Source organism: Microbulbifer sp. A4B17 (genome assembly GCF_003076275.1).
GTDB lineage: Bacteria > Pseudomonadota > Gammaproteobacteria > Pseudomonadales > Cellvibrionaceae > Microbulbifer.
On the sequence record NZ_CP029064.1, the window covers coordinates 1,096,201 to 1,153,871 of the forward strand.

A 57,671-nucleotide genomic window follows, 5' to 3' on the forward strand; every position below is an offset into this window, starting at 1 on the left:
TGCCAAGACTACTTTGTTAACCCTGTCAGGTAGCTTGTTAGCAATTGAGAGTGCATGTGGTGCGCCACCAGAGTGACCAATAACCGAGAAGGTCTGAACATCCAGGTGGTCAGCCAGCTCCTCCATATCCTTGCCCCAGTCCACCATACGGCGGCCTCTAAGAGGGGAGGAGCCACCTACACCAGGCTGATCGGCAGAAATGATACGTACACCTAAAGATGCGGTAAGGTTGTTATCCGGATTACGGATAAGCCGGGAGTCTGAAAACCCATGATTAAAGATCACTGGCCAGCCATTGGGGTCGCCATAGTCTTCATAGGTAAGGGTACGGCTGTCGCTTAGCTGCAGGGCAGGCATTCTGGGCGCTTCGTTTGACAGAGGATGATCGGAGTATAGTGAGACTTCGATATGTGTTCAGAAGGGACTGATAATGTAATTTCTGACTGTGAGCTAAAAGAGGGCTGGATTACTCTGTGCCGAGTGGTCTAACTAGTAGGGGTAACACATTGAAAATAAAGACAATACTGATCAATGTTAGCTGCCTGTTGCTGCTGGCTGCCGGGCAGTCTGTGGCACAGGAGATGGCATCTGGTGATCACGTTCAGGTGCGCTGGCTGGTGCCGGATACTTTTCATGAAGGTAAGGAAGAGAGGGTCGGGTTCTACTTTGAAGTAGACCCAGGTTGGCATGTGTATTGGCGTAACGCCGGTGATTCAGGTGCTGCACCTCGGTTTAATTTGGTTCCCAAGGGAGCTGCCTTGGGCCCAATTGAGTGGCCATTCCCGATGCGTCTACGAGTTGAGCATCTTACTAATCTGGGCTATTCAGGAAATGTTGCTTACCTCTTTCAGCTACTCCCCGATAAAAATACGCGGGAGATAACTATCAGTGCCGATTTGGAGTGGCTGGTTTGTAAGGTGGATTGTGTACCGGGTTTTGCCACGATGAGCTTTACACGGCCGGTTGAAGCGCAGGCTGCCTGGCCAGATGCAGATCTGTCGGTGCGAAATTATTTCGCCAACCGGCTCCCCAGGAAGGGTAGTGAGAGTCCCTGGCAACCGGTGTCTATTTCACCGCGCGGAAGCGATTACCTTGTTTTACAGCTTACCGCTATGAATGACGGCGAAATACCTGCAGTTTTTCCTATAAATGGTGAACTCTTCTCTGCGGCCGAACCAGAAATTCAGCACCAGGATGGAAGTTTACTCTACAGCTTCAAGCGCTTGCCCGGAGCTGGGGTTGGTAACATTAGTGACTTTGTTGTTGCAGATTCCAGCCGGTCCTGGAAAATCAACGCACCTTTTCTATCTGAAATGGCGGGTAAGGAAAGTACGACCTCCGTCTGGCTTCTATTTCTGGTTGCATTTATCGGAGGTGCCTTACTCAATCTGATGCCCTGTGTATTTCCCGTGTTGTCAATAAAGCTATTTGGGTTGATCAACGGAGGAACCAGCCCCGCACACCGCTTGCGAGAATCATTCTTATACAGTGCAGGAATTCTACTGACATTCCTTGCTCTTGGGCTTGTTTTATTGTTACTTCGATGGGGAGGCTTAGCCGTTGGATGGGGTTTTCAGCTTCAGTCACCGGTTGTGGTCTTAGTGTTAATTATACTTTTTTGGTTGATGGCACTGTCTTTTAGTGGCTTCTTTGAGTTTGGGCATCGCTTGATGGGCATTGCTGGTTCCAACAGTCGTGGCTCATTTATCACTGGTGTCCTTGCTGTTTTTGTCGCTGCCCCCTGTACAGGTCCATTTATGGGTGCAGCTCTCGGTGCTGCGATAGTTATCCCGCCATTGCAAGCTTTATTGATCTTCTTGGGCCTTGGCTTGGGGCTCGCCGCGCCGTTTATCCTGATATGCGCCAGCCCTGCATTGTTAAATCGCATGCCAGCTCCAGGCCCATGGATGGAGAAATTACGTCAATTTCTGGCATTTCCACTATATGCAACGGTGATCTGGCTGCTGTGGGTTCTGGGGCACTTAGCGGGAGATTCAGGCTGGCTAATAGGTTTAAGTCTGTTACTCATTACTACACTGGCAATCTGGCTAGGGAAAAGTTTTGCCACAAAGGGAGTAATTGGGGGGCTGATTTGTGTGGTTGCTGCTTCACTGATTTCTCTGCCCGTTATCCGGGTTGAGGATAGTGAGCGATCATCGGGGATGGTGAATAACTGGCATAGTTATGACAAAACCCTTTTGGCGGAAGCTTTAGAAAATGGGCAGTCCGTATTTATTGACTATACCGCAGCTTGGTGTATTACTTGCCAGGTAAATAAAACTCTGGTGCTTGATACCCCGGAGGTACAAGCGTTATTTAGAGAAAATAATGTACTTCTAATTCGGGCTGATTGGACACGCTATGATCCTGAGATTACCCAGGCTTTGCAGGCTTTAGGGAGAAGTTCTGTGCCGGTATATGCCTGGTACCCTGCTGGCGAGAAAAAACCTGAATTGCTTCCACCTCTGTTGCAAGAGTCTTTAATTGCAGCACTTTTTAGTAGTCAATTAACTGTTAATAGTGAGGATGATTAATCATGAGAGTAATTTTCAACTTTAGTAGTTCTTTATTAATAAAAGTCGTGGTTTTGTGCTTGATATTACCTGGCGCTGTTTGGGCGGCAGCTGTGCCGGGGCAAAAAGCTCCAGAGTTCTCTGTTATGGATGCAGCGGGAAATTCTCACAGTCTCTCGGACTACGCCGGCCAATGGCTGGTAATTGAGTGGTTTAATAAAGATTGCCCCTATGTACGTAAGCATTACGGAAGCGGCAATATGCAGTCCCTCCAAAAGAAGTATACAGAGCAAAAAGTTAATTGGCTTACGGTTATTTCTTCCGCTCAGGGAAAGCAGGGGTATTTGGACCCAGCACAGGCAATCGATGTTGCTGAGAGCCATAACCTCGGTGCAAGTGTCCCATTCCTATTAGACACCAGTGGCGTTATGGGCCGAGCTTATGGCGCTAAAACTACACCACACATGTTTATTATTAACCCTCAAGGGGAAGTCGTATATGCGGGTGCTATTGACGATAATGACTCCGCCAATCCCGCTGTTATAAAGACTTCACACAATTATGTATCAGCTGCACTTGATGCATCACTTAAGGGTTTGGCGGTGCCTAAGGCTACATCTCGTGCTTATGGTTGTAGTGTGAAGTACTAGGGGAGTTTATTCGGGTGGAGACAGCTCGCTATAAATATCTGATTAAGGTCCTGATATTTATGATCTTGGCGGTAATAATGGTTACTGCCGTGGGCTATTTCCATCAAAGAGACATTCCCAAAGATCTGGCCCCTCAGCTGGAGGGGCAATCTTTAGATGGGATATTTATTGACTTAAAGCAGATGTATCCCCAAGGCCCCGTGCTGATTTACTTTTGGGCAACCTGGTGTCCCTATTGTCGAATTGTTTCTCCCGCAGTGGCTGAGCTGTCTCAGGAATATCAGGTAATTGGTATCGCCATGCAGTCGGGGAGTAAGGAAGTGGTTGCCGAGTACATGCGCAATCACGATATTGCTTTTCCCTCACTTAATGATCCGCAGGGCATTTTGACTGCGCAGTGGGGTGTTAAAGTGACACCAACCTTACTAATCGTCGGCACTGATGGGAAGATTGCCTGGGTTACTACCGGCGCCACTTCCAAGTTAGGACTGCAGTTGCGTTTAAAAATGACAAAGTAGACTGTCACTTTTAATGTTACTCCGTCGTATTCTTAGTCTAATCAACCTGTTTTGGGAATCCAGGCGCTAAAATAGTTCTATCTCAAGTGGCAAATAGCGCTGATATATATCCTTCTATAATTCTTTTAGAATCTATCTCTTGCGCTGGAGATTGGCGTGTCGGTTATTGACTCTTTTGATTATTATGATCTGGATGCGCAAAGGGTCGGTCGTTTCGACTTTGGTATCAATACCACCTTTATTGTATATCGACTAGGTGACACTATTATCGATGCCGGCCCCAGTAACCAATGGAAATATATAAAGTGGTTTGTGAAAAATAAACCCTTTCGACAATTGGTTCTCACTCATCACCATGAAGATCATAGTGGCAATGCTGGAGCAATCTACAAGCTTACTGGAATTCAGCCAAGGGCTCCTAAAGCTACTGTAGAGATATTAAAAAGAGGCTTTCGTATACCTCCGCTACAGATGTTGATATGGGGAAAGGCCGGACGTGCTGAAGCTGCTCCACTGCCGGAAGACTTAAGATTTTCAGGTGAGAAAGTGATTGTTATACCTGCTCCCGGACACGCTAAGGATATGACCTGCTACCTTGTTCAAGACCGCGGATGGATATTTACCGCTGATTTATATGTTGCCAGCCGGTTAAAGTTCTTACGCAAAGATGAAAGTATTCCAATTTTAATGCACAGTATTAAGAAAGTTCTGACCTATGATTTCGATATTATATTTTGCCCTCATAGGGGAATAGTAGAAAAAGGAAAAATTCGTTTGCAAGCTAAGTATGATTACTTGCTAAACCTTGCAACTGAGGCAAGAGAGTTAAGTCGCCAGGGGTTGCCTATTGGCGAAATTACCAACCGTTTACTGGGAAGAGAGAGTCTGATGAGTATTCTCTCCGGTTATAATTTTAGTAAAAAAAATCTGATTACATCTTGTATGAAGTTTGATCCCACGGAAGTGTCTGAGTATTAAGCTCTAAAATAGTTACTAATTCTATTTCCAGAATGAGTACAGTTGTGTGAGTAGAAGTTCTGTTGCTGGGCTTCTGTTCAGACTATCTATTTTATTGCAGGCCGGTTATTTGTAGCCTGACCTTTTTTCTCTTGTGTTAGTATTCTTTAAATATGTAAAGGGAGATGAAGCGAGTTAAAAGATGAAGAAAGTTGGGCTTTTAGGTGGGATGAGTTGGGAAAGCACAGCAATTTATTACCGCCTTATTAATGAGGGTGTTTCCAGAAAACTGGGAGGGCTACATTCAGCAGAAATAATTCTCTATAGTGTTGATTTCGAAAAAATTGCCAAATTGCAAATGGAGGGAGATTGGAAGCAGGCGAGCAAGCTGCTGGTTGAAGCCGCAATTTCTCTTGAAAAAGCTGGTGCTGAGAGTATTTTGCTGTGTACTAATACTATGCATAAGGTATCGGGTGACATTATTGAATCAATTAGCTCACCCTTTCTACATATTGGTGATGCTACTGCTGAGGCGTTAGTCAATAGTGGGATAAGGACGGTTGGTTTATTGGCGACAGCCTTTACCATGGAGCAAGACTTCTATAGTGGTTATATGCAAGAAAAATACGGGATAGAGGTCTTGATTCCAGAGCCCCGAGATAGAGAGATTGTTCACCGGGTTATTTACGATGAACTTTGCAAGGGGGAAGTCCTGAATAGCTCGAAAATGGAATTCATTCGAATCGTTGAAGGGTTATCTAAGCAGGGGGCTCAGGGGGTAATCCTCGGGTGTACAGAGATTTGCATGTTACTTTCTCAAGAGGATACATCTACTCCGCTGATAAATTCGACTGAGCTCCATGCTCAGGCGGCTGTCAAATTTGCGATAGGTATCTAGGCAATCACAGGGTTTGCTATTCGCCGTATAGTTAATGGAGGCCGCTCTATCAGCTTTTGAGGGGGTGGTATCTGGTACCTTAGAAGGGTAATGATGCAAGTTGCTTATCCTATGCTTGGTGATATTTGTAGCATAGAGAACCGTTAATAAAGCATTTTTCTTCATTTTTTGACGTTGGTTGCGCGGGAAGTGGAGAGCATACCTTCAAATTGAGTAGTATAGAAATGATATCTATATCGAGTTTGTAGGAAGGAAGGATAGTTATCTTATTTAAATTCCTCAATTAGCTTTAATTTATCCTCTTATGAAGTTATTGTTTGGTATGTGTCCTTTGTGAATATAAATATATTCTTTTTTGGTTTTTCGTAATTGAAATTAATTCAATCATTTAATTGATTTCTACCTGTTCCTGACATTAATGTCAGCAAGTACATTTATGTTCGTTTCTAATTTTTAATATTCTTTTTTTCTAGTTGCAAATTGCGTTTTTTCTGGCATTTTCTCTAATTGTCACACTTCTTGCAGTGAATGTATTGGTGGTAATCTTCCCCTGCATGAACAAGCTTTCAAGTGCGTAAAAAAGTGTTTATTGATCTCCTGGGGTACTACCTTACGTAGCCAATTTATTTTTGCTGTGCCTAAAAAGTTGGCCCAAGTGAAAGCTGATTGGTCTAGCTCGGAAGATAATAATAGATAACTAAAACAGGGTATTTCTCCTATGAATGAAAAAAAGAAGCGCTGGCTTACAGCCTGTGGCGCGCCTTCACTGCTGGCAGTTTCGATTGCCGCATTAAGCAGTCCTACTATTGCTGAAGATGCACTCCTTGAGGAAGTTATTACTATCGGTACCCGTGTTGAGGGTCGCTCTGCTACTGACTCCTCAGCTCCCATCGATATCGTGACTGGTGAAGAATTTGTCAACCAGGGTGATGGAGATCTTAATAATTTGCTTCGAAACGTTGTTCCGTCCTACAACGTTAATGCAAAACCAATTTCTGATGCCGCTTCAATCGTACGCCCCGCAAACCTGCGTGGACTGCCACCCGATAGCACACTGGTTCTGGTAAATGGCAAGCGTCGCCACCGCGCTGCCGTTATTTCTTTCCTCGGAAGTGGTGTTTCAGATGGTGCGCAAGGGCCGGATATCTCTGCAATCCCGGCAATAGCGCTGAAGCAGGTTGAAGTCCTGCGAGACGGTGCCGCTGCTCAGTATGGTTCCGATGCGATTGCTGGCGTTATCAACTTCCAGTTGAAGGATGCTGCCGAGGGCGGAAGGGTTGAAGTTAAGCATGCTACCACTGCTGAGGGTGATGGGGACCAGAGCACGGTTGCGGCCAACTTTGGCTTACCTCTCACAGACGCTGGTTTTGTGAATGTAAGCCTGGAGTACCGTGAGCAAGATTCTACCAGCCGTAGTGTTCAACGCGATGATGCTGCCCAGTTAATTGCTGATGGCAATACTGATGTTGCCAATCCAGCACAAATCTGGGGCAGCCAGAAGTTAATGACGATACCAAATTCTTTGTTAACAGTGCCATAGAACTTAATGACATTGCAGAGCTTTATGCCTTTGGTAACTACGCCAGCCGAGAAACCGATGGAGGCTTTTACTTCCGGAATCCGGAAACTCGCCCCGGTGTCTACGCCCTGGATGACGAGCCACTAATTGGCGATCTGGATGCCAGCAACGGTATTGATGACTGTGTTGGCATGACCCACGAGCAGGCACAATCCAGTGATGAGTGTTTCTCCTATACCGAAATGTTCCCTGGCGGGTTCACTCCACGTTTTGGTGGTGAGCTTGAGGATTACTCAGCGGTTTTTGGGGTTCGTGGTGAATTTGCAAACGGCATTGGCTACGATGTGAGTGCCAGTACCGGTCATAACGAAGTTGATTTTTTAATTTACAACACAGTCAATGCCACACTTGGTCCTGACAGTCCCACCAGATTTAGTCCCGGTGGGTACATTCAGGAAGAAACCAATTTTAATATTGACTTGACCAAAAGCATTGAACTTGCGGGCATGCCGCTGTTTATGGCCACAGGCTTTGAATGGCGAGAAGAAGAGTTTGAGGTTAAGCAGGGTGATACTGCATCCTGGCAGGTCGGTGACCTGGCCGAGCAGGGCTTCCTGATTGGTTCAAATGGATTCTCCGGCTTTGGTCCAGAAGTTGTGGGCACTTTTGACCGGGATAATATTGCGCTTTACTCCGACTTCGAACTCGAAGTATTCGATGATCTTCGATTGGGTGCTGCCCTGCGTTGGGAGGACTTCTCTGACTTCGGTGATACCTCGAATTACAAGTTGTCTGCCCACTACACCATCAATGATATCATCGCCCTGCGCTCTACTATAAGTACAGGTTTCCGCGCTCCGACACCCGGCCAGTCGAATATTACCAATGTTACGACAGCCTATACGAATGGTGCTCTGGCTAACCGGGGAACCATTCCGCCAACCAACCCTATTGCCGTATTGAAAGGTGGTGAGCAGCTGCAGCCGGAGGAGTCTCAGAGCTTTACCATTGGTGCAATTGTTGCAGCAGGTGACTGGGATATTACCTTGGACTTCTTCCATATCGAGGTGACAGATCGAATCACCCAGTCTGCTAACCAAGAGCTTACTGATGATGAGCGCGATCAGCTGGTCCAGGATGGCATCAGTGGTGCTGATTCCCTGGAGTATTTCCGTTTCTACACCAATGACTTCGATACCAAAACCCAAGGTGTCGATCTTGTGGCCACTTACCCCCTCGGTGATGCGACAGATTTCAATCTGGCTTTCAACTGGACGGAAAACTGAAGTCACCGAATACAGTACGGATACCATGGATGAAATGCGTATCAGGCAGCTGGAGGACGGCTTGCCGGAAGTGCGTGGTAATGCATCTGTCACCCATTCCGCTGATAACTGGCGCGGCTTAGTGCGACTGAACTATTACGGTAGCTATTGGGAAGCACACCTGGATGATTACAGCCTGCCCATTGACGCTGGTGATGAATGGACCGTAGATATTGAAGCAGCCTACGATTTCAATGATTCCATGACCTTTATCGCGGGTGCGGAAAATGTATTTAACAACTATCCAGACAAGAACCCCTGGTCTGGAGTTGCTGGAGCTGAGTACCCGGAAACTGCACCTATGGGATTCAATGGAGCTTTATACTACGTAAGAGCGCAGTATGAGTTCTAATTTTTTCCCCAGCCGTAACTTGAATTTTGTTGCTGGCTAACCTGGTATCTTTAAGCTCTGGGTTAGCCAATTTCAGAATTGAGTGAAGAAAAATCCCGCTGAATTCAGCGGGGATTTTTACATGTCCCATAATGAGTTTGTTGCCATAGACAAGGTAATCCTTTCCTTATCCTGTATTTGTTTCAGATCTTCAAAGACTTCTTTAACTTCCATTGACTCAATAGCCCCATATACCGCTTGATAGAGTTCTGAGAAGTAGCGATCTACCTCCCGGCCATATTATTGATTTCACGAATTGTAGGTGGATCACTCAAGTTTAGGCGGCGTATAAAGTCGTTAGTACTTTCTTCGTGGGTATATTGCAGCCATGTCTTCATCACTTTATTTTGTGCAACCTCATTGTAGTGTTGCAGATTTTTTGCCATTCTCTGCTCGTGCTCAAGCATGTGTTTTAATAGCAATTGCGTTCGGTAGTCTTCTGATTTTTCTAATAAATTTTCATAGACATTCGCCATTTCCAGGTGAAATCTCTCTGCGTCCTTAATGACTTCAAATGCTTGCTTGAAAGTCTTCATATACGTACCCTCTGATGACCAGGTAATTCCCTGAGTCTTAAAATAATTTTACATCAGTACTTGCTCTCTACTTTATATAGCATTTATCCAATTAATAAGGATTTGTGGAAATATTCCAAAAAAAACCAGTGCAACGGCGAGAATTGCGATTAAGAACTGTCCTGAAGTGGTGATTTGTAACGTCTCACTGCTACTACTGGTGTCAATGGCGTCTTTTTGCACCATCGTAAGTAGCAGACGAAGATAATAGAAAAGACCTAAGGCACTGCCAATTACCACGCCTGCTAGAAGGGTCCACATCTTTCCTTCTACACCGGCGGTAAAAAATATAGAATTTTCCGATAAATCCAATAGTCAATGGAATTCCCGCGAGAGACAAAAGCATAAGGGCCAGACAGATTGATAGCCAGGGACTCCGCCATAAAAGCCCTTTATAAAAATCTCTGTGATAGGGATCATTGGCGTTGCTGGTAAATTCATTCATTTTTTTGCTATTGGCCAGTTGCCCGGCCTCTACAGAGTCGGCAATCAGACCAACAATAGCAAAAGCGCCAAGTGTGGTAATGACGTAGGCAACCATGTAATAAATAACCGCCTCTGTACCAAACGAGCTATTGCCAATAATAAAAGCCACTATCAGATATCCGATGTGGCCAATTGAAGAGTAAGCCAAAAGACGTTTGACATCATCTTGCATAAGAGCCAATAAATTGCCGATCAACATACTGGCGATGGCTGCGATTGACAGCAAGTCAATCAGGATGGGGCTTTGATAAAGATTTAGGACATTAAAGAAGCGCAACAAAAAGGCAATTACTGCTGTTTTTCCCACAGTGGCTATCAATGCAGTTGTTGGAGTTGGAGCCCCCTGGAATACATCGGGTGTCCAGATGTGAAATGGAACCAGTGATAACTTAAAGGCAATGGAAATGACAAGCAGGGTGACGCCGGTGGCAAAAAGGGCCGAGGTTTGAGAAAGATCCTGCATGCGCGTAGCGATACTTCCAAAATCCAGTGCACCTGACGCCGCATAAATTAATGCGATACCGAATAACCCAAGAGCAGTGGACAGAGCCGATAGGATTAAGTACTTAAACGCAGATTCCAGGGAGTTTACTTGCTCCTTCTTAGAGCATAGGTTTCCAGTAACCACAAAGCCCAACAATGGATAAAGTGCCAGGCTTACTAACTCAATACCGAGGAAGAAGGTGGCAAAGTGGCTGGAGAATACCAGTGTGGCAGCCCCTAAAATGGATAGTAAAAGTAGAATGTAAAACTCTTCAGGGTAACTATCCGGGTTAGTATCCAGATTACACCTAATCTTTAAGTAGTTGTAACCCATTATACTTACCGCTATAGCGGTGAGTAGTAGTAGCAGACAAAAGAAAAGTGAGTTGTAGTCAATAGAGAGAAGTGCAGTTACCTGAATTGAGCGTTGTTTGTCGACAGTGTGGCTCCAACCCAGAAGCAGGAAATAATAGCCGCTACTAAAGTGGCCAGCGTTGTTATCAGGGCTCCTGTATGATTTCGCCAGAAAGACACTTGCAACAATAAAATTACGATGCCGGCACTAATTAGTAAAAGTGGCAGGATAGAAAATAGTTCTTGGCGCTCATAGAGATGTACCTGTACTAGCGCTTTTAGCTGTAGAAGTTGGCAGTCTTGTCGACCTATCTGGATTTGTCTTATCGAGCGTGACTCTTTCCTTTTCGCTAACCTTAAATCTTTGCATTGATTTGGCGATCATAGGTTCAGCGACATCGAAGATGGGTTGAGGACGGAGCCCAAAGATTACCAGGAGTACCGCCAATGAGAGCAGCGCAGAGATCTCCCTAAGGCTTAAATCACTGACAGATTTCCCATCGGTAACAGGCTTCAACTTGTCATTGAACTTGCCAAAAAAGACACGTTGCATCATCAATAGCGCGTAGAGAGCAGCCCCGATTAACCCAACTGCTGCAATAGCCGTTAGCCAGTGATTCGCTTTAAAGCTACCGACAAGCACCAGAAATTCGGCTACGAAGTTACCCAGTCCGGGTAGCCCCAAAGAAGCAATAGCGAAGAATAGCGCAACAGCAGATAGCTTTGGCAAAAGTGGCCAGACACCACCGAGTTTGGTCATATCCCGTGTATGGAGCCGATGTTGCAGTGCGCCTACCAGCGCAAAAAGTGCGGCGGTACTCAAGCCATGGGCAATCATTTGCATCACTGCGCCCTGTAAGGCAATAGTATTCAATGCGTAGAGGCCAAGAAGCACAAATCCCATATGGCTCACACTGGAATAGGCCACAAGCCTTTTCATATCTCTCTGGGCGAATGCCAGTGATGCACCGTAGATAATACTGATAGCTCCGATGGTCATTGCTACCGGCGCAAAAGCTTGTGAGCTCTCCGGGAAAAGGGGCAGTGTGAATCGAAGTAAACCATAAGCCCCGGTTTTTAGCAGAATAGCTGCCAGTAAAATGCTACCTGCAGTAGGTGCCTGGGTGTGAGCGTCTGGCAGCCAGGTATGGAAGGGTAGCGCCGGTAACTTGACGATAAAGGCAATAAAAAAGCCGAGCATCAACCAGTAAGCAGCAGTTGCTGACAGTTGGGCACCCAACAAATCCATATAATTAAAGGTTAACTGTCCGCTAGTGCGGTAGTGGATAAATGCCAGGGCAACGATGGCAATCAACATTAATAAGCTGCTTGCCTGTGTAAAAATAAAGAATTTTATTGCAGCGTAGACTCTTCCTTCGTAACCCCAGACTGCGATCAATAGTAGCATGGGGATCAACATGACCTCCCAGAAGAAAAAGAACAAAAACAGATCTATAGCAGTAAATACACCAACAATACCGGCCAGAGTCCACAGGTAGTTGAAATAAAAGAAGCCCCGTCGGAAGGTAATATCATTCCAGGTCATCACTAACCCAAAGATACCCATACCCATTGTCAGCAGCAGCATGAGGAAGCTGAGGCCATCGATAGCTAAGTGAAAGCTGATACCGAATCTGGGTATCCAGGGTACTGAAAGGCTATCCCACCACTGGTTGTCACCTGTAACAGCTGTAGTTTCTACTTGGGGAAAATAACTGACTAAAAGGACGGATGAAATAATCAGGGGAAACCAGGCTTATCCAGCGCCCACCCTCACGTAAGTGCCTCTCTGCCAGCCAGGCAAATATTCCCCCTGCAAATAAAATTATAATTATTGCCAGTAATGTCATAGAGCCACCAGAAGGGCTAGGAATAAAATGGATCCAGCTACAAAGGTGGCCAGGTACCAGCGGATCTGGCCATTTTGTGAGGAGCTGAGGGCATTGTTCAATTGTGCGCTCAGTGATGCTGTGCCTTTGTAGATACTATCGATAATGTCTTTGTGGTTGAGGGCAGTGATAATTTTAAAAGGTTTTACAAAGACTCTGTCGTAGAGCCAGTCAAAACCCCATCCCTTAAACCAGAATTGCATCAGTGGAGAACGCTGCTCTCCAAGTTTTTTCTCATATAAGAACATTTTCCAGGCGATAAACAGCCCTATCAGAGGCATGGCAATAGCTATGGCTTCAATTACCCAGGAGTGGTGTTCATCGGTTGGGGTACCAAAGACTCCCTGGAGAGGTGGAGCAAGTATTCCGCCAAATAGCGCGAGTACAGCGAGAAGCGTTAAAGGAAGCACCATCACTGTATTATTGGCGTCTTTGCAGTGAGATGAAGCGCTACCCTCACTACCCAAGAAAGCGAGAAAGAGAACGCGGAAGCTATAAATGCCAGTAACCAGTGCTCCCAGTAGGCCGGCAAGCCAAAGCAGGTTGACCCCCTGGTGGTACTCATAGGCACTGAGTAAATATGGTCTTTGCTGTAGAAACCAGAAGTGAAAGGAAGTGCGGCCAGGCAGGCACAGCCGATAGTAAAGCAAATAAAGGTGAAAGGAATCTTGCGGTAAAGCCCACCCATGGCAAATATATTCTGTTCGTGATGTACGCTCAGGATTACTGATCCGGCAGAAAGGAAGAGTAGAGCTTTAAAGAATGCGTGGGTCATCAGGTGGAAGATTGCACCTGACCAGGCACCGACTCCCAGCGCCAGGAACATATAACCTATCTGGCTGATGGTTGAGGTAAGCCAGCACCCGCTTGATGTCGCTTTGTGCGATAGCACTGAAGCCGGATATCAAACAGAGTTAGGGCCCCGACAATCGCCACCGCCGTCATGGCAGTTCCTGAAATTTGATAGAGTGGGTGCATGCGGGCGATCAAATAAACTCCGGCTGTTACCATGGTGGCGGCGTGGATAAGGGCGCTGACAGGGGTGGGGCCGGCCATCGCATCGGGAAGCCATGTTTGGAGTGGGACCTGGGCTGATTTACCACAGCGCCGCCAGGAGTAGCAGCATCGCGATGGTAACTATTTGTTTATCTACCAGCGGGGTTCTCAGCCGCTGTTATGAGTTCTGAAATATTAGTGTTGAGAATTCAAAGAACAGCAGGAATAAGCCGATGGCCATGGCTGTATCGCCGACGCGGGTAACAAATAAATGCTTTTTGCGCTGCTGCACCGTTTGCGGCGTCCTTATACCAAAATCCGATCAGTAAGTAGGAGCAAAGACCAACGCCCTCCCATCCAAGATAAAGAAGAACCAGATTGTCAGCCATTACCAGAATCAACATGGCGCAGACAAATAGATTCAAATAGGAAAAGTAGCGGCGGAAATCTGGATCTTCTCGCATATACCCGGCTGAGTATAAGTGGATAAGGAAACCAACTCCGGTAATGATCATTAGCATCACCAGGGTCAGCCAATCCACATGAAAGGCAAAGCCTAGCTGGAGATCCGATACTCGCATCCACTCCCAGACTGACAGTGTCACGACTGAATCCGGGTTACCCAGAAAGGTGGAAATTGCCAGGTTAAAAACCAGAATTGCTGAAATTCCCACACTGCCAACACCAATAAGGCTTACTAACTTTTGTGAAGGTTCCTTTTGTGTAAACAGAGGAGTGCTGATTAGAGTCAGGAAACCCGAGCAGGGGAAGCAATGGTATCCAGGCCAGTGATCCGTTCATATTAACCTCTCAATCCATTGAGCTGGTCAATATCGACCGTGTGTTTTCGATAATAGAATTGCAGCACTAGTGCCAGTGCAATTGCTACTTCGGCAGCGGCCAGGGTTACCACAAAAATAAACATTACTTGGCCATCGGCATTTCCCCAGTGTGCACCGGCGACAACAAACATCAATGCTGCGGCATTGGTGCAGATCTCAATACACATCAGCATAAAAATAATATTTCTTCGGATCAGCAATCCAGCTAATCCCAGGCAAAATAGAATGGAGGCTAATAGCACACCCGCTTCCAATCCAGGTGCAGATTCGATAGGCATAGCTTCACTCCGGTTTAACTGATTTTCTTTGTCGGGCCAGGTGAAAGGCGCCAACAAGTCCCGCTAGAAGCAGCATTGAGGCCAGCTCGACAGCAAGGACGTAATGGCTGAAAAGTGCGATACCGACCTGCTTGGGTCCGATATAGTGATAGGTTTGTTCCGAGGGAATTTGCCCACTACTAACCAGTAGGAGTAACTGAATCAGCAAAAAATTCCTGACAACAGTGCTGGCCCAATCCAGGTGTGGGGTTGTAGCCAAGCTTGCTCCTGTGCAACGGAGGCATCCCCCTGATTGAGCATCATGATGACAAAAATTATCAGCACCATAATGGCACCAGCATAAATAATGACTTCCAGCGCCGCTGCTAGTGGAGCGCCAAACTGGTAGAAGATAACGGCAACAGATAAAAGTGAAGTAACAAGATAAAGTAGTGCGTGGACCGCGTTTTTGTGAAAGATAACCATGGTTGTTGAGACAATGGCAACTGCGGCGGTCAGATAAAAAATAAAACTCATTTGGACAGCCTCTTTTTTAATTATTAGTAAACGCCTTCTTAACGGGTCATAGGTTCAGACTTTTCACATTATGGGGGCGGCTTCATTCAGAGCTTCGCCCTTATCCTTCCCGGCGATCGCCTTCCCGGCAACCTGGTAAAAACTGTAGTCATGATATTTTCCAGGACCATCAATCAGAAGGTCTTCCTTTTCATAAACCATGTTTTGCCGATCGTACTCACACATTTCAAAATCTGGTGTCAGCTGTATCGCATAGGTTGGGCAGGCATCTTCACAGAGTCCGCACATAATGCAACGGGAAAAATTAATCCGAAAATATTCCGGGCGCCAACGGCCGTCAGGGTCTTCGGTTTTTTGCAGGGAGATACAATCTGGGGGCAGGCTACGGCGCAGAGGTTACAGGCAACGCAGCGCTCATCGCCATTGGGATCTCGGGTGAGTATAATCCTACCGCGATATCTCGGCGCCAGGTAGGGTTTCTGGTCGGGATATTGTACTGTGACATTCTTGCGGAACAGGTGTTTGAATACCAACCACATGCTGCGAATTTGGCTTGCAATCATTCCTTTGCCCCCGCACGCTTATATTTGTCTTTTAGGTAGTCCATAGAAGTATTCCCGCAGTGGCCAGAAGATTAATCAGGGCCAGAGGTAGCATTACTTTCCATCCAAATTTCATTAATTGGTCGTAACGAGGCCGAGGGATTGCAGCGCGTAGTAAAATAAATACTCCAACCAATACAGCGGTTTTCAGGAAAAACCAGATAAAGGGTGGCAATAGAGGACCGTGCCATCCACCGAGAAATAGTGTCGTAATTAGCGCGGAGATAAGGATTACCGCCAGATATTCGCCCACAAAAAAACATTCCGAACTTCATACCGGAGTATTCGGTGTGATACCCCGCTGTGAGCTCATGTTCGGCTTCCGGTAAATCAAATGGTGTTCTGCGGCTCTCGGCAATACCTGCAATAAAAAATACGATAAAACCGAGAAATTGGGATAATAAACCAGCCATCTGCCTGGGCATTGACGATCTCACGCAAGTTGAAACTTCCGGAGAGCATAACAACACCCATCAGGCTCAGCCCCATAAATACTTCGTAAGAAACGGTTTGTGCGGCTGCCCTAAGCCCACCGAGCAGAGCATATTTATTATTGGAAGCATACCCACCCAGGATTACGCTGTAGACCGCAATAGAACTCATAGCCAGAACAAACAGCAATCCAATATTCAGGTCGGTGACCCCAATATTGGGCGACATGGGAACCACGGCAAATGCAATCAACATGGTTGCCATAACCACGGTAGGAGCCAATACAAATACGGGAATATCTGCAAATTTTGGGGTGAAGTCTTCTTTAAAAAATAGTTTGATCATATCCGCAAGCACTTGCAGGGTCCCAAACTTACCCACTCTATTGGGACCTGGCCGATCCTGCCAGAATCCCAACAAGCGTCGTTCACCCCAGGTCAAAATTGCAGCGAGCAAAACAGTGACTATCAATATGCCAAATACGTTGAGTAATATGATCCAGGTGTTTGTGCTCATGATTGATCCTCATGTCCGGCTGAGGAGTTTTCTTCCACTGGCAACAGGTTGGCCCCGCCTGGTAATACGGGAACGAGAGTTTCAAGCCCTGGGAGGCCATAGGGAACACCGAGGCTGCCCGAAGGCTGGGTATCGGAAATAACTACTTTGCCGCGGAAAACCCCGCTGCTGGTATCCAGCGCCACAATGTCTCCGTGGCCTAGGTTGGCACTCTCGGCATCGCCGCGGTTTAGAGTGAAAAAGGGCTTATTAATCACTGTGGAAATCGCCATCGCACGATTGCTGAGTTCTTCTGATCCAAACATGCGATAGATTGGCAGTGTTTTCAGACTGTGCTCTCCTTTATCCTTATCATTGCCGGAAGTTGAGGGTATGGACCACTCAGATAATGGCTGCACTTGCCGCTGGATATATTTTCCAGATGCACCTCCACGACGTTCACCACCAACTTCCTGCTGAAATTTAAAGATTGACTGGTTGGAGTTCCACCCAGGAGACCAGATATTGGCTTGCAGCTGTGATCGGTTTGGATTGTGCACACCTTCCATACTGAAGCTCATAGGTGCATCGGGGTCTTGTAGTGGTGGCTCTTCAGAGACATGTGCCTCAGCGTGGATAGCCGTGCGGCCGCTGTAACGTGCAGTCTGTCTGGCGACTTTCAGCCCTTCAATCCGGAAGTTTTCATCTGGTCCCAAGTCTTTGATCACTTTGAGAGTCGCAAAACTATCGGCCAGGCATTCGGTGACATCCGGGCAATGGTTCCAATTGGTGATAGTGTCGATACTATCGGAGTGTTCCATACAAAAACCGGCAGCATCGGCCAACCATCGCCAACTTTCCTGGATAAACCCGGTTCCTTCATAGACGGCGTAAAACCGCTGTGCTAATCCTGTGTTGTTAACGAAAGTACCCTGGGATTCCGCAGTCGCCGACACAGGGAAGATTAAGTCGGCATGCTTGGCAGTTTCATTGAGGAGGGTATCCATCAGAATGACGTTGTCGACACTGGCAAAAAGGCTATTTAAGGCCTCACTTGCTAGCCTTAAGGAGAGATCGTTCTCCAAAATTACCAATGTTTTTTCGATTTTGGTCTTATCATTTTTGAGTTCACTGATTAGTTGCTCAAGGGAACCGCTCTCGGGCTCAAATAGCTGAGTAATACCCAAGCTATTAGATTCTTCACAGCAGAGATAAAGAGAGCTGGGTGTACCATTTTTTTCAGCCAGTGCGCAGGCGATTTGCGCAGCGCTGTGGATTAGGTGGATGTCTTTGCTGCTGGTACCGGAAATAATTAAGGGATTCCTGGCCGCTGTTAATATTGCAGAAATTCTATCTGCTTCTTGCTGGTTCTCATTGCTCAGGGATTTATCTTTGCTTTTCACACCCAGGATATTATTGGCAATTGCCTGGCCGATATGGGCAGCTTGCTCCGGCAGGGTATAGATCGCTTTACAGGTAATATCTGAGATCTGATTGAGTTCGGTTCCGATAAAAATAATAGGGCTGGGTTCACCTTCAAGTTGGCGAACGGAAGCGTCCTGCCACAGGGGAATCCGTAATGACTCAGCTTGTTCTTTTTGGCGATTACGTGCCGCTTGGCGAACGGCTAGAGAAACCCTTGGTGCCGTATTGTAGATATCCTCCCCAAGTATCAGTACAACATCTGAATTCTCTACTTCTGGTATGGTTGGGCTATGGATATTAGCATTGCTTTGAATTCTATCTACAAGCTGCAGCAGCTGCATGTCCCGTCGGTTTAGCCCCGAGAAAAAGTTTTCCTGGCCTACAAATTTTAATAAAGCGAAGTTATTTTCCAGTGATGCCCTGGGTGAACCTATGCCGATTAAACGGTGCTCACCTCTGTGAGCCGATGCGAGTTTTTCTGCGAGTGAGAAAACCGCATCTTTGGGTGATATCTCTTTGTGCAAGCGTTCGTCATTCTCTGCTGTGGAACTGATTACCGTATCTTCCCGAGCTGAAAGTACCCGGGTTATTCGGCTCTTGCTGTTGACATATTCGTAGCCAAAACGTCCTCGATCGCAGAGAAAGTAACCGTTAATATCGTGGTGGTATAAGTTGACTACCCTGCGCAGCATTGGATCCTGGTTATTGCCAGACTCTCTGGCCCCTGGAGCAGTGTTGCAACCGACGGCACAGTGTTCACAAACTGAGGCAGCCGTTTGTAAGTCCCATTTGCGCACAAAGTGTTGGCTGAATGTCTTATCGGTAAATACTCCGGTAGGGCAGACTTCCACCAGGTTTCCACTAAAGCCATTTTCCAGCATGCCTTCAGAGTCTCGACCAAAAAATACCTGGTGATTACGGCCCAGAGCCTGTAAGTCCTCACCTCCCGCATAGTCGTGATAGAACCTGATACAGCGATAACAGGTAATACAGCGATTCATTTCGTGGTTGATAAAGGGACCGAGATATTGGTTTCGATGAGTGCGCTTTGTACCTTGATAGCGTCGCATGGTATGACCGGACATTTCGGTCATATCCTGTAAATGGCATTCGCCGCCCTCCTCACACACCGGACAGTCGTGAGGATGGTTGGTCATCAGATCTTCTATAACCGCACCGCGAAAATCTTCTGCGGCCTCGGTATTGACACTGTAAATACCGCCGTCTTTTATCGGCGTCATACAGCTCATAATTAAGCGGCCTCGTTGATCCTCCCTGTCTTTATATTCAATAACGGCACATTGGCGGCAGGCACCCACCGAACCCATGGCCGGATGCCAGCAGAAATAGGGGACATTCAAGCCCAGGGACAGGCAGGCTGTGAGCAGGTTTTGAGTTCCATCAACCTGGTATTTACTACCGTCTATTGTGATGGTTGGCATTTGAAATCCACTTTCTTTTTTTGGTACTTGCGCGGGTAAAGGTGTTGCTCTGATTTACTGGTAGGGGCAACAACCGCTTTCAATATGATCTATAAAATCCTGTTCAAACAGTTTTAGGGCACTTTGTATGGGTTCAGCGGCACCGGGGGCCAGGGCACAAAAAGTATTTCCGGGGCCCATGCGCTCACACTGCTCATTGAGGAGTGCAAGGTCTTCGGTAGTACCCTTCCCAGACTCTATTCTCTCCAATATTTTGACGGCCCAGGGCAAACCATCCCGGCAAGGGGTGCACCAGCCACAGGATTCCCGTGCAAAAAACTGGGTCAAGTTTAGTACCAGACCTACAGGGCAGGTTTTATCGTCCAGTACAGTGATGGTACCGGTACCCATACGGCTGCCCGCCTTGCCGATTACGTCGTAATCCATAGGAAGGTCGAGGTGGTCCGGGCCGAGAAAGTCGGTCGACCCTCCACCGGGGAGAATACCTTTTAATTGCAAACCATCTTTCATTCCGCCGGCATACTGTTCAATAATCTCGCGAATAGGAGTGCCCATGGGAAGCTCCCAAGCGCCGGGGTTTTTGACTTTGCCGCTAACGCCAAATATTTTGCTGCCAGCATCAGTACCACGGCTGAGATTTTTGTACCACTCTACGCCGTGGCTGATTAGATGAGGAAGGTTACACAGAGTCTCAACATTGTTAACGACTGTGGGTTTTCCCCAGAGCCCGCTCACCTGAGGGAAGGGTGGTTTGGCGCGGGGAATGGCTCGTTTACCTTCAAGGGCATTAAGAAGCGCAGTTTCCTCACCGCAGATATAGTTACCGGCACTGCGATGCAGGCAAAATTCAAGATTAAAGTCAGTGTTGAGAATATTCTCACCGATGAAGCCCTGCTGTTTGGCTTCGGCGATTGCCTGTTCCAATCGGTTTGCAGCCAGGTGGTATTCCCCGCGAATAAAGATATAGGCGTGAGAGGCGCCAATGGCATAGGCGGCTATGGCCATACCCTCAAGAAGGAGGTGGGGGTCCCCCTCCATTAATAAGCGGTCTTTGAAAGATCCTGGCTCCATCTCATCTGCATTGCAGACTACGTATTTTTGCTTTGGAGAGTTTTCCCCTCTGGGCACAAAACTCCACTTCAGACCGGTATTAAATCCCGCTCCGCCACGTCCGCGAAGACCTGCATCTTTTACCAGGGTGATAATGTCATCCGGTTCCATAGTGATGGCTTTACGCCAGCCCTGGTAGCCGTCATTTTCTACATACTGCTCAATACTGGCGGCAATATTTTCACTGGTAATATTTTTAGTCAGTGGATTTGTCAGCATAGTGTTTTTTCTTTTTATCGATTAGCTCATCAATACTGTTTTCATCCAGATGTCTGTGCATTTCCTCTCCGAGCATAAGAACCGGAGCTTTGTCACAATCTCCCAGGCAGGGAGTTTCCAGTAAAGTGAAAATGCCGTCTTCAGAGGTTTCGCCGGGCTGTATATTGAGTCGATCAGATATTTTTTTCTGTAATCGATCACACCCCATAATCCAGCAGCTGGAACTTTTGCACAGGTAAATAACTTCCTTGCCTACCGGTTGGCGAAAGATGAGTTGAAAGAAAGTGGCAACGCTCTCAAGCTCTGCAACGGGCATATCCAGGTAATTGGATATCGCCTGGAGACTGTCATCAGAAACCCAACCGCGATGTTTTTGCACGATGCGCAATGCCTCGAGGCCCACCGAAGTTTTCTCGTGGTAGTGGGTGGCTTCCTGATCAATCTCCTCTTTTTCTTTTGCAGTTAAGGTCGCCTGATTGTCTTTTGAGTCCTTGTTGCTTTGCTCCATTACTTCAATCAGTTCCGGTTCTAGTAAGCTGGACATAGTTGCCTCCGAGGTAGAACTTGCGGAGGTGTCGCTGAGGCGCTGCTGCCTTTCTCTTGTGCGGTGGCTGAAACGCTGGATTTATTTCCGTGCACTTTTCTACTCCGCTGCTATACGGCCTGTGTGCGCCGTGGTGTTTTTATTATTATCTGTCCACATCTGCCATGACGAAGTCGATGCTGGCAATTATGGCAATAAGATCAGCAATCAACAGGCCGTTAGACATCAACGGAATCATTTGCAGGTGCGGGAATGAAGGAGTGCGAATCCTGGTCCTGTACGACGTGGTCCCCCCATCACTGATAATCTGATAGCTGTTGATTCCCTTGGTGGCCTCAATGGGATAGCAGACTTCGCCTGCGGGCATTACAGGTCCCCAGCTGTTATTCACAAAATGCTGAATTAAAGTCTCGATATCCTCCATAGTGCGCCCCCTGCGTGGCGGCGTGGTTAATGGGTGGTCGGACTTGTAAGGGCCAGGCGGCATATTTTCCAGGCACTGGCGGATAATCCGCAGGCTTTGCCAGATCTCATCTACCCTGACTCGGCAGCGGTCGAAACAGTCACCACCATCGTAGCTGGGAATCTCGAACTCAAACTGATCATAGCCGCTGTAAGGGCGCTTTTTTCGCAGATCCCAATCCAGCCCAGTGGCGCGAAGTCCGGGACCAGTGATACCCCACTCCATAGCTTCGGCGGTGTCGTACACGCCAATGCCCCGGGTGCGGCGCTGGAGAATTTTATTTTTGATCACCATGCCGTCGTAGTCAGCTAATCGTGCGGGCATATAGTCGAGGAATTCCCGCACCATCTTGTCCCAACCTTCCGGCAAGTCTTGCGCTACGCCACCGATGCGGAACCATGCCGGGTGCATTCTGCCGCCGGTAATGGCCTCGACAATGCCAAATAGCTTTTCCCGGTCAATAAACATATAGAACACCGGGGACATCTGCCCCACATCCTGGGCAAAGGTGCCAAAAAATACTAAATGGCTGGATATACGGAAAAACTCACACATCATCACTCGAATTATCTGTGCGCGCTCGGGGACCTCTATCCCTGCCAGCTGCTCCAGTGCCATTACATAGGGCAGGTTGTTCATTACACCGCCGAGATAATCGATACGGTCGGTATAGGGAACATAAGTATGCCAAGCCTGGCGTTCGGCCATTTTTTCTGCGCCGCGATGGTGATAGCCGATATCCGGTACTGCATCGACAATCTGCTCGCCGTCCAGCTGTAGGGCCACACGGAATACCCCGTGTACGCTAGGGTGGTTGGGGCCAAGGTTGAGGAACATAAATTCCGAGTCCTCACTACTTCTTGCCATACCCCAGTCTTCCGGTCGGAACAGCAGGGCATCCTGCTCTTTTCGCTCCTTCTCTTCCGACAGGCTGAATGGATCGACTTCTGTCGCCCGGGCATGGTGGTCCTTGCGTAGCGGATGCCCTTTCCAGGTCAGGGGCATCATGATTCTTTGTAAATGGGGATGGCCGGGAAAATCGATACCGAATAGATCCCACACTTCCCGCTCATACCAGTTGGCGTTCTCCCACACAGTGGTAATAGTCGGTGCACTGAGATCGCTCTCCGCGAGAGCGACTTTAATTCTGATAAACAAATTCCGGGTAAATGAAAGCAGTTGATAAACCAGGGTGAAATCACTGGAGGGCTGCTCTTCGATCCCCTCTCCGCGATTGACTCGCAGCCGTTCATCAATGGCACTCAAGTCATATAGCATTTCAAATGGTTGGGTAATATCTCGCTTGAGATAGAGCAAGAGGGGGATTAAGGCATGCTTTTCAATCCACAGGGTGGGGATATCATCACAGTGTGGCTGCCACCAGAATGGGTGGAGCTTGTATCCAGTGTTGAGATCCTTAATAAATGACTCCGCCGCTTTTCTGTACGGAGTTGCTGTGTGGATAGTTTTCGCGATTACGCCAATCATTGGCCATTCCGTTGTTATTTTTTATTCCGTGGGGCCTAAGACACCTAAACGCTGTCGGGCGCTCGCAGCATTTTGGCTTTCATGCGCTCCTCCCTGTGGAGGTCCCGCTGGCTGGGTTTTGGCACTTTGTGAGTTCCCTGCTCATCCACAACCCAGCTAAAGGCTCGCCGTTCTGCAGCTACAGATTTTTGCAACAGGGTTAATCCCTGTAGTAGGGCCTCCGGGCGGGGAGGGCAGCCGGGCACATAAACGTCTACTGGAAGAAATTTATCGACACCCTGAACCACACTGTAGATATCGTACATACCGCCTGAGTTTGCGCAGGAACCCATGGATATGACCCAACGGGGCTCAATCATTTGTTCGTACAGTCGCTGTACCACCGGCGCCATTTTCAGGAAAACGGTTCCTGAAATAACAATCAGGTCTGCTTGTCTAGGGGTGGCACGGATAACTTCAGCGCCAAAACGGGAGATGTCGTGGCGGCTGGTAAAGGCAGTTGCCATTTCCACATAACAACAGGACAGTCCGAAATTAAATGGCCATAGAGAATTTGAACGGCCCCATGAAACCAGCTCTTCGAGTTTGGTAAGGAGAATATTTTTTTCTAAATCCTGTGTGCTTACTTCTTCAGTAGGACTGCCGCGCTCGGTGGCAATCAGATCGTTGGCTTTTGTCAGCTTCCAGCGCATTACGAATTCTCATTGTTGTTATCGGTGTTTTTGGCGTTTATCCAAGCTCTTCTGGTAACCTCCCCAGTCAAGTGCGCCCAGGCGCCAGAGATAAATAAGTCCAACCAGCAATATCACGATAAACACGGTGGCCTCTATAAATCCGAGCAGGCCGGTTTCATAAAATGCGACGGACCAACTGAACAGGTAAATTGCCTCCAGATCGAAGACAATGAATAGAATGGCAACCAGGTAATACGCGACAGAGAGACGTAGGCGCGCATTGCCTTGAGAGACAATACCGGACTCAAAGGGCTCATCTGTAGCCGGGTCCCTGCGCTTTTGGCCAAGAAAATAGGAGAGGCTGAGCATTAAGGTGATTAGGGCAAATACAGCCAGGCAATAAACAATCAGCGGCCAGATTTGAGGGGTGAACTGATCTGGATAATTCAACTTCGCTCTCCCATGTTTCTGCGGGCGAAGCCCGTATAAATCACTGGTCTTGCAGTGGACGGCCAAATCAAGAACACTGATTTTATGGAGCCCTCACGCAAGAAGAGATAATTTGAAAAGCGTTTATTGCTTTTGTGCGAAATTTTTTAGTTGTAGGTAATCCTAATCGCTTGTCTGATTTATAAAGCGTTGCGGGAGATAGCGCCAGTAGAGCGAAGGAACGTTTAATTCTTATGTGGCTACTTTTTATTCGGTAGGGTTATGTGCTGTTTTGCGACATCTGGATAAATATAAAATTGCGCCATTTTTTTAGGAGGGTAAAGGGTAAATCAATATCCTATTAACACCGTTTTGTGAAGGGTAGATTTGGGAAGCGGGATTGTGTAGCAATAATTCAAAGATGATGAGCGAATGAAGCGCGGATAGAGAAACCTTTGGGCGTTGCTAAATTTCTTCATGCTCTTGATTTGACTATCACTCATTGCTCTTACATAAGACTATTCAAGTCATTGGGCTTCATAGCCTTCCACTTTAGTAATTAAGAAATCCCAAAATGCCTTGATACGCGCTGTGTTTCTCAGATCCCTGTTAGCCAGAACCCACAAAGATGAATTGTACTTAGCATCCAGTCGATATAGTTCAACTAGATTATATGAATCATCAGTTGGTAATAAAGCTATTCCTTGATCATTGAGTGCAGCGTTGAAAGCCGTAGTGATAGAATTACAGTATATAGATTTGGCGTTGTGCTTAATTCGTTTCTGATACCAGTGCACTGCAGGGTTATCTAAATGCACGTAGTCAATTGCCCTTAGGCTCTCAATTTCAGACAACTTGAAAGGAGCGTCATATCCACTAGTCTTCAAAAAGTCTTCAGATGCATAGATACTTAATGATATGCCTCTGATTTTGCGTGCAATTAGGTTTTCCGGTGCTGTATGACTTGCCCTAATGGCAATGTCCGCATCGCGATGTTCAATATCCAGGGGCTTTTCACTTTCAAGGATCTCAAACTCAACATCGGGGAATGTTCTCCGAAATTCACTAACCCATTTGGGTAAAGTAGTTGTTGCCATTGTTGAGGGTGCGGTAACACGAATTAAGCCTTGTACTTTTTCATGTTGCAGAGCACTTTGGATGAGGATGCCATCGGCCAAGGACTCCATTCGCTTAGCGCTATCCAAAACAGTTCGCCCTACCTCGGTCAGTTGGTAGCCTCGACGACTCACAGTAAATAACTGCGTTGAAAGCTTACTTTCAAGCTGCTGGATCCGTCTCCAAACAGTGCTTGAATTAACACTCAATTGCTCCGAAGCCGCCTTTAAAGTCCCTTTCTCTGCAAGAGCGATAACGACCTTCAAATCGTTCCAATCCATGACATTGTCCTGACTATTGCACTCATGCAATAGAAGTTTGCCTTTTTGTCTATATAACTGCAATAAGAGAACATCTAGTCTGTGCTTGTCATTTAACGAAACAGGATTCCCTTCATGAGAAAACAGGCAGTCATCTTTTGCGTGGTCTCTTCTATGTTCGCGGTGCTCATGATGGTATCAGGCATGGCCAAACTGACAGGGCAGGAAGCACTTGTTCAGGCAACAGCTGATTTAGGCTATCCGCTTTATTTGTTGAAAATCTTAGGCACTGCCTATTTGATTGGCGCGATTGCAATCCTTCAACCAAAGTTTGAAACACTTAAACAGTGGGGATATGCAGGTTTCTCCATCGCTCTGATCGGGGCTGCGGGATCACACCTATTAGATGGGCAAGCGCTCAGCACCGCTTTACCAGCTACTGTCCTATTGGCCGTTTTAGCGGTTGTTATAACCTTGAATACGAGACTGACTCGCCTTAATTCTTCTGATGAAGAAGGCCGCAATAATGTCTCTCCATCGCAAAGAGCAATGTCAGAGGCCAACAAGATGTGACCATTTCTGGTGGATGAGATAAAAAGATGTCGGCGCACCCTGTTGATTGCTCCGACAAGATCAGTAATCAGCAGGAATATACCTCCATGAGTATTAGTATTGCCGTGTTACTACGGAAAATAGCCTCACCTGACACGCTTCAGGACCTCCTGAAAGATGGAGCAAGCGATTCAGGTCGAGTTAGCCAAACTGTTTGACCAATACTGCTCATTGAAACCGAGGATGGTAAACCTGTTGTTATGCGCAATGGCTACCTATCTGAACGGACATTACAAATCGTGTTAGGCGCTATTCCTGTTAATGTCCTAAAGATTTAAGGCGGCGGTTATACCGCTTAGTGTCTTTACTTGTGAAACGTATTACTGTCTACGGAGTACATAATTAATCGAACAGCTTAAGACCTCAGCAATTTCAACTGCTACAACATCTAATTTTAGTGTTCTGTTAATTGGGTTAAATAGAAACTCTACGGTATTTGCAAGTAAGCGCGAAATGGTTAATTTTGGCTTTTCGTAATGACGGATTGTAGTGTTTACATTAGCGAGACCATATGCGGAATTGCCAATGATGGTGGCATTGGTGTTAATATTTAAATTTTCTATTGTAGAACTATTATCATATCTCTTCATAATTATTTTATTTGCTTCAATATCAATATTTGTGAGCCTAAAGGTAATAGCTCCTTTTGAAGTGAGCCCCATAAAGCGCAACTCACTGAACCCGGAATTAATTTTCACTCCAAAAATATCCGCTTTGCCGAATGCTTGTGGCAAATCCCTGGAGTTTGTAACTTGATATAGCTAACTACCAATTGATACTGTTTTCTCAACACCAGCCGGCTCCGAGTGAGGGTTATATCTTTGTGTTGTCGCACCATAAACTGTGATTTCCAAACAGCTAGTGTCACTATAATGAAAGTTCTCACTGGTATCTCCATGTACATTTAACGTTCTAAATGAGCAGCTGAGTAACTTATTACGAAGTGGTACTTAATTTTATTTCCAGATTGAATTTCGCGCATTAGTCCTCACGGATAATACTTAAAAGACAAAACGCCAAGAGCAAGGTTGCAAGAACGCCCGATACTCCAGCGACAGCGGAGGGTAAAAAGGAATTACGTCCAAATGTAATCAAAATCGCATTAGCAAACATTGCGACAATACCAACCGACGCAGTCAAGCCGCCCAACACTTTGGCACTTCCATTTATTTTGGAAACTCCAAAAATAAGGGCAGCAAAGCCCAGCAAAAATTTTGCCGCGTAATAGATCATAAATGAAAAAGCCACAACCGCCCCTGCTGCAGCTCCGAGCGCCTCGACTTGACTGGCGACCTCACGAAATGGCACAAACATAGTGGCGCCAATGCTAACCTGTACTACATTGAATACAGCGCTGAATGCAATAGCGGACCATCCCACATAGTGGTTCTTAGCCTGCACCATGGCAGCCCCGGCAAACGCTGCAAGAATGGTGAATAGTAAGCCTTCCAGCCCCCAGAATAGTTGCCGTGAAGGGTTAATCTCTGCAACGTACAAAATAGTAAAAAGTGCCTGTGTAACTACCAGTGCCAACAACAGAAAAGCTATAATTTTGACAGTTTGCACATTAGTAAATTTCATAGTTAGATTTCTCGTATTTGCTGTATATAAATCTGACTCATAAAATAGGGGGGAGATCTTATTTATTTTATATATGAATATTGGGGTCCGCAGGTTACTCAAGCTTAACCATAATTTTATAGTAAGTCATAGAAAAGCACTCCTTTCTGTTGTTATTCTTTTGTAAGAGCTGCATTATTTGCTTTATCAGGAAGCTGATTTATTTTTTTTGATAATCTAAATTTTTCGACTTTTTCAGCAGGTTTTGCCTGGAAAATAAGCGCCCCCAGCGCCAACTTTTAGGTCATATGTGTCATTGTCAATTTCTTGAAATCCAGTCCCTGTGAACGTGGTTGTATCATAACTCGCCAAAATGGTTGCGAGAAGCGCAGCTATTTCTAAAAAAGAAGGCTTTTCTTTAGTTTATTAACCTGTTCATTGTATTGTTCAGTGAATATGCGAAAAAAATTTGTGTGACTATCGATGCCTAATGCCTGCAATAACCGGCCGGGGCGAAGCGGAAGTCCAGCGGAAGCAACGAGTAAGCTGTCCCGTGAAGACCGCGATTTTTGTAACTGGAACAGAATTGAGCAACTTGTTATGCGAGCTACTCACAACATCCTTTCCCCTTTTGGATTGGAGGGCACTTAACTGTGCCGTATGAACAAAAAACACAACAATCGCCGGGCAGAGGCTTTATGATTTTTTGGCAAGACTTACATTCGTAAAAAAACTGGCATGAATTTTTTGGCATATTTTCAGTTTTGCTATGCCCACATTCTGGGCACGTTATAACTGATTCTAAAATGACACCCAACATAATCATAACTTAATGTTCAAGTCTATTCTTAGTTGAACTTCCGTATTACGCCTCAATCAGCCGACGTTTTACTGTTCAGCTGTATTGACTTGTTACGCCCGGAACTAATGGGGTGAAAGCCCCTTGTAGGAGGATCACCATGTAATGGGCTCCATTAAATGCTAACTACTAGCGAATGGCAACTGCAACACCGTGAGGTTTTGTGGGGAGGAGGCCGCTAGCAATAGGCGAATAGAAACATCCAAGAGACTTAGCCTGGAGGCGAGTTGGCCAAGGACACCGATGCCGGGTGATCTAACGGGTAAGGTAAATAATGTAGTTGTTTAGTGAAAGTTCACGTTTTTATCTGAAGAGGTCTGTTTAGCTTGCTGCTGTGAAGCTGTCAGCGTGGCCGCTGACTCATAAGTTGGTCCAACCCGCTAACCAAAATCGCGGGGATAGAAAATAAGTGGCGGAACACAGCAGCACCTCGGTCAGTAATGGTCAAAGTGGTTAAACAGAAGTGAGCAGACGGCATAGTAGCCTAGTGCCAAAATGAATACCTTGGGCAGGGTGAAGGCCTGAGCCTAAATTCACGAGTTAAAAGACAGGGGTAGCCCACCAATATGTTTTCAGTTGGATAAAGTTGAGGTAGCGCACTGCCATGACACTCAGCCTTAATGAAGAGCTGCTCGATATTATCGTTGTGTAGAGATTCATTACGGATAGGGAACCGCCCATTGTGGGCCCGCATGATGGGTGATGTGGTAGCCGGTAGCTAGAAACTACCGGCTACCCGATTAATCGGCCGAGCGCCGATATGTGGAGCATCTAGGATATTGTTTTGAGACCCGCAGGCAGCAAGTTGCGTCGATCAGTTCTCTCGAAATCACTCACCGGTACCTCCACTATCCGGTAGTGTCTGATTCATCAGGCGTTGATAGGGATAAAGTCTAGAGGTCAGATTCAATGTTGATCGACTCTCGTAACCAGTCCCTACGATGTTGGATTCAAAGCTATCTGGGTTTGGGAGGCAGTTCTTATCGAGAATGAAGTCGGTATCTTAGCTGCACGAGCTACAATCCAGCTGAGCGAGATGTCCGAAAGTCTACTACCTGGATAGGGTCCACCGATATTTGAATGGACTCCAGGCATCCAAACCTGCTCGACAATTTGATTATCGTCAGCGGCGCAGCGGCGCCTCGCCTTCGGGGTGTTCGATGTCCTTTTCGTCGAACGCGTCGTCGGTTAACGTCTTCATGAACGCCACGACCGCGGCTTCTTCTTCGTCTGTCAGCCCGAGGTTACCCAGCTCGACCCGGTTGACGTTCTCGGGGACTTCGGGTTTGGGCCAGCCGGTGATTCCGAAGCCCGGGTCGGTTGCGTCGGGCACCTCACCGAGCGTATCACGGGTGTTGTAGAAATGGACGATTTGCTCGAGCGTGGCGAAGACGCCGTTGTGCCCGTAGGGTGGGGTGATCTCGATGTTGCGGAGAGTGGGGACTTTGAATTTACCATCCTGCGATCCGTCGGGGTGCTTGGCGGCGATCTCCGGCCGACCGCCCAGGCCCCGGTCAATTGGTAGGCTGTCGACGCCGTGCAGGCCGGCGATTCGCGGGTTCACAGGGAGACCCAGGTTGTCGTAGGTGAAGTCGGTGAACAGAGCGTGCGGGTAGTTCGCCGGCGGCTTACTGCTATGGCAGTTGCTGCATTTGGCTTTGCCGTTGAACAGTTGGAGTCCCAGCTGTTCCTGCGGGGTCAGGTCGATCTTGCCCGCGACGTAGTAGTCGTACTTGGAGTTGAACTCGGCGAACTCGTCAGTGGGCTCGAAGGACCCGATTGCGGCGCCGAACTTGGGGTAGACCATCTCAACCTGTGGCCACTTGAGGTCTACGCCGTAGAGCCGCCGGAAGGCCTCGAGGTAGACCGGATTCTCCGCGAGGCGCGCGAGCACAGCCTCTTTGCTCGGCATGGCCATCTCCTGCGGGTTGAGTGGCGGTCCGATCGCTTGGTCTTTGAGCGAGTTGGCCCGGCCGTCCCAGAACTGCCCGCCGACATAGGTCTTGTTCTGCTCATCCCAGTGGAACGGGGGGCTGAACGTCGCGTAGGCGGCGGTCTGGGCGTTGCGCGTGCCAAATTTCCCGGGCTCGGACCCAGGGGAGACCGGCATGCTCACCGGATCGGCGGCACTGCGTGGATCGGCGAAACCGGCCGAGTGCGCGTGACAGGTGACGCAGCCGGTGTTGCGCCTGGCCGAGATGTTCAGGTCGTTGTAAAGAAGGAATCCCAGCTGAACCCGATCGGGGAGCGAGGTGTCCTGCAGCGGCGGAAGCGTCGCGGGCATCGTCTCTGACGTGGTGGCCGTTTCCCCCGTCAATGGGATGACGAAGGCCGAGAAGGCGATCATGGTGCCGGCCACGATCAACATACCCAGCCCCCGTGCCTTTTAGCTTTAATGCTCTTGCAGTAACCCTCATACTCTACATACTGCTTTACAGCAGATTTTCTAGATTCTCTCGCTGAAGCTAGAATTACTTCGCCAATTACAGCAAGAAATTCTTCTTCTTCGCTTCTTCCCTTCTTTTCAGAGACAGGGAATATCTTAATATTATCCGCTGTATACATTGTCGTTACATTACATAGCGCCAGTTTCAACTGCTCCTTGGAAAGATCACCGTATTTTGAAAAAACATTATGAAAAAATCTTGAATCTTTACTCATGAGTTAAGAGTCCTGATTTCATGTAATAGTTTACCATAGAGCTAGTGGTTCACTATCTATCCGTCTATTACTTCTATTGAAGGCCTTTCAAGTCCCACAGCGAATCTACTAGTTACTTTAGATTATAGATTTCCTATAAAGTGACAATCAGATATATTTATTTGCAACTTAATAATCTACGGCAACCTAGTCTCTTCAAAAAAATAGCTCAGGGGCATGGCGCACATAAATCAGAGTGCCTGACTTTAACCACCGTTAGTAAGTAAATTTAAACGCCTATTTCAATCCTTTCACCCCACTCTGTTGTGGTTAACTCGAACTGAGTACTTCTCTAAGAACATTTCTCAAATTCGATAGGGACTACGTCCCCTAGTGTTGTATTTATTCTGCGTGAGTTGTAATAAGCAATATAGGCTCTTACATCTGCTATCGTATTCTCCCTTGTTGGATAGAGATTTCCCGTTAACCACTCTCGCTTCAGGCTGCTAAAGAAACGTTCAGTCGGTGCGTTGTCCCAACAATTTCCCTCTTCCTGCTTCAGATCCTTTATCCAGCGTTGCAGGTTATTGGCAGTTGTTCCTACAGCCTCTGCTGTCTTAGAAATCGAATATCCTTGCTAGGAGACTAGAGTTTCAGCGTCTTTCTTAAATTCCGGCTTGAAATGCCGACGTGTACCTTTTGTTGTCATAGTTCATCTTGCTTTGTAGTTTTACCATCTTAGCGAAGTGTCCGGAAGGATTAGATCACTACACTGAACCTAAAATCTATAAGCTACAAGGCAGGGCTAGACTACCGATATGTTTCCAGTCGGATAAAGTTGAGGTAACGCACCGCCATGGTATTCAACTTAAGTGAAGTGCTGCTCGACACTATCGTTGGGTAGAAATTTATTGCTGGTAGGAACTTCCCATTGCGGACCCGCTCGATGGGTGGTGTGGTAGCCGGTAGCTAAAAACTACCGGCTGCCCGATTTAGCTGCTCCATACTCTGCCTTTAAATCACTAAATAAGCGCATACATCTATTTAAGTTCTTGGTGGTATAACTTCTACACTCCGTTTTTCCAGCAAATTCATCTGGTACACTGTAGTTACGTATATCTCTAGTCTCTACTAAGAGCTCCTGCTCAAGTTCCCTTGCCTCTAGTTCAGAATCACATCTAATTGAATCGAATATTTTTACTAAATTATTTCCATACCGCTTTTTAAGGATGTCATCGTCTTCATCACTATTTGATCGGGATGATGAAATTCCAAACTTTAGTGTTTCGTTACCATTGACACTTAACAACATCAAAGCGATAATTGTAGAACCTCGATCATCCACTTCATCTCTACGAAGGTTGTGAAGACGTCTAATATTTTCAAAGTCATCAGAACTACATTCAGGGCAATTAAACCAAAGACCGACTTCGATATTATTAATTGTCGCACTGGTCTTTATTCCATGTTGTTTACAAAAAACCGTTACCCTTGTCACTCCTGATTCACGAAAGACTCCGCCATCAACCACCTCATAGTTATCGTGAAGCTGGTTATCAAATACGACAAGCTTTGCGCGCCGAATTATTTCTTTATCTTTTTTAAGATTTCTAAATGGATCAACTGTTGTTGGTGATTTTATCCAGTGCTTGAGATTCGCCTGTGAATATCCATGCTCCGGATGCCAAAAAATTATAGTCTTTGATGTCTTTCCTTCTTTAATGGCATACGGCCTATATTGTAATTTCTCGTTTTGGCATATTTTCTGTATGTATTTTTTATCAATTTTATTTGTTGTTCTGGGCTTGTATACGCCTTTTATTTTTCTTCTCAGCGCATAAGTTACTAGCGGATTTCCAACCAAGCCCCCTTTCTGAATAACGGAATGGACATAGTGCTTTTTAATTATATATCCAACGGGGAACTTACCTTCTCTTTCTAGGTATTCTAGGATAGCAATATCACAACAAGGCTTAGGAGAGGCTATTTTCCCACCGCTCTCCCTACTTGAGAAGTTAAAAGCTATCACTCTTGCAGGGCAACGATCATCTTCCAATAGTGCTTTTTCTATTTCTTCCTTTTTCTTTAGGCAAACCTTCTCTCTTACAACTTTTTCACCATCAGGATCTATCAAGGGATAATTTTCTTCAGTCATATGACTCTCTGATAAAGACAGCTAACGACTAACCAACGATCCCTGCGTTTTTAGCAGGGTATCATTCGGCGACTTGATACGCCCAGTATGGGCGTGGACTAATGGGGTGAAAGTCCTCTGTAGGAAGATCACCATTTAATGGATTCCATTAAATGCTAACTACTAGCGAATGGCAACTGCAATACCGTGAGGTCTTGTGGGGAGGAAGCTTCTAGCAAAACTACGAGTTGATGAACAGAAGCAGTTTATAAGACTCAGCCTGGAGGCGAGATGCCCAAGGATATCGAAGCCATGTGGTCTAACGGGTAGAGTCAATGATGCAATTGTGTAGTGAAAGTTTACGTTTTTATCTGGGGAGATCTGTTTAACTTGCTGTTGTGAAGCTGTCAGCGTGGCCGCTGACTCATAAATAGGCCCAACTCGATAGCCAACATCGCGGGGATAGAAAAAAAGTGGTGGAACACAGCAACGCCTCGGCCAGTAATGGCCTAGGTGATTAAACAGAAGTCAGCAGACGGCATAGTAGCCTAATGTCAAGATTAATACCTTGGACAGGGTGAAGGCCTGAACCTAAATCCACGAGTTAAAAGACAGGGCTAGCCTACCGATATGATACCAGTCGGATATAAAATTGAAGTAGCGCGCAGCCATGATACTTAGCTCAAATGAAGAGCTACTTGGTACTGCCGTTGGGCAGAGATTCATTGCGGATAGGGAGCCGCCTATTGCGGACCTGCATGATGGATGGCGTGGGGCTGGTAGCTAGAAACTATCGGCTACCCGATTTAAATGCCTCAATCTGTGCCGCCGCCGTCATCAATACCATGTGAACCACCACCAAAGTCAGAGCCAACAGATGCAACATCGTTACTACTAAAGTTTGCATTTCCGTAAAAATGAAGATTTCCTACTTCTCCACGCATTGCTCCGTAATCACACACCTCACCAATTTCATGATGATATGCATCAAATTCATTCTTTGAGCAAAAAATTGAAATCGCGTAACAGGTATAAATAATTGAGAGCCCTGACCTCTCAATCGTAGCCCTTACTTGTTTTGGGCGATACCTTTTAGATTTTCCATAATCTTTCGCTAGCAACCTAGGCAATTTCCGCAAGTACGATTTTATCGCTCTATTTCGTTTTATTCTTCGGATGAACTGCATTACGTGTTCCTTATGCGCATTTAACGCCTTGCCAAGCAGCAGCCCCGTAGGGGCGTAACGTTTGGGCAACTTGTTATGTATTGTATTAGCTGCATTGTAGGCACGATTTTAATTTTTATTGAAATCAATGTTTACCCTTAATCTTGGTAACTATCTCATTAATTAATTCAGGAGGTAATAACGATTTAGACAAGTACTGCTGCCCCCCAGATTTAGCCACCAAAATAAGCCCTAAATCGGTTTCAATAATACGCTCGATATCTGCCCACAACAGGGCTGTTATCGTATAAGGATTCTGTGTCTGGATTCCATCCTTATCTATGGTTAATTTCACTTCACTACCGGCACTTTTTCCAAGCATCTGCCGTGTTAACCACCAAGCTCGTCGATATCGAATGTGGATCAGTTCCAGCACGCCTAATGCAATTAACGTGCAACTTGCGATCTTAGGTTGCTCAGTAAATAACAGTAATCCCGCACCAGAAGATAATAATAATGTAGGAAGAAGATAATTGGGCTTGACATTTTTTCCATAGGGTAGAGACTGATCATAGCATTCGGCAAGGTAATCTCTAGATAAGGTAAATTGAGTATTAAAAGTCTGCATAAAAACAACTTATTGTATCTGGTAAATTTGTCGTAGCACTACAGTGAGTGTCAGGATGATCCTTTAAGCTAATGTCAAATACGCCACATTTCTCAATAAGGCCTGGACTTAGCCTCATATAACGCCTTTAGCAACGGTAAATTACGGAATCGAAGGCGTAGTAATTTGTCCGCTTGCCTAAATTTGGCACGCCCAGCGTGAGCGTGGACTAATGGGGTGAAAGTCCCGTGCAGGAAGATCACCGTTTAATTGGCGCCATTAAATGCTAACTACTAGCGAATAGCAACTGCAATACCGTGATGTCTTGTGGGGAGGAAGCCGCTAGCAAACTACGAGCTGACGAACAGAAACATCCTATAAGGCTTTGCCTGGAGGCGAGGTGGTCAAGGTCACCGAAGCCATGTGATCTAACAGGTTGAGTCAATGAAGCAGTTGTGTAGTGAAAGTTCACGTTCTTTCTGGGGAGATCTGTTTAGCCTGCTGTTGTGAATCTGTGAGTATGGCCGCTGACTCATAAGTAGGCCCAACCGCTAGTTACCATCGCGGGAATAAAAAAGTAGTAGAACACAGCAGCGCTTCGGTCAGTAATGATCCAGGTGATTTAACAGAAGTCAGCCGACGACATAGTAGCTTAATGCCATGATTAATACCTTGGACATGTTGAGGTCCTGAACCCAAAATCCATGAGTTAAAAGACAGGGCTAGCCTACCGATATGTTTCTAGTTGGATAAAGTTGACGTAGCGCACTGCTATGATACTCAACTCAAATGAAGGAGCTGCTCGATATTATCGTTGGGTAGAGATTTAGTACGGATAGGGAACTGCTCATTACGGATCCGCACGATGGGTGGTGGTAGCTAGAAACTACCGGCTACCGGATTTATGAGTTTCGGTACTCACCTATTACCTCGATTTTCCCAACAATATTTTTATTAAGATCTTCCAGATCTTCAGCGGGCACCCACCATTCAGTATGTGACTTAGCACCCACGCATTTTATGGGGTATTTTTCTATGAAGGACTTAACCACTTCAAATTTGGTTACGTAGCCTACACCGAAGTCGGTGATATTCCACTGTGTTAAGGCAATGGCATACTCTTCGTTTGTAACCGGATAAAAAATTGGTTGTTCTGGCAAACGAGGGGGCCATTTCTTATAGCCCGATTCCTTAACCAGTTCTGAATCTTTTTCGCCAGTGGGGCTATAGCAAGTGACAGTTTCCATGCTTTAAAGCTCAGTACTCATAACGCTTTGCTAAAGGGCAGCCGAAACACAGTGTAGGCTGTCCGTGGAGGACGCAACCTTTGCGCCCGGAACGTATTTAAGCAACTTGTTAAGTTTGCAGACGCGACAAATCTTCACAGATAGGTTCAACTTTTGAGAGAACCTCAATACATTCATTAGCAGTATAAATACAATAATGAACAATTGAGCTTTCTCGATAAATTTTACAGCTAAACATATGAAAACGCTCAATTAAATCCGATGCTTTTGTTTGCTGGAAAGTAGCGGCTGGATTACCTACCGTACTTTCTGGAGGCAACAAAAAGCCTTCATCTACTCTGTGGTAGTACATCGGGCCAGCCAGAGGAAATCTCACTCTTAATGCTTGCTTATTCGAGATCTTGTCACAGTAAGCCTCTAAAAGTATTCGAAAACCCTCCGAGTCGTCATGGATTACCTGAAACGAAAAATCTCGATACTCAGGAAATGCGTTCCAGCTTAAATCCATAATATTTCCGTAAACTTAACGCCTCAAGCACCGGCTTGGTAAAGTTGGTGACTTTTTTGGTACAAAAAAGGTGACAGCTTTACCAAGTCCGCGTGCTTTGACTTGATACGCCCAGCATGGGCGTGAACTAATGGGGTGAAATTCCTCTGTGGGAAGATCACCATTTAATGGGTTCTGTTAAATGCTAACTACTGGCGAATGGCAACTGCAATACTGTGAGGTCTTGTGGGGAGGAAGCGGCTAGCAAAACTACGAGCTGACGAACAGAAACATCCTCTAAGGCTTAGCCTGGAGGCGAGGTGACCAAGGACACCAAAGCTGGAAAAATATTTTAGGAATTTTATCAATTAGAATCTCCCTTATAATTATAACGCCCGGCTCACCGAGAAAATTTTGATGGCGGTTTGTGCATAATTTTGCACACAAGGTGACAGCTAAAATTTGTCCCGTGCAGCCACTTGGTACGCCCAGCATGAGCGTGGGCTAATTGGGGTGAAAGTCCCATGTAGGAGGATCACCATTTAATGGATACCATTAAATGCTAACTACTAGCGAATGGCAACTTCAATACCGCGAAGTCTTACGCCTGTGCTTGTTGGCAGGATTGATAGGGAGAAAATATCTGGCTGCCTAGGGGCAGTACGCCTGAAATTCGTGTATAGCGGACTTCAAGCAGAAAATTTGAGGGCTATTTCCCAGAAATTAAAGCTTTCCTCATAAAAAGGTCAATTTTTTAATCAGTTCAGTCTGGTCAGAGAAAAAGATTTAGTTGATCAGAGGTTCCCTAAACGTAGCCTTGCCTTGGAATACCATCAATACTGCAAACAGTGACACTAAAAACAACTTCTGCGGCTTATTTACACTAGACATCGAATTCAGAATTGTTTTTACTGGTGCTTCCATGGATAGAGTTCTGCGACTTTGTGAGAATAAACAGTCGCATTCTCGCAGTTTCTGTCCGTGGTTCCTACTCCTAGCAATCAAAAACTGTCCACAGTATTGATATAACAATGACTCAGACTAAAGAAGCTAGCCTTATTCCTGCAGAAATAATAAGCGCACTAGAAATAAATGACCCCGATGATCAAGCAGAATTTCATTCAATATATCAAGAAATTCCAGAGCAAGATAAGAAAGATTTAATTAAGTATGCCTCTTTAATGGGCTCTGGAGTTGCCAATACAACATTAAGCAATGTACCTGTTAGTGAAATTTTATCTGATAGCGAGCAAGAAAAGTATTCTAAGGAAAAGAATTCTCTAGACACAATCACGGTAGAGGATCTTAATATAAGCGGATCACATTTGGTTGCAGTCATGAAGGTAACACGCCTTTGCAATCTGAGGTGTTCCTACTGTCGCTCTTGGAGGGAGGGACCGAATCAAACAATGAAGTTTGAAACCATGTTGAAGGCGGTCAGTCAGGTGCTATCAATCCCAAATGTGAGCTCTATTGACTTTGTCTGGCATGGCGGTGAAGTAACGTTATTAAAGACGTCAATATTTAGAAAATTATTATGGTTACAAGAGAAGTTTAGAAGGCCCAACCAGAGAATAAAAAATACAATTCAAACAAATGCGTATTTAATTTCAGACGAATGGGCAAAGCTTCTCTCTGCATACAGCGTAACTGTAGGAGTTAGTATAGATGGCCCTCCAGAAATTAATGATAAGTATAGAAAAAATAAAGATGGTCTAAAAACATCAGAAAATATAGAGGAAGGGATAAAAAAACTAGGATCATATAATGTAGAGTATGGGGCACTTGTAGTAGTAGAGAAAGAAATTTTCGAAGCTGGCCCCAATAGACTTTTCGACTATTTTGACAATATTGGATTAAGGAAAATAAATTTTCTTAATGTTATTCCAGATATTTACGCCCAAGAGCATGTTCTAAATGACCAGAACTATATACCATACCACCTGTATATAGAATTCTTGTGTGACGCATTTCGTGTTTGGAAGCAAAAATACCGGGAGAAGCTTTTAATATCTGACTTTGAAGACTTGATGACAGCTATTAAAAATAAATCCAAGCCAAAAACATGTTTGTGGTCCGGCGATTGCCTTAAAAGTATCGTTACAATAGAGCCTGAAGGCACTGTAAACCCATGCGATAAATATATAGGAGGCAAGGATGTTAGCTATGGTTCAATTTTTGAAAGTAGCTTATCCTCTCTTATAAATAGATCTTCTTTTGTAGATATCGAAAATAAAAATTACCGTAACTCTATAAAGAATATGCATAAATGCAAGTGGAGTGGCATTTGCAACGGAGGATGTCCGCACGATAGAGCGCTAGATGTAAAGTTTAAAAACAATATGGATCTGGAATGTTGTGGCCTATCACCTTTGTTAGAGCGAATTAACAATATGGTTTACTCTGATTCAGAGGGCCGTCACTCTGAATGATATTGAATTAATGGCGGAATCCTATAATTCTCTTGAGGAGATAACACAATGGAAAACATGGCTACTAGTACTAGCAGCTCTTTCGAAAGAGTTTCAGCATTTTTGGCCGAAAGAAATAGCAAAGTTGCTAATCAGTTTAACGCGGTTGCTGAAGAGCCAACTGCTAAAGTTGATATTTCTGACGCTAAGGCTCCTGAAGCTAAATCACCTACTGCGTGGGGATGGGGCTGGCCCCTTTAGTCGTAATTGTCGGCGGGGCTTCCTCGCCGACTATATTTCATATGGAGAATTTGTAATCCAAAATGAAGAATTCTGAATACATATTGAGCTTAAATAATGAGTCCAGCTTGTCTGCAGAGTATTGTGGCGCAGTTAAATTTTTTGATTCCAACGAATTTTTAAGAACTTTAGAGGCGCTCGACAGTTCTATAGAGGTTTTATTTTCAAGCGCCCCATTAATGATAAAAAGACTTAAGCGTCACTCAGAACATGAGAAAAGTGGCTCTGACTTTATAAGGATGGTTTCAAGAAATATACATATAGGCGATACACTTAGAAAGGAGCTTACCGAGCACGCAAATGATGAATTAAAGCATTCGCGTATGTTTAATGCATTGATAAAACATTTTGAAACCATTAATGATTATCACTCTAGATATGAATATGAGTATGATACCGATTCAGATGTAGAGAAATTTATGGGTGATGTTGATCTGTTTCTTATCTCAACACACTGTGCCGAGCTTAGAAATTTATTCATACTGAACGGATATTTGGTACAAGAAAAATGTGGGGGAATGGCATTTCCATCATCATTTTATCCCGCAATCCATGAAATTCATAAAGATGAAATTAGGCATGTTGTATATACACAGGCTTATGTATCAAAGCTCGCATCGAACCCAGAGCTCCTTAGATATTTTAAGTTTTGCCTTGAGGACTATGAGGAGTTGTTATTGAAAGAGGTATCTATCTCTATCGCTGCCATCCCTGAGAATGAAACGAAATAAATATGGAGCTGTAGACTTAAGCTTTCAATAATGTCTAGGGGCAAGCTGTATGGATATTCTTCATAATTTAGATATCGTTGCATGCTCTGTTTATATTTTTTTACAGCGGATCATTTAGCGCATTGCAAACATACAAAAATGAAAAACTAGAAGGCAGAAAAAATGAAGAAAGCATTCTTCATGTTTCTTTAAATTTGTATAAGAATCAAGAAAAGAAAGCCTCTGGAAAACCTATTAATATGAATATAGAATCGATAGGTAAGCAGTCTAGAGAATATTCCAACAACACAGAAGAACTAGAAAAAAAGATTGGAAATTCCATAGAAATAGATTCCCCTAAAATTATAGAAGAGAATGCACATCAAAAAAATACGTATGAAAAACACGAAAAGCATGGTGAATCTCACCACATTTATTTAAATAGAATCGATGATTCGATTCTATTTGGTGGTGATGAGGGCTGCAAGCAAGAAATGAGCTATAATAGCGTATTCGATCAAAGGCTACAGAGAAAAATCCAAGATTCAAAAAAAGCACATTTCACTTCACGGCCAAAAGAAATATATGAAAAAAGAATGGCCGTGAATGGGGGGCTAGTAATAACAGAGAAAGGTTGTTATGAATATAAAAAGCTACACACGCTCGATATCGATTCCAATATTGCGCAACTATTTCGAATCAAATATGTTTTGCCCGATAATGGGGGAATAGATTTAAGTAAAAGTGAAAAGGAAAAGAGATTCAAACTCCCTTGAGAATTTGTAGAAATAGAAATGACTTCAGAAAGTTGTTGTTTTGGTCGTCATTCTAATGATATACGGGTTTTTAATTGAATATTTTTGATTCTATAAGCAGTGGCCTGTCGTCCAATAAAAATACGGATCATTCCCACGCATCGGCAAACGATAATGGTAAAGAACGGTTTTTCCTGGAACAGACAGAGTTGGATTTTCAGCATTCTCATAATGTCTGGAAAATTCTTTTACCATTAATAAGGCCACACTTGGGGCTCGCATTCAGCGCAGTTCTGATTTTGGCGGTTTCCTCTCTTGCAACTTTGGTTATGCCCTGGCTTGTAGGCGCCACTTTAGACGTTTTGTTTTCTGGGAAGATAATCGATAATGTTCCTGTACATCTCGCATGGCTCTTTGGTTTGGTTCTCCTTGTCGGATTCAGTTCTGCACTTCGTTCCTATTTAATGTCCGTATTGGGATACAAAGTAGCTGCCAACCTTCGTGAATCCTTCTACGCTATTACAATGCGCAGACCAATGAGCTTCTTCGACAACCTACGAGCCGGAGATTTCGGTAGTAACATCATTGTCGATATCAACATTATTGGTAATTTTGTCGGCTCCAAAATTGCAACACTAGTCAAAGACGCAGCCTTACTTGTTGGTGGCATCACTCTCCTTATTGTTATGAGTGTGAAACTGGTGGCACTAGCTCTCTTAACAGTTCCCTTGGTGTTGTGCGTTCTTTATTTTTTTGGCCAGCTCGTTGCTAAAAGTTCGAAGTCAGCACAAGATGCCATGGCCAGATTGTTGACTAAAGCGATTGTAAATCACGAAGCCGTGAGCAGCATCCGTGCTTTCGGACAGGAAAGAGCAGAAGCACTGCGCTTCTCGGACGCGATTTGGGATGCCTTCGAGAAACACCGCATTTTGTGCAAATGGCGCGCAGTAATGAATGCGGCACTTACAATCCTTATTTTCAGCGCTATCGGGGTAATGATAGTAAAAGGCGCCATGGAAGTGGTGGCCGGTAGCATGACTGGTGGAGAAGTTGCCAAATTCATAGGGCTATCTGTAATTGTCGCATCCGCAATTGACTCCTTTCGAGAATTCTATGGGGAATTTCAGGCCGCAAAGGGGGCTATACACCGACTGTCCTCTCTATCGTTATCCGATCAAGAAACGTTAGAACCATCTCCAAAGTCTACAATAGTACCGTGGAATCTAAAGCGACCCGATATAGAATTTCACAATGTCAGCTTCGCCTATCCTTCTAACCCTGAAAAGAAAGTTCTAAAAGAAGTAAACATTAGAGTCAATTCTGGTGAAACAGTGGCATTAGTAGGACCATCAGGCTGTGGGAAATCAACACTTTTCAAACTACTAATGAGGTTCTATGAGCCTCATTCAGGGGAAATTCTAATTGATGGTAAATCAATAAATAAGCTAGACCCAAGATCTGTCAGGAGCCGGTTTGCTCTCATTCCTCAAGAAAGTCATATTTTTGGAGATACTGTTCTCGCTAATATTGGTTTCGGTAAACCTGATACAGATCTGAAAGCCATAAAACGCGCTACTAATCAGGCTGGCGCCAACAATTTTATCCGAATGCTACCTCAAGAGTTTTTAACTGTGCTCAGCGAGCGTGGCACGGACTTATCTGGCGGGCAGCGACAGCGGATAGCAATTGCTCGGGCTCTACTGCGAGATGCCTCTATCTTACTTTTGGATGAGGCTACTTCAGCGCTTGATGCAGAATCAGAGCAGCTCGTGCACAATGCCCTTAAGAAATCTAAGGCTGGTTGCACCAAATTGATAATCACTCATCGATTATCCACTATAAAAAATGTCGACCGAGTTATTTTGATGAATTCAGGTTGTGTCATCGATAGTGGAACTCACTCAGAACTTATTGAGCGCAATGCATTATATCAACGGCTGGCGAAGCTTCAAAACATCGTTGAGGCGACTTCGGAAAGTAAGGCGTTCGAAACGTGTGGTGTAACTACTACACCTTCGAGTGCCGAACCTAGAAAGATTATTCTAGGAGATGAGATTAAAAAATCGGAAGATCAGAGAACATGAAATATACTGTCATTATCCTTGGTGCTGGACCAGGTGGATTACAGCTGGCCCATTTTCTTGAAAATACAAATATCGACTATTTAGTACTTGAAAGACACAATGAGGCGGGTAGTTTTTTTCGGAAACTGCCACGAGGTCGTAGATTAATCTCCATAAACAAACCCAATACAGGTTTCGAAAATTACGAGAAAAATTTACGATGGGACTGGAACTCCTTGCTTGGAGGTTGTGAAGATCCACCCTTCAGCGATTATGACAATGAGTTCTATCCAAACGCCGACTCAATAGTGAGGTATCTTAACGATTTTACTGCTCGCCATTTCCTCAAAGTTCGGTTTGGTGAGGATGTCGAAGAGGTAACGCGTCAAGGCGACAACTTCCGCTTAAGAACCGGTGGTGGTAATACTTTCTCCTGCGATTATTTGGTAGTAGGTACGGGAGTAAGCAAAACCCACAACCCTCCATTTTCGGGCGCGGATCTAATCCCGTCATACACAGACTACTCCATGGATCCGGCAGTTTATACTAACAAGCGCGTGCTGGTAATTGGGAAAGGCAATTCCGCATTTGAAACAGCGAATTACCTACTTCCCTTTGCGAGCCACCTTCATTTGATTAGTCCGAATTATCTAAGGTCCGCAGCATATACCCACTTTTCTGGAGATCTTCGTTCCATAAACGCTACTTTTCTTGATACTTTTTTTCTGAAGCAACAAGGGGCTGTGTTAAATGGAACCATAGAATCTATCACGCCCGTCGGAGAAGGCTACGAGGTTCAGGTTACTTATACCGAGAACTCGATGTCCGTTACTCTTTATTACGACAGGGTAATCAAAGCTACCGGTTTTAGCTTCGATACATCAATATTTTCATCGGAATGCATGCCCGACATTGCACATGAGGAGCGTTTACCAGATATTACTTGCGAATGGGAAAGCACTAACGTCAAGAAAATGTTCTTCGTCGGAACCCTTATGCAGGGCAATGACTATAAGAAATCCGCTTCAACCTTCATTGCCGGAATTCGCTACAATGCCAGAGCGCTGGGCTATTTTTTGAGAAAACGTATTACAGGCGAAGTATGGCCAGTCTCCTCAGTTCCATGCAAAGGTGAAGAGCTATATAAATCTATTTTTTCGAGAATTCACAATTCTTCTTCTCTCTGGCACCTTTTCGGCTGCATGTGTGATGCCTATGTTTATGACCCTGAGGGCAAAGTATATTTACATTATAGGAATATCCCCAACCGTGTGGTGGATGAGCAGGAGCTATTCAAAGGAAGCATTGGCTTTACCCTACAGTTCGGATATCACTCTCCGAGAGATCCACAGGAGCGCAAGAAGTTCGATGACCATGGTTTCATCCATCCGATTGTCTGCCTTTGGAACGATGGACAGATCAAACGGGAAAGTCATATGCTGCTAGATGTCCATGCGGAATGGGAGGACATGAATTTCTTCGGAAAGTCTTTGCAGCACCTTATTGAGGAATGCCATGATAGTCTGCCGGATTTGGAGCCTACTATGAGTAATCGCCAATGATGATTTTATGAAAAAATTCACTATCAATACTTCGGACAGTTTTAAGAAGTAAAACAGGTAGGAACCACGGGCAGATACTGAGAGAATAAGGTTCTCAAATCAAATCAAAACAAAACAATACCTGCCCATGGAAGATGTAGTAAAAACTGTTTTCGCCAAAATGTCCAATGTTAAAAGACCGCAAAGAAAGTTCATGCTCTCTCTGTTTGCCGTCTTGATGGTGTTTCAAGGGAAAGCAATCTATCTGAACATGGGGCGATACAGTTCTGCCAGTGAGAAACGCTTTTGTCGCTGGTCTCGTAGAGAATTTGATTTTGTCCAGTTCAATAAAGAGTTATTTACACGAGAATTTCCTCGCAATCATGAGCATGTAGCGGCTATCGATGCAAGCTTTATGAGTAAGTCAGGTCAAAAAACTGAAGGGTTGGGGTGGTATTACAACGGCAGTGCCAGAGAGTCACAACGCGGTCTCGAAATTTCCATGATCAGTATCACTGATCTGAAGTCAAATACCGCCTATGTCTTGGATGCTCATTAGATAATAGATGAAGAAGGTCGATCTCGAATTGAGTTATATGCCGATCATGCCGGCAAAGTTGCGGCAACAATTCTTGCGCTTGGTATCAAATATCTAGCTGCAGATGCTTATTATAGCAAGGCTAAATTTGTTTCAGTTATCATTCCAGCAGGATTACACATTGTTGGAAATGTTGCGAATAGATGCAGACTTACAGTGGTTATACGAGGGGGTATACAAAGATTCTGGGCGCCCCAAAAATATGATGGCAAGGTTGATTTTGATGCAGATGTGCATCGTTTTGACTACGTTGGTATTCTGAATAAAAGAACTGAAGTATATACGAAAATTGTTTATGCAAAATTTTTAAAACGAACCATTCGCGTTGTGATGTTTAAATCGATAAAGAACGGCAAAAAGGGTCATGCATTACTGTATTCGAAAGACACAGAGCTGGATGCAATGACATTGGTTGAGTATTAAAAGTCGAGATTCCAAATAGAATTTCTATTCAGAGATGCAAAACAGCACACTGGTTTGGCTCATTGTCAGTCAATCCGAAAAGAGGCAATCAACATGCATGTCAATGCAATCATTGACGGCTCTAAACTTGCTAAAAATCGAAGATAGAAAGGCGAAACAAACGGACGAAGCTACGATCATTTCAATTGCTAGTTGGAAGTGTCGCAAATTCAATCAGCACCTTATGGATAGAATTTTTGACGAGTTAAATCTGGATTTAAGTTGTGGGAAAGTTGTCCGCATTTACGAACGGTACAGTGACTACCAGGCTATAGCTGCATGAAACTGTCCGAGGTATTGTAGAAGCTAAAGGTTAATCTTCTACTCTAGCGAAGTGATGTATCGGAATATGCGAAATGTAACTGCCCTGCGTTTTCAACAGATACCTGAGGAATTATAATGTCGCAGAATATATTGTTTAAACTAAATGGAGTCAGTAAAAGTTTCATTAAAGGTGGAGAGAAACTATCTATATTTAGCAACCTAGATATGACAATAGAGAACGGTGATTTTGTCGCTATTATGGGACCTTCCGGATCTGGCAAAACTACACTGTTGAACATGCTTGGCGGTGTAGACAAACCCACTGGCGGCGAGATCTTTTTCGAGAATGTTAGGGTAGAAAACCTAAGTGAAAGTCAACTCACCCATTGGCGTGCGCGCAACATCGGATTTGTCTTTCAGTTCTACAACCTTATGCCTATGCTTAATGCGTCGCGTAATGTGGAGCTTCCGCTATTACTCACCAATCTCTCTAAGGAACAGCGCCGCAGAAGTGTAGAGACGGCACTTGTGCTGATGGGGCTTTCTGATCGCGCCAAGCATATGCCCAATGAAATGTCCGGCGGACAGCAACAGCGGGTGGCTATAGCCCGCGCAATAGTCTCTGATCCAAAACTAGTTCTGTGTGACGAACCTACTGGAGATTTAGATCGCCAGACTGCGGATGAAATTTTGGAGATGCTCCAGCTTTTAAACCGTGAGCATGGAAAAACTATCGTAATGGTTACCCATGACCCTGCAGCAGCAGCTTATGCAAAGCGTACCCTACACCTGGACAAAGGTAAGTTTATACAAAAGGAGCTAGTGGTATGAGCGATTTCTATTTGATCTATAAAAATATGACCAGGAAGCCGTTGCGACTTTTTCTTACATGCTTTGCCATATCTATCGCTTTCCTGATCTTCGGAGCAGTTTCCACTCTTAAAGGTGCTTTGGATTCTCGTGTAGAACTTTCCGCGGAAAACCGTTTATTGGTTTTTAGCAAACTTAATTTTTCCGTACCGCTTCCTATCGCCCACTTCCAGAAAGTTAAGGCCATCGAAGGGGTAAAGGATATTACTCATATTACTTGGTTCGGCGCATATTATCAAGATCCTATCGAGCAGGTTGGAGCCTTTGCAGTCGACCCTGAGTCTTATCTGAAGGTATACGATGAACTAGAGGTGGATTCTAAACAGCGCCTTTCTTGGTTAGGCAACCGACAAGGTATACTGGTCGGGAAGAAATTAGCAGACCGCTACGGTTGGAAACCTGGAGACCGAATTCCTATATCGTCAAATATTTATTCCCACAGGAATGAAGGGAATACTTGGGACTTTGTGGTGGAAGGCATTTTTAATGCTTCTGATGAGCGAACAGATACAGGGAAAGCACTATTTCACTATAAATATCTTCAAGAAACTGCCTCGTTCGATGGCGACAGTGTGAGTCGTCTATCATTGACTACTAAAAGCTCCTCGCTAAACGACAAGGTTTCCAAAAGCATCGACGACATTTTTTCCAACTCACCATATGAGACAAAAACGAGTTCTGAAAATGCCTTTTATAAAGAATACTTTGACCAAGTAGGCAACATTGGCCTGATTATTTTTGGCGTTGTGTCTATGGCTTTTCTTACCATTCTAATGGTCGTGGGCAGCACTATGGCTCTGGCCATCCGAGAGCGCACTGGTGAGATAGCTGTGTTGAAAACCATAGGGTTCTCCAGCATCCGAGTATTTAAGATTGTATTATCAGAGTCTTTGCTGATTTCCATTCTCGGCGGGGCCAGCGGCTTATTAGGGGCCTATTGCTTAATCCTCGGAGTTAGTGCCAATTGGGGCAGCTCCCTGCCTGGCTTGGTGATGCGTCCTGAAACACTACTGCAGGCCACTAGTTATATGCTGTTGCTGGGGTTGATTACCGGCCTGATACCGGCGCTCAATGCCCTACGTTTAAATATAGTTTCCGCTTTCAATATAGCGAGTTAAATTATGGGATCTTATTTTTTGCAAGTAATCGCTGTCGCGACGATGAATGTTCGTGGTCTCCCTCGCCGCCTGTGGATGTCGCTAGCCATGATTCTGGCCTCAGCTGTGGTTGTAGTAATACTGCTGGCTTTCCTAGCCATGGCTAAAGGGTTCGAGGCTACCATGAAAGGGGCAGGCTCTGACGACCTTGCAATTATCATACGTAAAGGTGCATCTGCCGAAATCAACTCGGTGATTACTCGAGAACAGTTAAGCCTGCTGACTGAGTCTCCTGGGATCGCTCGTGACACCAAAGGGCCTGATGTTTCTGCAGAACTCTATGTGAGTGTCAGCGGCACTAAGAAAGATTCTGGCTCTGAGACCAACATTCCTCTTCGAGGATTGGGAACTCGAGGTATGGCTATGCGGAAAAATATGCGCCTTGTAGCCGGGCATGTTTTTACTCCTGGGACCAATGAGATAATGGTAGGAGAAGGAGTATTACGAGAGTTTAATGGTTTTGAAATTGGGCAAGAAGTTCGTCTTGGTGAAAGTGTGTGGATTGTAGTTGGTATATTTTCTACCGGCGGCAACGTATTCGAAAGCGAGATTTGGGCGGATGCAAAGATGCTTCAGAGCCTCTACAGCCGCGGTAGTGGCTACCAGATTGTTCGTGCAAGGCTGGGAGATTCTAGCGAATTAATACCTATAGAAAAAACTATTGAAGAAAATTCGCAGCTGAATAACCTTGACGTTAAAATTGAGTCCAGCTTTTTCATTGCTCAAAGTAAACAATTACAGTACATTGCTTGGTTTGGTCGAATCGTTAGTTACATTATGGCTGTTGGGGCTTTAGCAGGCGCGCTTAACACCATGTACACATCGGTGTCAGATAGGGCTCAGGAAATAGCCACTCTCCGCGCCTTGGGATTTAACAATTTCTCTGCATTTTTCGGCACACTCGTCGAGGCTGTGATGTTAGCAGTGGTGGGCGGCCTATTCGGTTCTCTCATTGCTTATATATTGTTTGATGGAATGAATGCCTCAACTCTTGGTGGTAGCTTTACCCAAGTGGCATTTAGTTTCGATATGACACTGGATCTGTTCATTCAAGGAGTGACTCTAGCGCTGACTATTGGCATTGTTAGCGGATTTTTCCCTGCTTGGCGTGCTGCGCGTATGCCGGTAGCATTAGCGTTTCGAAGAAATATGTAAACATTAACTAAAAAATTCTGAAATTTTAATTAGAGTCTTGCCTGATTATTATAGGCAACGAGGGTATAAACAATGATCCCCCCTAATTCAACTGTGTTACTTGAAGAGAATTTTTTAACCATTCAGGAGTGCGATGAGCTAATTCAATCCAGCAGTCCTTATTTGGAGGAAGCTCTAATATATGATCGGAATTCGGAAAAGTACCAGACCCTGAAAGAATTCAGATCTTGTTGTCAGACAGTAGAGTACTTAGGTGACAAACATGAGGTTTTTGGCTCGGTTGCAATAAGAATAGCCAATTTACTGTGTGTCAGTCAGGAATTGTGTGAACCTGTCAAAGTTGTTCGCTATAGAAAGGGGGACTACTTCAGACCTCACTTCGATGCTTTTGGGAAGGATTATCTGGATGGTTTGGATGAATTTGACAAGCACGGGCAGAGAGTAAATTCGGTTATTATATATCTCAATGATGAGTATTCCGGTGGTGAAACCTATTTTCAAGAATTAGGTATTAAAATCGAACCTTCTAAAGGGGCTATGCTAATAATTAACAATGTCGATGGTAATGGAAATATTAATCCATTGTCATTACATGAAGGAAGGGAAATTACCAGCGGGGAAAAATGGATAGCGGTATGCTGGATCAGGGATAAGTAGTTACGGCATTTATTACCTAGAAGCTGTTTCATAACTTAAAATCAGTTATTCTTACGGCCTCATGAAATGATAAGACCAGTAAGTGTGAGCAGATTTAAGTCAAAATTAACCGATGCTCAGTGGAAATTGATTGAGCCTTGCCTTCCTCAGTTAAAACGTGGAAAAGGTGGCCTAAAACCCATTGACAACCGTGCTTGTTTTGAGGGTATCTTGTGGATTTAGCGTTCAGGAGCACGATGGAAGGACCTCCCTTCATCTTATCCCTCGTCGAGTACTTGCTGGAGAAGACTCCAGTTGTGGGAAGAACAAGGCACTTGGCTGGAGGCTTGGCGAGAGTTTCTCGGATAGCTCGATCACAAATCTCTGCTTAACTGGGAAGAAGTCTTTTCCGATGGCAGCTTTGCTTCAGTAAAAAAAGGAGGGCTGAAGTCGGAAAAACTAAGCAGGGCAAGGGTGCAAAGTGGATGGTGGGATGGCGAAGGTATTCCATTGGGAGGCACCGTTACTTCGGCCTCACCAGCAGAAGTAAAGTTATTGCATCCACTACTGGATGTTACCTATAAAAATACAAAAATTCGACGCCTAATATACGACAAAGCTGCAGATTCGGATCTTTTACGATACAGCTTGGCCCGTCGTGAAATTGACCTGATTTGTCCCCACCGTAGGAACAGAAGAAAACCTTCTAAACAAGATGGCAGGAAGCTTAGAAGGTACGTGCGGTGTTGGAAAGTTGAGCGAACTTTTGCATGATTAGGAAACTACCGTCGCTTGGTCGTCAGGTGGGATCGCTATTTATCTTCTTACAGAGCTTTTTCTATATTGCCTGCATGTTGATTACGTTAAAGAAATTATGAAACAGCTTCTAGTAACATCGGCATCCTCCCTGGGCAATTGACATTGGGGCTAACTCGGAGTTTATAGAGCCCTGAGAATTGTCTAGACGACTTGCAAAGTTCAGAACATTGTTAATTCGATGCAGGGGAATAAAGAGATTGAAGAGAACGATGCCAAGGCTGCACTCTCGAGTACTGATCTGGAAAGGTTGGGGAGAGCGTGAAATAAACTTGAACAACTGTAAGTCAGAAGTATAAAAAATAAACTATGCCGTAACAACAGCAGCGTCTACTGTCCATTTACACTGTCTATTACGATTCCGTGAAGGAGGAAGACATGGATATCGATGTTTATTTGGAGCGCATTGGATTTGAAGATGAGATCCGAATTGACTACAGAACTTTGTGTGCCCTTCAAAGGGCTCATATACTCAGCATTCCCTTTGAAAATATTGACATCCATCTCGGGCGGCCACTCAGTATGGAACCAGCCAAGGTATTTGATAAGGTGGTACTTGGTCAGCGGGGTGGATGGTGCTATGAATTGAACTTCCTTTTCGCCGCCCTCCTTAAGGAATTAGGTTTCAACGTCGAAATGGTTGGCATGCTCTCCATGCAGCTAATGAAAATCTCTCGCGAGCAAGTCGGAAAAGAACTACAGATACGTCACCCCGGGATTGCTGTAAACCTCGATTCCAGATATATCGCCGATGTCGGCAGTGGCGACGGCCCCCTGCAACCAATTAAATTCCCGGACGTTGACCCCAAGATTATCGGCCGAGTACCTCCGAATGACTTCACATTAGCAGCCGACTGGTTTCTGGAGTCACCTCTCTCTCCACACTTGAAGTCGGTGATTTGCGTTAGCGTTGATGAATCTACTGTAACTTCTCTTTTCGACCGGCAACTCCAGGAAGGAAAAATTTCTCGAGTTATTGAGTCTGCGGAAGATTTCGTCAACACACTTAACAAAAAAATCGGTATAGACCTGCCAGAAGCGGCAGGCTTGTGGCCTGACATAGTGGCGCGCGATAAATCAGCTAAGGCGAGGGTGCCGGCGTGATATCGACTACAGACGATTGGGTCATAGCTCAAGTTCGGATGCTGGTAGGGCGCCACGCAGGGCTGTTGGTGTCGGCTGAAACGCTATCATTTTCTGACAACCTCTATGATGCAGGTATGAATTCCTTAGCCTCCGTTACATTATTGCTATCTCTTGAAGAAAGCTTCAATGTCTTTTTCCCTGATACAATGTTAAACCAAGAGACGTTTCAAAATTTGGGCAGTATCTGCAATGCTATTTCAAACTTAAGAAGAGACACGCTATGAACTCTTGTTACCTTAATGGAGCCTTCCCATCATGCATGTAAAGACGCCGATCTCATTTCGTGAGAAGTTATTCAATGCCGGACTTCTAATTGAGACAGAAGTTAAAGGGATTTACGGATTCAGTGAAGGCTTTAATTACGTCATCCGATTTATTGACAATATTGTCAGTGAAATGGGTTTCAAAGACAATGCTCAGTCTGTCCGTTTCCCACCGGTAATTAAGCGAAGCTTAGTAGAAAGGTGTGGATATCTCGAGAAATTCCCCCATCTCGCCGGCACAGTGTACAGTTTCTGCGGTGATGACTGCGCACATGCACAGATGCAGTTGGCGATGGCTGCCGGCGACGATCCAACGAATTTCCAGCAGCCAACCGATGTTATGTTGACACCAGCTGCTTGCTATCCAATCTATCCAATGATCTCTGAACTCAGTCCTCTACCGCAAGGAGGGGTTGTCTTTGATGTGCAGTCCACTTGCTATCGTAATGAACCCTCAGATGATCCTGTACGCATGCAATCTTTCCGCATGCGCGAGTATGTACGAGCAGGCGAAGAGATGGAGGTCCTGGAATTCCGAAACGTCTGGATGAGGCGCGCACAGGAATTCTGCAGTGAGCTTGGTCTCGACTTTGAAATCAAGGTGGCGAATGATCCCTTCTTCGGTCGTAGCGGCCGTCTCCTTGCCGATAACCAACGTAAGAACTCGCTCAAATACGAACTTCTTATCCCAGTTTCGAATTGGGAAGAGCCAACTGCCTGCGCGAGTTTTAACTACCATGAGGACCATTTCGGTGAAATTTGGTCGATTCGTACTGCTACGGGCAATGTGGCGAAGAGTGCATGCGTCAGCTTCGGTTACGAGCGTCTTGCTCTCGCTCTCATCGCTCATCATGGCACTAGTATTAACTCTTGGCTCCCTGCATCCGTGCGGGCAGGAATGGTGTGAGATAAATATTCACTCTCGATACTAGCGATGAGATGTGAATACAGTTGTCGATCAGCATATGCGTAACGAAATCTCATTGCCGTTATCAGAGAAAAATTGCGTGGAGATATACCCATTTTTAGGATCTCGAACATATTGGGTATATTTAGGGTATGCACCTGACGATATGACTACCATTGCCTCTTCCGCCAAATATGGCTCGAGTATTTGTAAAATCGGAAGTCGATCTGCTGGCGATCCATCCAAGAATACCATATCAATTTTGCATGGCAATGGTAAGCGAAGAGTCTCGAATGCATCCCCATGCCTAATTTCAATTAGGGAACCTCTGATCAACGAAGTATCTTTCTAGAATTAAGCTGAACCGCGTAAAAATTCACTTTTTTACGCGGTTCAGCTTAATTTTCGCGTAATAGCTCTCTGGTTTTTCACCTGAAGTCCTCAATAGGCGGATTTCAGGCGCACCACCCCTAGGTAGCCAAGTATTTTCTCCCTATTAGTAAGTTGGTAAAGCCTGCTAGCAAGCACAGCCGCTCAGTATTTTTTACCTGTCCCCGATAGCGGACCTGTCATAACCAAATACCCGTTTGATGTAGCGAAAGGGGTGCTCAACCTTTGCTCTTATCTGCGCCTTGATCTTTCCCGCCTTACGGAGTGCATCACGCCCTGGAAGAGTTTTTAGCTTGCTCGGCTTCATTGCTATGTACCAATCTACCTCCCGCTCTTTCAACTCTTCACGCTTCTCCGCACCAATGTACCCAGAGTCACCCCAAACTCTTCTTTCCTCCCCTTGGAGGACTCACTCTGTGGCTGTGACATCAAGCGAATTTGCTTCTGTTGTATCTACGCTGTGTATTACTCCGAGTACATCATCAACCCCGATATGCATCTTCATTCCAAAATGCCACTGATTGCCTTTCTTTGCCTGATGCATTTCCGGATCACGCTCTTTCTTTTTATTCTTAGTTGAAGTTGGCGCAGAGATAATAGTGGCATCTACAATGGTGTCTTCACGCAGTACCATGCCATTCTCAGCAAGATGTGTATTGATTCCATCAAAAAGCGCTGTACTTAACTGATTCAGCTCCAGTAAGTAGCGAAAGTTAAGAATCGTTGTTTCGTCGGGAATTGAGCCGCTCAAAGTCAAATTGGCAAAACTACGCATGGATTCAATTTCATACAGTGCATTTTCCATAGCGGGATCACTGAGGTTTTAAAATAGCTGTATGCAATGAATACGGAGCATGACATTCAATGGATATGGCTGTCGGCCACGTTTGCCTTGGGGATAACAAGGAGTGATCTGAGCTTCTAGTCGCTGCCATGGGATGAGAGCATCCATTTGAGAAAGAAACTTCTCTCGGCGAGTTATACGGCGCTTTAGATTGTATTCTGCTTCGTCAAAGGTGACTTGGTGCATGATTCATCGTAGTCTTGATGGGTAGCTGAATAATACCAAATTGACTCAGAATTATTCAGAGGCTCCCTAAATCCATGAGTTAAAAGACAAGTCTAGCCTGCCGATATGTACCCAGTCGGATATAAAGTTGAGATAGCGCACTGCTATGATACTCAACTCAGCTGAGGAGCTGCTCGACATAGAGATTCATTACGGATAGGGAGCCGCCCATTAAGGACCCGTACGATGGGTGGTGTGGGGGCCGGTAGCTAGAAACTTCCGGCTACCCGATTTAGCTTTGATCTCTCACTGGGCACCGTAATAGTGCGGACTCTACGCCAGAAATAACTTTATTAAATTCTTTTTCCTTCAATTCGAACACCACTCTCCAATCGGATGGTGGGCGGCCAAATTGCTTCAGTTCGAAGTTAGGCTTCAGCTCGTGGCTTAGATGGATAGATATTCTCACTGAACTATCTGTACAAGCAAGAAACTTAAACTCCAAGCAAGGCTCGGTAAAAGAGAGCCTCGTGTAACGCGGCAATCTTCGCTCGGAGAGGTGCCTAAACCATTCAAGAATTCTCATCAATTCTGTAGTTTCGAGCGCCGGATCAACTGCTTCAAAGGTATCTTTGCCCTGCTTGACGATTAATTTGATAAAGCACCAGTCATCCTTTGGACTTTCGGGGAATTGGTAGCCCTCAACGGACAACTCTAGCTCTACTTTATTTTCAACATTACTTAACTTAAACATATTTCATTCAGCTATGGGTCAGTCTTACATTTAACGCCCGGTTAATGGGCAGGAGAAGCAACGCGAAGCCTGTCCGAGTGGAAGCTGTGTTTTTCGCAGCTGGAACGAATTGAACCGCTTGCTATATTTATGCACTACCAAAGATACGAGCCACACACCGATTACAACCCCAGATTGAAGTCACTAAGCCAAGGGAGAATAGAAAGCCAAGAAAAATACAAAGTGACTTTGTAACCATATCTAAAGGCCCTTCGTTTTGGACTACCGTATATACCCCATAGCCTCCGCCCACTAGGGCAATTAAGCTGAGTATAAAGAGTGTTGGACGTTTCCACTTTGCTTGAGGCATATCACCCCAGAAACATAAGAAATTAACAACACTACAAAGATTACAATGTTTTCTCATATGATTTAAATATAACACCTAAATCAGGTGCGCCGTAGGCGTCACCTGGATTTACTTGGTACGCCCAGCATGGGCGTGGACTAATGGGGTGAAAGTCCCCTGTAGGAATATCACCATTTAATGGATTCCATTAAATGCTAACTACTAGCGAATGGCAACTGCAGTACCGCGAGATCTTGTGGGGAGGAAGCTGCTAATAAAACTACGAGCTGACGAACAGAAACATCCTGTAGGGCTTAGCCTGGAGGCGAGGTGGTGGAGGACACCGAAGCTATGTGGTCTAACGGGTAGAGTCAATGATGCATCTGTGTAGTGAAAGTTTACGTTCTTATCTGGGGAGATCTGTTTAGCTTGCTGCTGTGAAGCTGTCAGCGTGGCCGCTGACTCATAAGTAGGCTTAACCCGTTAGCCAACATTACGGGAATTGAAAAAAATGATGGAATACAGCAGCGCCTCGATCAGTAATGACCAGGGTGATTCAACAGAAGTCATAGCCAAATACCAAGGTGAATACCTTGGACATGGTGAAGGCCTGAATCTTAATCCACGAGTTAGAAAGCAGGGCTAGCCTGCCGATATGTTTCCAGTCCGATGAAGTTGAGGTAGCGCAATGCCAGAATACTCAACTCAAATGAAGAGCTGTTCGACACTATCGTAGGGTAGAGATTCATTACGGATAGGGAACTGCTCATTGCGGATCCGCACGATGGGTGGTGTGGGGGCCGGTAGCTAGAAACTACCGGTTACCCGATTTAGTTTATTCTTCCTCGTCGCCCCGTTCCACCAGATTATCTGGAGAACCGAATGTATCTTTTTTACTCAACTCATCTTCGATGTCTTTAGGGCGAGGCTTAAAGAGATCTTCTGAGGATTTCTTTATTTCTTCTTCAATTTTCTTTAATTCATCACTATTTTTCATAGATCTTTTACCAAATAATGTGGTACGCCTTGCTTTCCAGGACATAGCGAAAATCCACCGTGAGATGAATAATATTTCACCAATTTATCGTTGAGTGGATCCATTACTCTAATTTGAGTCGCGCCGATTAGACGCGCATACGCTTCATAGGCCAATAATGAAACAGGAAACATATCGTTTGCGAACAAAATATGCTTGTTGAAACGCTCTATAAAGTCCAAACGTATAGCAGTGCCTCTGTAGGTCGGCCGACCGAGAGTTAATGAGCACAAAGTACTTCCGTGCCACACAGAAAGGTCAAACGCCTTTGGATAGAAAATTTTGTACCGGCTAGAAAAATTCCAGTTCCAGCTCACAGAGCGTTCTTGATCCAAATCTATTGATTTGAAAGCAGCAAGAGCTTTGTGATCTATTGCCTCTAGCGTGATTTTTCCGAGGAGGTGCCTTGGTAAGTTTCTGGATGCCATGTCTCTAGCTTGAGAGCCCAACTTCTCATATTTATTGATTGTTTCTAGATGCGAAACTTGCATTCCAACTCCTTTTGTCAATTTAACTTCCGTACAAGTTAACGCCCCACACAGGGATAGACAAATAAGCGCAGCATTTTGGTTGTTCTTGTGACCAGCTGGAGTGATTGCTGCTGCTTGCTATGCCTAGCATGGGCGTGAACTAATGGGGTGAAAGTCCTCTGTAGGAAGATCACCATTTAATGAATTCCATTAAATGCTAACTACTAGCGAATGGCAACTGCAATACTGTGAGGTCTTGTGGGGAGGAAGTCGCTAGCAAGACTACGAGCTGGCGAACAGGAGCATCTTATGTGGCTTGGCCTGGAGGCGAGGAGACCAAGGGCACCGAAGTCGGGTGATCTAACGGGTAGAGTCAATGGTGCAATTGTGTAGTGAAAGTTCACGTTCTTATCTGGGGAGACCTGTTTA

56 protein-coding genes and 5 pseudogenes (1 of these 61 running past the window's edge) are annotated in these 57,671 nt (G+C 45.2%); 25 read left to right on the forward strand and 36 right to left on the reverse strand.

Annotated features, from left to right (window positions below):
• Positions 1-357: the 5' end (the start) of an alpha/beta hydrolase gene (locus BTJ40_RS04750; protein ID WP_108732019.1), read on the reverse strand. 501 nt of this gene lie to the left of the window's left edge; only the first 357 of its 858 coding nucleotides appear in the window; its start codon is at positions 355-357; its stop codon lies beyond the left edge, outside the window.
• Positions 358-506: 149 nt separating this feature from the next.
• On the opposite strand from BTJ40_RS04750, the gene BTJ40_RS04755 reads away from it, so the two are divergent.
• The 8 genes from BTJ40_RS04755 (at position 507) to BTJ40_RS22895 (ending at position 8,732) form a co-directional block, all read left to right on the forward strand.
• Positions 507-2,534 (forward strand): protein-disulfide reductase DsbD, encoded by a 2,028-nt coding sequence (locus tag BTJ40_RS04755; RefSeq protein ID WP_238152136.1) that lies wholly within the window; start codon positions 507-509, stop codon positions 2,532-2,534.
• 2 nt (positions 2,535-2,536) lie between these two features.
• Positions 2,537-3,163 carry a thioredoxin family protein gene (locus tag BTJ40_RS04760; RefSeq protein ID WP_108732020.1) on the forward strand — a complete coding sequence of 209 codons (627 nt, stop codon included), beginning with the start codon at positions 2,537-2,539 and terminating at the stop codon, positions 3,161-3,163.
• A gap of 77 nt (positions 3,164-3,240) precedes the next feature.
• Entirely contained in the window at positions 3,241-3,681 is a 441-nt protein-coding gene (locus BTJ40_RS04765) for a protein disulfide oxidoreductase (protein WP_238152137.1), read from the forward strand.
• Positions 3,682-3,837: 156 nt separating this feature from the next.
• Positions 3,838-4,659, forward strand: a complete 822-nt coding sequence (locus BTJ40_RS04770; RefSeq protein ID WP_108732021.1) for an MBL fold metallo-hydrolase — start codon at positions 3,838-3,840, stop codon at positions 4,657-4,659.
• A gap of 181 nt (positions 4,660-4,840) precedes the next feature.
• The gene (locus BTJ40_RS04775) at positions 4,841-5,536 is read left to right on the forward strand and encodes an aspartate/glutamate racemase family protein (protein ID WP_108732022.1); all 696 of its coding nucleotides are present in this window, start codon (positions 4,841-4,843) and stop codon (positions 5,534-5,536) included.
• 718 nt (positions 5,537-6,254) lie between these two features.
• Positions 6,255-7,076, forward strand: a complete 822-nt coding sequence (locus tag BTJ40_RS22545; RefSeq protein WP_202862856.1) for a TonB-dependent siderophore receptor — start codon at positions 6,255-6,257, stop codon at positions 7,074-7,076.
• Between the two features lie 170 nt (positions 7,077-7,246).
• Positions 7,247-8,341 (forward strand): TonB-dependent siderophore receptor, encoded by a 1,095-nt coding sequence (locus BTJ40_RS22550; RefSeq protein ID WP_202862857.1) that lies wholly within the window; start codon positions 7,247-7,249, stop codon positions 8,339-8,341.
• Between the two features lie 25 nt (positions 8,342-8,366).
• Positions 8,367-8,732, forward strand: a complete 366-nt coding sequence (locus BTJ40_RS22895) for a TonB-dependent receptor (RefSeq protein ID WP_202862858.1) — start codon at positions 8,367-8,369, stop codon at positions 8,730-8,732.
• Positions 8,733-8,995: 263 nt separating this feature from the next.
• Here BTJ40_RS22895 and BTJ40_RS04785 read toward each other — a convergent pair whose 3' ends face one another.
• The 19 genes and pseudogenes from BTJ40_RS04785 to BTJ40_RS04855 form a co-directional block, all read right to left on the reverse strand.
• Positions 8,996-9,307 carry a hypothetical protein gene (locus BTJ40_RS04785; RefSeq protein WP_238152138.1) on the reverse strand — a complete coding sequence of 104 codons (312 nt, stop codon included), beginning with the start codon at positions 9,305-9,307 and terminating at the stop codon, positions 8,996-8,998.
• Positions 9,308-9,509: 202 nt separating this feature from the next.
• A complete protein-coding gene (locus BTJ40_RS04790) occupies positions 9,510-10,649 on the reverse strand; it encodes an NADH-quinone oxidoreductase subunit N (protein WP_108732023.1) in 1,140 nt (379 codons plus the stop codon).
• Between the two features lie 270 nt (positions 10,650-10,919).
• Complete coding sequence (locus BTJ40_RS04795; protein ID WP_202862895.1) at positions 10,920-12,413, reverse strand: NADH-quinone oxidoreductase subunit M; 1,494 nt, start codon at positions 12,411-12,413, stop codon at positions 10,920-10,922.
• A gap of 102 nt (positions 12,414-12,515) precedes the next feature.
• A complete protein-coding gene (locus BTJ40_RS22685) occupies positions 12,516-13,025 on the reverse strand; it encodes a hypothetical protein (protein ID WP_238152139.1) in 510 nt (169 codons plus the stop codon).
• Positions 12,971-13,384: a proton-conducting transporter membrane subunit gene (locus BTJ40_RS22900; protein ID WP_255422857.1), complete on the reverse strand. Its 414-nt coding sequence runs from the start codon at positions 13,382-13,384 to the stop codon at positions 12,971-12,973. Before BTJ40_RS22900 ends, BTJ40_RS22685 begins: the two co-directional genes overlap by 55 nt.
• Before the next feature lie 5 nt (positions 13,385-13,389).
• Complete coding sequence (locus BTJ40_RS22905) at positions 13,390-13,614, reverse strand: proton-conducting transporter membrane subunit (protein WP_304598651.1); 225 nt, start codon at positions 13,612-13,614, stop codon at positions 13,390-13,392.
• Positions 13,615-13,763: 149 nt separating this feature from the next.
• Positions 13,764-14,228 carry a proton-conducting transporter membrane subunit gene (locus BTJ40_RS22695; RefSeq protein WP_238152140.1) on the reverse strand — a complete coding sequence of 155 codons (465 nt, stop codon included), beginning with the start codon at positions 14,226-14,228 and terminating at the stop codon, positions 13,764-13,766.
• Between the two features lie 128 nt (positions 14,229-14,356).
• Complete coding sequence (nuoK, locus tag BTJ40_RS04805; RefSeq protein WP_108732024.1) at positions 14,357-14,674, reverse strand: NADH-quinone oxidoreductase subunit NuoK; 318 nt, start codon at positions 14,672-14,674, stop codon at positions 14,357-14,359.
• A gap of 4 nt (positions 14,675-14,678) precedes the next feature.
• Positions 14,679-15,190 (reverse strand): annotated as a pseudogene (gene nuoJ, locus BTJ40_RS04810) (NADH-quinone oxidoreductase subunit J).
• 63 nt (positions 15,191-15,253) lie between these two features.
• Positions 15,254-15,753, reverse strand: a pseudogene (gene nuoI, locus BTJ40_RS04815) (NADH-quinone oxidoreductase subunit NuoI).
• A gap of 31 nt (positions 15,754-15,784) precedes the next feature.
• Positions 15,785-16,045, reverse strand: a complete 261-nt coding sequence (locus tag BTJ40_RS23015; RefSeq protein WP_369974269.1) for an NADH-quinone oxidoreductase subunit H — start codon at positions 16,043-16,045, stop codon at positions 15,785-15,787.
• A 52-nt stretch (positions 16,046-16,097) separates the two neighbouring features.
• Positions 16,098-16,740 (reverse strand): annotated as a pseudogene (locus BTJ40_RS04820) (NADH-quinone oxidoreductase subunit H); the annotation flags it as partial.
• A complete protein-coding gene (nuoG, locus tag BTJ40_RS04825; protein ID WP_108732025.1) occupies positions 16,737-19,586 on the reverse strand; it encodes an NADH-quinone oxidoreductase subunit NuoG in 2,850 nt (949 codons plus the stop codon). The pseudogene BTJ40_RS04820 and the gene nuoG, both read right to left, overlap by 4 nt.
• A 54-nt stretch (positions 19,587-19,640) precedes the next feature.
• Positions 19,641-20,915 carry an NADH-quinone oxidoreductase subunit NuoF gene (nuoF, locus tag BTJ40_RS04830; RefSeq protein ID WP_192879374.1) on the reverse strand — a complete coding sequence of 425 codons (1,275 nt, stop codon included), beginning with the start codon at positions 20,913-20,915 and terminating at the stop codon, positions 19,641-19,643.
• Positions 20,893-21,459, reverse strand: a complete 567-nt coding sequence (gene nuoE / locus BTJ40_RS04835) for an NADH-quinone oxidoreductase subunit NuoE (protein ID WP_108732026.1) — start codon at positions 21,457-21,459, stop codon at positions 20,893-20,895. Before nuoE ends, nuoF begins: the two co-directional genes overlap by 23 nt.
• Positions 21,460-21,604: 145 nt before the next feature.
• On the reverse strand, positions 21,605-23,410 hold the full coding sequence (gene nuoC, locus BTJ40_RS04840) for an NADH-quinone oxidoreductase subunit C/D (protein ID WP_108732027.1): 1,806 nt from the start codon (positions 23,408-23,410) through the stop codon (positions 21,605-21,607).
• A 44-nt stretch (positions 23,411-23,454) separates the two neighbouring features.
• Positions 23,455-24,102 (reverse strand): NADH-quinone oxidoreductase subunit B, encoded by a 648-nt coding sequence (locus BTJ40_RS04845; protein ID WP_108732028.1) that lies wholly within the window; start codon positions 24,100-24,102, stop codon positions 23,455-23,457.
• Between the two features lie 18 nt (positions 24,103-24,120).
• Entirely contained in the window at positions 24,121-24,534 is a 414-nt protein-coding gene (ndhC, locus tag BTJ40_RS04850) for an NADH-quinone oxidoreductase subunit A (protein ID WP_192879375.1), read from the reverse strand.
• A 506-nt stretch (positions 24,535-25,040) separates the two neighbouring features.
• Positions 25,041-25,910, reverse strand: coding sequence for a LysR family transcriptional regulator (locus tag BTJ40_RS04855; RefSeq protein ID WP_108732029.1), 870 nt, complete (start codon positions 25,908-25,910; stop codon positions 25,041-25,043).
• 114 nt (positions 25,911-26,024) lie between these two features.
• Here BTJ40_RS04855 and BTJ40_RS04860 point away from each other — a divergent pair, with 114 nt between their 5' ends.
• Positions 26,025-26,462, forward strand: a complete 438-nt coding sequence (locus BTJ40_RS04860; RefSeq protein ID WP_108732030.1) for a DoxX family protein — start codon at positions 26,025-26,027, stop codon at positions 26,460-26,462.
• A 359-nt stretch (positions 26,463-26,821) separates the two neighbouring features.
• Here BTJ40_RS04860 and BTJ40_RS04865 read toward each other — a convergent pair whose 3' ends face one another.
• The 12 genes from BTJ40_RS04865 to BTJ40_RS04915 form a co-directional block, all read right to left on the reverse strand.
• Positions 26,822-27,199: a hypothetical protein gene (locus BTJ40_RS04865; RefSeq protein ID WP_157953889.1), complete on the reverse strand. Its 378-nt coding sequence runs from the start codon at positions 27,197-27,199 to the stop codon at positions 26,822-26,824.
• Between the two features lie 283 nt (positions 27,200-27,482).
• Positions 27,483-28,082 carry a thiamine biosynthesis protein ThiC gene (locus BTJ40_RS04870; RefSeq protein ID WP_108732032.1) on the reverse strand — a complete coding sequence of 200 codons (600 nt, stop codon included), beginning with the start codon at positions 28,080-28,082 and terminating at the stop codon, positions 27,483-27,485.
• Between the two features lie 586 nt (positions 28,083-28,668).
• Entirely contained in the window at positions 28,669-28,881 is a 213-nt protein-coding gene (locus BTJ40_RS22985; protein WP_108735175.1) for a GDCCVxC domain-containing (seleno)protein, read from the reverse strand.
• A gap of 975 nt (positions 28,882-29,856) precedes the next feature.
• On the reverse strand, positions 29,857-30,015 hold the full coding sequence (locus BTJ40_RS23020) for a hypothetical protein (protein WP_369974270.1): 159 nt from the start codon (positions 30,013-30,015) through the stop codon (positions 29,857-29,859).
• 28 nt (positions 30,016-30,043) lie between these two features.
• Complete coding sequence (locus tag BTJ40_RS04885; RefSeq protein ID WP_108732034.1) at positions 30,044-31,288, reverse strand: cytochrome-c peroxidase; 1,245 nt, start codon at positions 31,286-31,288, stop codon at positions 30,044-30,046.
• Positions 31,282-31,581, reverse strand: coding sequence for a hypothetical protein (locus BTJ40_RS04890; RefSeq protein WP_108732035.1), 300 nt, complete (start codon positions 31,579-31,581; stop codon positions 31,282-31,284). The genes BTJ40_RS04885 and BTJ40_RS04890 overlap by 7 nt, the downstream gene beginning before the upstream one ends.
• A gap of 331 nt (positions 31,582-31,912) precedes the next feature.
• The gene (locus BTJ40_RS23025) at positions 31,913-32,185 is read right to left on the reverse strand and encodes an IS3 family transposase (protein WP_108735176.1); all 273 of its coding nucleotides are present in this window, start codon (positions 32,183-32,185) and stop codon (positions 31,913-31,915) included.
• 351 nt (positions 32,186-32,536) lie between these two features.
• Entirely contained in the window at positions 32,537-33,715 is a 1,179-nt protein-coding gene (locus BTJ40_RS04900) for a hypothetical protein (protein ID WP_108732036.1), read from the reverse strand.
• A 794-nt stretch (positions 33,716-34,509) separates the two neighbouring features.
• Positions 34,510-34,881 carry a DUF6559 family protein gene (locus BTJ40_RS22135; RefSeq protein ID WP_369974271.1) on the reverse strand — a complete coding sequence of 124 codons (372 nt, stop codon included), beginning with the start codon at positions 34,879-34,881 and terminating at the stop codon, positions 34,510-34,512.
• A gap of 124 nt (positions 34,882-35,005) precedes the next feature.
• Positions 35,006-35,488, reverse strand: a complete 483-nt coding sequence (locus tag BTJ40_RS04905) for a YcxB family protein (protein ID WP_108732037.1) — start codon at positions 35,486-35,488, stop codon at positions 35,006-35,008.
• A gap of 881 nt (positions 35,489-36,369) precedes the next feature.
• The gene (locus BTJ40_RS04910) at positions 36,370-36,714 is read right to left on the reverse strand and encodes a hypothetical protein (protein ID WP_108732038.1); all 345 of its coding nucleotides are present in this window, start codon (positions 36,712-36,714) and stop codon (positions 36,370-36,372) included.
• A gap of 109 nt (positions 36,715-36,823) precedes the next feature.
• Positions 36,824-37,222: a hypothetical protein gene (locus BTJ40_RS04915; protein ID WP_108732039.1), complete on the reverse strand. Its 399-nt coding sequence runs from the start codon at positions 37,220-37,222 to the stop codon at positions 36,824-36,826.
• A 1,010-nt stretch (positions 37,223-38,232) separates the two neighbouring features.
• Here BTJ40_RS04915 and BTJ40_RS04920 point away from each other — a divergent pair.
• The 15 genes and pseudogenes from BTJ40_RS04920 (at position 38,233) to BTJ40_RS05005 (ending at position 53,255) form a co-directional block, all read left to right on the forward strand.
• Positions 38,233-39,633, forward strand: coding sequence for a radical SAM protein (locus tag BTJ40_RS04920; protein WP_108732040.1), 1,401 nt, complete (start codon positions 38,233-38,235; stop codon positions 39,631-39,633).
• Positions 39,634-39,681: 48 nt separating this feature from the next.
• Positions 39,682-39,873, forward strand: coding sequence for a hypothetical protein (locus tag BTJ40_RS22140; protein ID WP_157953891.1), 192 nt, complete (start codon positions 39,682-39,684; stop codon positions 39,871-39,873).
• A gap of 62 nt (positions 39,874-39,935) precedes the next feature.
• Positions 39,936-40,643, forward strand: coding sequence for a hypothetical protein (locus BTJ40_RS04930; protein WP_108732042.1), 708 nt, complete (start codon positions 39,936-39,938; stop codon positions 40,641-40,643).
• A 122-nt stretch (positions 40,644-40,765) separates the two neighbouring features.
• A complete protein-coding gene (locus tag BTJ40_RS04935) occupies positions 40,766-41,398 on the forward strand; it encodes a hypothetical protein (protein WP_108732043.1) in 633 nt (210 codons plus the stop codon).
• Positions 41,399-41,472: 74 nt separating this feature from the next.
• Complete coding sequence (locus BTJ40_RS04940) at positions 41,473-43,461, forward strand: ABC transporter ATP-binding protein (protein WP_108732044.1); 1,989 nt, start codon at positions 41,473-41,475, stop codon at positions 43,459-43,461.
• Positions 43,458-45,002 (forward strand): NAD(P)-binding domain-containing protein, encoded by a 1,545-nt coding sequence (locus BTJ40_RS04945; RefSeq protein ID WP_108732045.1) that lies wholly within the window; start codon positions 43,458-43,460, stop codon positions 45,000-45,002. Before BTJ40_RS04940 ends, BTJ40_RS04945 begins: the two co-directional genes overlap by 4 nt.
• A gap of 127 nt (positions 45,003-45,129) precedes the next feature.
• On the forward strand, positions 45,130-45,540 hold the full coding sequence (locus BTJ40_RS04950) for a hypothetical protein (protein ID WP_108732046.1): 411 nt from the start codon (positions 45,130-45,132) through the stop codon (positions 45,538-45,540).
• Between the two features lie 900 nt (positions 45,541-46,440).
• Positions 46,441-47,136: an ABC transporter ATP-binding protein gene (locus BTJ40_RS04965; RefSeq protein ID WP_108732049.1), complete on the forward strand. Its 696-nt coding sequence runs from the start codon at positions 46,441-46,443 to the stop codon at positions 47,134-47,136.
• Positions 47,133-48,293, forward strand: coding sequence for an FtsX-like permease family protein (locus BTJ40_RS04970; protein ID WP_108732050.1), 1,161 nt, complete (start codon positions 47,133-47,135; stop codon positions 48,291-48,293). Before BTJ40_RS04965 ends, BTJ40_RS04970 begins: the two co-directional genes overlap by 4 nt.
• An 18-nt stretch (positions 48,294-48,311) precedes the next feature.
• Complete coding sequence (locus tag BTJ40_RS04975) at positions 48,312-49,487, forward strand: ABC transporter permease (RefSeq protein ID WP_238152141.1); 1,176 nt, start codon at positions 48,312-48,314, stop codon at positions 49,485-49,487.
• Between the two features lie 72 nt (positions 49,488-49,559).
• Entirely contained in the window at positions 49,560-50,144 is a 585-nt protein-coding gene (locus BTJ40_RS04980) for a 2OG-Fe(II) oxygenase (RefSeq protein ID WP_108732052.1), read from the forward strand.
• A 66-nt stretch (positions 50,145-50,210) separates the two neighbouring features.
• Positions 50,211-50,492: pseudogene (locus BTJ40_RS23030) on the forward strand (transposase).
• 825 nt (positions 50,493-51,317) lie between these two features.
• The gene (locus tag BTJ40_RS04995) at positions 51,318-52,043 is read left to right on the forward strand and encodes an arylamine N-acetyltransferase (protein ID WP_108732054.1); all 726 of its coding nucleotides are present in this window, start codon (positions 51,318-51,320) and stop codon (positions 52,041-52,043) included.
• A gap of 38 nt (positions 52,044-52,081) precedes the next feature.
• Complete coding sequence (locus tag BTJ40_RS23035; protein ID WP_369974279.1) at positions 52,082-52,309, forward strand: phosphopantetheine-binding protein; 228 nt, start codon at positions 52,082-52,084, stop codon at positions 52,307-52,309.
• 31 nt (positions 52,310-52,340) lie between these two features.
• Positions 52,341-53,255 carry an amino acid--[acyl-carrier-protein] ligase gene (locus BTJ40_RS05005; protein ID WP_108732056.1) on the forward strand — a complete coding sequence of 305 codons (915 nt, stop codon included), beginning with the start codon at positions 52,341-52,343 and terminating at the stop codon, positions 53,253-53,255.
• Between the two features lie 470 nt (positions 53,256-53,725).
• On the opposite strand, the pseudogene BTJ40_RS05010 reads toward BTJ40_RS05005, so the two are convergent.
• A pseudogene (locus tag BTJ40_RS05010) lies at positions 53,726-54,675 on the reverse strand (IS5 family transposase).
• Between the two features lie 271 nt (positions 54,676-54,946).
• Positions 54,947-55,408, reverse strand: coding sequence for a hypothetical protein (locus tag BTJ40_RS05015; protein WP_108732057.1), 462 nt, complete (start codon positions 55,406-55,408; stop codon positions 54,947-54,949).
• 839 nt (positions 55,409-56,247) lie between these two features.
• Here BTJ40_RS05015 and BTJ40_RS22910 point away from each other — a divergent pair.
• On the forward strand, positions 56,248-56,382 hold the full coding sequence (locus tag BTJ40_RS22910; RefSeq protein ID WP_255422858.1) for a hypothetical protein: 135 nt from the start codon (positions 56,248-56,250) through the stop codon (positions 56,380-56,382).
• A 189-nt stretch (positions 56,383-56,571) separates the two neighbouring features.
• Here BTJ40_RS22910 and BTJ40_RS22145 read toward each other — a convergent pair whose 3' ends face one another.
• Complete coding sequence (locus BTJ40_RS22145; RefSeq protein ID WP_192879376.1) at positions 56,572-56,733, reverse strand: hypothetical protein; 162 nt, start codon at positions 56,731-56,733, stop codon at positions 56,572-56,574.
• Positions 56,730-57,263 carry a hypothetical protein gene (locus BTJ40_RS05020; protein ID WP_108732058.1) on the reverse strand — a complete coding sequence of 178 codons (534 nt, stop codon included), beginning with the start codon at positions 57,261-57,263 and terminating at the stop codon, positions 56,730-56,732. The genes BTJ40_RS22145 and BTJ40_RS05020 overlap by 4 nt, the downstream gene beginning before the upstream one ends.
• Positions 57,264-57,671: the final 408 nt, after the last annotated feature.

Excerpts from the sequence above, each read along its gene's own strand:
- BTJ40_RS04760 (WP_108732020.1), top strand. The coding sequence starts at position 2,537 with ATGAGAGTAATTTTCAACTTTAGTAGTTCTTTATTAATAAAAGTCGTG.
- BTJ40_RS04765 (WP_238152137.1), top strand. The coding sequence starts at position 3,241 with ATGGTTACTGCCGTGGGCTATTTCCATCAAAGAGACATTCCCAAAGAT.
- BTJ40_RS04775 (WP_108732022.1), top strand. The coding sequence starts at position 4,841 with ATGAAGAAAGTTGGGCTTTTAGGTGGGATGAGTTGGGAAAGCACAGCA.
- BTJ40_RS22545 (WP_202862856.1), top strand. The coding sequence starts at position 6,255 with ATGAATGAAAAAAAGAAGCGCTGGCTTACAGCCTGTGGCGCGCCTTCA.
- BTJ40_RS22550 (WP_202862857.1), top strand. The coding sequence starts at position 7,247 with ATGACCCACGAGCAGGCACAATCCAGTGATGAGTGTTTCTCCTATACC.
- BTJ40_RS22895 (WP_202862858.1), top strand. The coding sequence starts at position 8,367 with ATGGATGAAATGCGTATCAGGCAGCTGGAGGACGGCTTGCCGGAAGTG.
- BTJ40_RS04785 (WP_238152138.1), bottom strand. The coding sequence starts at position 9,307 with ATGAAGACTTTCAAGCAAGCATTTGAAGTCATTAAGGACGCAGAGAGA.
- BTJ40_RS04790 (WP_108732023.1), bottom strand. The coding sequence starts at position 10,649 with ATGGGTTACAACTACTTAAAGATTAGGTGTAATCTGGATACTAACCCG.
- BTJ40_RS22900 (WP_255422857.1), bottom strand. The coding sequence starts at position 13,384 with ATGTTCCTGGCGCTGGGAGTCGGTGCCTGGTCAGGTGCAATCTTCCAC.
- BTJ40_RS22905 (WP_304598651.1), bottom strand. The coding sequence starts at position 13,614 with ATGGCCGGCCCCACCCCTGTCAGCGCCCTTATCCACGCCGCCACCATG.
- nuoK (WP_108732024.1), bottom strand. The coding sequence starts at position 14,674 with ATGCCTATCGAATCTGCACCTGGATTGGAAGCGGGTGTGCTATTAGCC.
- nuoG (WP_108732025.1), bottom strand. The coding sequence starts at position 19,586 with ATGCCAACCATCACAATAGACGGTAGTAAATACCAGGTTGATGGAACT.
- nuoF (WP_192879374.1), bottom strand. The coding sequence starts at position 20,915 with ATGCTGACAAATCCACTGACTAAAAATATTACCAGTGAAAATATTGCC.
- nuoE (WP_108732026.1), bottom strand. The coding sequence starts at position 21,459 with ATGTCCAGCTTACTAGAACCGGAACTGATTGAAGTAATGGAGCAAAGC.
- nuoC (WP_108732027.1), bottom strand. The coding sequence starts at position 23,410 with ATGATTGGCGTAATCGCGAAAACTATCCACACAGCAACTCCGTACAGA.
- BTJ40_RS04845 (WP_108732028.1), bottom strand. The coding sequence starts at position 24,102 with ATGCGCTGGAAGCTGACAAAAGCCAACGATCTGATTGCCACCGAGCGC.
- BTJ40_RS04855 (WP_108732029.1), bottom strand. The coding sequence starts at position 25,910 with ATGGATTGGAACGATTTGAAGGTCGTTATCGCTCTTGCAGAGAAAGGG.
- BTJ40_RS04860 (WP_108732030.1), top strand. The coding sequence starts at position 26,025 with ATGAGAAAACAGGCAGTCATCTTTTGCGTGGTCTCTTCTATGTTCGCG.
- BTJ40_RS04870 (WP_108732032.1), bottom strand. The coding sequence starts at position 28,082 with ATGAAATTTACTAATGTGCAAACTGTCAAAATTATAGCTTTTCTGTTG.
- BTJ40_RS22985 (WP_108735175.1), bottom strand. The coding sequence starts at position 28,881 with ATGTTGGGTGTCATTTTAGAATCAGTTATAACGTGCCCAGAATGTGGG.
- BTJ40_RS23020 (WP_369974270.1), bottom strand. The coding sequence starts at position 30,015 with ATGCCTGGAGTCCATTCAAATATCGGTGGACCCTATCCAGGTAGTAGA.
- BTJ40_RS04885 (WP_108732034.1), bottom strand. The coding sequence starts at position 31,288 with ATGTTGATCGTGGCCGGCACCATGATCGCCTTCTCGGCCTTCGTCATC.
- BTJ40_RS04890 (WP_108732035.1), bottom strand. The coding sequence starts at position 31,581 with ATGAGTAAAGATTCAAGATTTTTTCATAATGTTTTTTCAAAATACGGT.
- BTJ40_RS04900 (WP_108732036.1), bottom strand. The coding sequence starts at position 33,715 with ATGACTGAAGAAAATTATCCCTTGATAGATCCTGATGGTGAAAAAGTT.
- BTJ40_RS22135 (WP_369974271.1), bottom strand. The coding sequence starts at position 34,881 with ATGCAGTTCATCCGAAGAATAAAACGAAATAGAGCGATAAAATCGTAC.
- BTJ40_RS04905 (WP_108732037.1), bottom strand. The coding sequence starts at position 35,488 with ATGCAGACTTTTAATACTCAATTTACCTTATCTAGAGATTACCTTGCC.
- BTJ40_RS04910 (WP_108732038.1), bottom strand. The coding sequence starts at position 36,714 with ATGGAAACTGTCACTTGCTATAGCCCCACTGGCGAAAAAGATTCAGAA.
- BTJ40_RS04915 (WP_108732039.1), bottom strand. The coding sequence starts at position 37,222 with ATGGATTTAAGCTGGAACGCATTTCCTGAGTATCGAGATTTTTCGTTT.
- BTJ40_RS04920 (WP_108732040.1), top strand. The coding sequence starts at position 38,233 with ATGACTCAGACTAAAGAAGCTAGCCTTATTCCTGCAGAAATAATAAGC.
- BTJ40_RS22140 (WP_157953891.1), top strand. The coding sequence starts at position 39,682 with ATGGAAAACATGGCTACTAGTACTAGCAGCTCTTTCGAAAGAGTTTCA.
- BTJ40_RS04930 (WP_108732042.1), top strand. The coding sequence starts at position 39,936 with ATGAAGAATTCTGAATACATATTGAGCTTAAATAATGAGTCCAGCTTG.
- BTJ40_RS04945 (WP_108732045.1), top strand. The coding sequence starts at position 43,458 with ATGAAATATACTGTCATTATCCTTGGTGCTGGACCAGGTGGATTACAG.
- BTJ40_RS04950 (WP_108732046.1), top strand. The coding sequence starts at position 45,130 with ATGGAAGATGTAGTAAAAACTGTTTTCGCCAAAATGTCCAATGTTAAA.
- BTJ40_RS04965 (WP_108732049.1), top strand. The coding sequence starts at position 46,441 with ATGTCGCAGAATATATTGTTTAAACTAAATGGAGTCAGTAAAAGTTTC.
- BTJ40_RS04970 (WP_108732050.1), top strand. The coding sequence starts at position 47,133 with ATGAGCGATTTCTATTTGATCTATAAAAATATGACCAGGAAGCCGTTG.
- BTJ40_RS04980 (WP_108732052.1), top strand. The coding sequence starts at position 49,560 with ATGATCCCCCCTAATTCAACTGTGTTACTTGAAGAGAATTTTTTAACC.
- BTJ40_RS04995 (WP_108732054.1), top strand. The coding sequence starts at position 51,318 with ATGGATATCGATGTTTATTTGGAGCGCATTGGATTTGAAGATGAGATC.
- BTJ40_RS23035 (WP_369974279.1), top strand. The coding sequence starts at position 52,082 with ATGCTGGTAGGGCGCCACGCAGGGCTGTTGGTGTCGGCTGAAACGCTA.
- BTJ40_RS05005 (WP_108732056.1), top strand. The coding sequence starts at position 52,341 with ATGCATGTAAAGACGCCGATCTCATTTCGTGAGAAGTTATTCAATGCC.
- BTJ40_RS05015 (WP_108732057.1), bottom strand. The coding sequence starts at position 55,408 with ATGTTTAAGTTAAGTAATGTTGAAAATAAAGTAGAGCTAGAGTTGTCC.
- BTJ40_RS22910 (WP_255422858.1), top strand. The coding sequence starts at position 56,248 with ATGATGGAATACAGCAGCGCCTCGATCAGTAATGACCAGGGTGATTCA.
- BTJ40_RS22145 (WP_192879376.1), bottom strand. The coding sequence starts at position 56,733 with ATGAAAAATAGTGATGAATTAAAGAAAATTGAAGAAGAAATAAAGAAA.
- BTJ40_RS05020 (WP_108732058.1), bottom strand. The coding sequence starts at position 57,263 with ATGCAAGTTTCGCATCTAGAAACAATCAATAAATATGAGAAGTTGGGC.